Genomic DNA, 57,671 nt, shown 5'->3' on the forward strand with positions numbered 1-57,671 from the left:
ACAGCAGGACGAATGAATGTTGTTGCGATAGTGAACAAAGTAGCTACGACTAAAATAACGAAGAAGCCGCTAATATAGATTGTTAGTAACATTGTCACCGCTGCAAGCAGAAGATTTACTAATATCACTTTCATCTCACCGAAGCGTTTAAATAATTTGTTCACAACATACATTTGCAGTACAACCCCTGCAAAGCCACCAACAGTTAAAATGATTGCGATATCAGTTGGTGTATAGCCAAATTTATGATCTAAATAAAGCGATAATGTTGCTTGGAAGTTTGAAATCCCAAAGCTAAATGTAAAAACGACGATTAAAAATATGAAATACGATGTTTTTACTGAGCGAGCAAGCTGTTTTAATAATTTTTCCCTTGGCGCAGAAATCGTTTTCGTAGATTTTACATTCGGTAAGTAAATTGCAGATAGTACAGAGGCAATCAGCGCCACCGCACCTGCTAAGTAAAACGGAAATGATAAATTGACATTTGCTAAAAATCCGCCAATACCTGGCCCAATCATAAAGCCAAGAGACATTGCCGCACCAATCATGCCCATACCTTTACCACGTTCTTCATACGTTGTAATGTCGGCGACGAATGCCATAATTGGTGGCATAATGAACGCTGCCCCAGCTCCACTTAAAAAGCGTGCTAAAAATAATACCCATACTTCTGATGCTAGCCCAAATAAAATTTGTGCGAAGCCGTATACCACAAGCCCTGCAACGATAAACATTTTACGCCCATGTCGATCTGATAAATCACCTGAAACAGGGGAAAGTAAAAACTGTGCAAGCGCAAAGCCAGCGATTAGAAAGCCAAGTACTTGTCCACCAACGCCAAATAGTTGTAAATATGCTGGCATAACAGGTACGATAATCCCGATACCACCCATAGTAATAAACATATTAAACATCAGTAAATAAAGTGCTATTTTATTTGATTGTTGTTCCATACAATTCAGCCCTTCACTAAAATATTTCGTAAGTAGAAATGAATAATTGCCAATAGCATACCACATTGTAATGGCTTTCACGATAAAAATCTTCATGCATAAGACTGAAAATGGTAGGTTGAATTTACAGAATAATTTTGTTTAAATGAGTAAATAAACGCTATGAAAAGAAGGTTTGAAAATATGAATTATAAATTTTGGACAGTAATAATGGTACAAAAAGAGGATGCAGTTCTGTTATTAAATCGTCAGCATGATAATTTTAAAGGGTATATTCCACCGGGTGGAAAAGTAGATTTCCCAGAAGGCTTTGCGGAAGGCGCTATACGCGAAGTGAAGGAAGAAACAGGACTAGATGTACATAGCTTAACGTTTAAAGGTATTTCGCATTATACGAATGAGGTTAAAAAAGATCATTTTATTATTTATAACTATTTAACAGATGATTTTTCAGGACAATTGTTAACACATAGTGATGAAGGAACACTGGAGTGGGTGAAAATTAGCGAGGTCAAAAATTACCCAATGCAAGAAGATATTCGCGTGCGTTTTGATTATTTTTTTGAACCAGGTACATTTGAAATTCATATGATTTGGGATGAAGATAACGATTGTTTAGATAAACGAATTATACATAAACTTTAACTCATAACGAGTATTTTTTAATACAATATTTGGAATCAAGTGCGTTTATCTAATAAAATCTGTTCTGCTACGTTACGGGGGACGCTTTTCTGGGGGCGTGGCTTCAACTAACTCATTTGTGCCTCTTACGGTGGCACAAATGAGTGGATTTTCCGCACACGCTTGATCCCCTAGAAGTCGCCCCCTTCACTTCGCGGCACTCATCTATAAAGTTAAAATTCATTTATACTACAAAGGGTTTAATAAAGTGTGCTGAATTAAGCTTAGTTATTGAAATAAAGTCTAGGGATGTTTTTTTATGGCGCAATCAAAGTAGCTAATTTTTTTGCCATAGCTATCTTTTAATCAAAGATTCAATATTGTGCACAGCGTAATATTTTATTCATCACCGCCGCCTCGCGCTAGCGCAAGCGGCAGCATTTTGCGCTTTTAACTATATGGAAAAGAGTAACATTTTAGTTTAGCGGGCCTTGCATGCGGCATTAAAGACAGTAGTAAAGGGAAATTCTAAAACATTTTTTAGAATTTCTCTTTGCGCCGAGGAGAGTAAAATCGAGATTTTACTCCCCGCAGAAGCAGTCATGCTCCTGTCGCTATGCTTTCGTCGCAGAAGTTAAAACCAATCCAGACTGCGATTGGTTTTAACTTTGCCGTAGCCCGCTGAAAATAAGTAGATTGCACTTGATCCATTTTTTGTTAGTAAATATGCTCAATATTAGCTATAACGAAAAATGCCGGGCAACAATTTAGCTGCTCGGCATCTTCATTCATTTAATGCTCATCTTAAAATCTAAGAAATACTCGTTATACTTACCTAACCATTCAAGGCCAAGGTTTTCGTAAACTTCTAATGTTTCACGTTGTTCATTTGATGGGTAGAAGCGCTCGTCTGAAATGACTTCCTCATCCATTAGTTCCCAAGCTGCCTCATTTGGTGTTGAGTAACCAACGTAGTCAGCATTTTGTGCTGCGTTTTCAGGGTCTAACATAAAGTTAATGAATTTATGGGCACCTTCCACGTTTTTAGATGTTTTTGGAATAACCATGTTATCAAACCATAAGTTTGAACCTTCTTGTGGAACTGCAAAATTTAACTCTTCATTTTCCCACATCATATCAGCTGCTTGACCTGACCAAGTTAATGCAACGGTTGCTTCGTTATTTATCATTAAAGGTGTAATTTCGTCACCAATTATGGCTTTAATGTTTGGTGATAATGTAATGAGTTTATCTGTCGCTTTACGTAAAAGTGCGTCATCTTTTGCATTTAATGACTCACCGATTGAGTTTAAGCCCATACCGATAACTTCACGTGAACCATCTACTAAAAACACTTTATCTTTTAATGATGGGTCCCATAGATCTTCCCATGATTCGAATGTTAAATGATCATCAATTAAGCTAGGATTATAAACAATACCTACTGTACCCCAGAAATAAGGGATGGAGTATTTATTGCCTTTATCGAATGCTAAATCTAAAAAGTCCGCATTAATATTCTTTATATTTGGAACTAGGTCATGATCGATTGGAATTAATAAATCTTCTTCTTTCATCGATTCGATTGTATATTCAGAAGGTACGGCGATATCATAAGCTGAACCACCTTGCTGAATTTTTGTCAACATCGCTTCGTTTGAGTCGAATGTTTCGTATGTGACTTTAATGCCTGTTTCTTCTTCAAACTTATCGATTAATTCTGGATCGATATATTCACCCCAGTTGTAAACTGTTAATGAATCCTTGCTGCCTTTGCTGCCTGCTGATTGCATTTGGTCAACTGCGACAAACAGTAGGGCACAGACAATGATAATTCCAACGGTTGCTTGAACTAAATCTCTCATCGTTGTCCCTCCGTTGCTACTGATTTTGAACGTTTATTAATGAAATAGTAACCAATAACGATTAATACCGTTACCGCAAATACTAAACCTGAAATGGCGTTTACTGTTAACGAAATACCAGCACGAGCCATTGAGTAAATTTCGACTGATAATGTAGAGAAACCGTTACCCGTTACAAAGAATGTTACCGCGAAATCATCTAGCGAATACGTTAATGCCATGAAGAAACCAGCGAAAATACCAGGTGAAATATACGGTAAAACAACACGTGTTAAGACGTCACGCTTTGTAGCACCCAAGTCACGAGCAGCGTCGATTAAAGACTTATTCATTTCTAAAAGCTTAGGTAAAACCATTAATACAACAATTGGTACACTGAATGCAACGTGTGATACTAACACTGAAGCAAAGCCAAGCTTGACACCAATCATCGTGAATAAAATTAAGAAACTCGCACCGATGACAACGTCCGGTGAAACGATTAAGACGTTATTTAATGAAAGTAATGTATTGCGTATTTTTTTATCTTTAATTGATACAATACCGATCGCACCAAGTGTTCCAATAACGGTTGCAATTAAGCCAGATAAAAGCGCTACAATGACTGTGTTCAGTAAAATAATGATAAGGCGTGAATCCTCGAACACCGCTTGGTAATGCTCCCAAGTGAATGATTCAAAGTTGTTCATGTTGCCGCCACTGTTGAAGGAATAAAAAATTAAGTAAAGAATTGGCGCATAAAGTACGACGAATACAAACGCTAAATACGCTTTAGACATAGCTGATAATTTTTTCATTATGCGCGGCCTCCTTTAGATTTGTCTCGTGTGAATAACATAGTTAAAACCATAAATAAAATTAAGAATACCGCGATTGTCGAACCCATGCCCCAGTTTTGAGAAACTAAGAATTGCTGCTCGATTGCTGTACCTAGTGTAATCACTTTGTTACCCGCGATTAAGCGTGTAATCATGAATAGAGATAACGCAGGAATGAATGTTACTTGAATTCCTGATTTTACGCCATCAATTGTTAATGGGAAAATCACGCGGCGGAATGTTGTCCAAGCATTTGCCCCAAGGTCGCGTGCTGCGTATACAAGTGATGGATTCATTTTATCTAATGAGTTGAAAATCGGAATAATCATAAACGGGATGAAAATATAAACCGATACGAAAATAAAACTGAAATCTGTAAATAAAATTTGCTGTGGATCAAAACCAAATACTTCTATCATTGCATTGATTGGACCATATAAACCGAAGATCCCGATAAATGCATACGTCTTTAATAATAAGTTAATCCAAGACGGAATAATGATTAACATTAACCATAATTGCTTGTGCTTTGTTTTTGTTAATAAGTAAGCAGTAGGGTAGGCTAATAATAATGTAAATAACGTAATTAAAAACGCATACCAGAAACTACTTAGCGTCATTTTTAAATAAACCGGTGTGAAGAACTTCGCATAGTTGGCAAATGTGAAGTCCCCATTTAAATCAAGTACAGAATAGTAAACGACTAACGCAATCGGCGCGATAACGAATAAAAGTATCCAAAATAAATAAGGGATTAACGGTCCTTTTGCGGTTTTGTTATTCATGTTCTTCATCCCCATATGCTTCTAAACGTTTGTCGAAATCTTCTTCTGTTTCGTTTAAGCGCATTACGTGAATTGCTTCAGGATCAAAATCTAAGCCGATTTCTTCGCCAACCTCTGCTTTTTTTAGCGAGTGTACTAACCATTCATTGCCGTCTTTGTCATACGTTGATAGCTCGTAGTGAACCCCACGGAATAGCTGTGTATCAACGGTTACAACTAATTTACCTTTGTCAGGTGTTGTCATTTCTAAGTCTTCCGGACGGATTACGACATCAATTTTTTCGTTTGGCTTCATACCGCCGTCGACACATTCGAATTCCTTACCAGCGAATTTTACTTTGTAGTCTTCAATCATAATGCCGTCAACGATGTTTGATTCACCAATGAAATCCGCTACGAAACGGTTAATTGGTTCGTCGTAAATGTCTACAGGTGTACCTGATTGTTTGATTTCGCCATGAGAAAGAACGAAAATTTCGTCACTCATTGCTAACGCTTCTTCTTGGTCGTGTGTTACGAAGATGAATGTTTTACCAAGACGCTGTTGTAGTTCGCGCAATTCATACTGCATTTCTGTACGCAATTTTAAGTCTAATGCTGATAACGGCTCATCTAATAAAATGACATCTGGGTCATTCACGATCGCACGTGCAATTGCCACACGTTGACGCTGACCACCTGACATTTCCGAAATTTCACGGTTGCCATAGCCTGCTAAGTTAACAAATTTTAGTGCTTTCTGTACGCGTTCTTTCACTTCTACTTCTTTTACTTTTTTAATGCGTAAGCCGAATGCTACGTTTTCAAAAACATTTAAGTGCGGGAATAAGGCGTAATCTTGGAATACTGTGTTTACGTGGCGCTCGTTGGCAGGTACATCGTTAATACGCTTACCATTGAAGAATACATCGCCTGTTGTCGCGTCAGTAAAGCCCGCAATAATACGTAAAATAGTTGTTTTCCCACAACCAGATGGCCCAAGTAATGTGTAAAACTTTCCACGTTCTAACTCAAAATTAATATTTTTTAATACAACCGTACCGTCATTGTATGATTTTGTAACATTTTCAAAACGAATAATCGTGTTATCCATGTATGTAGCCTCCTAAGTTATAAATAAGATTGTGTTGCGACTAACAGTAATTTGGTAATACCATTGTGCGCATTAAAAATTTGGTGATTAGAAGATGCCCCATAGTAAACGGCATTTCCTTCACTGGCGATATATTCATCGCTGCCAAGTACAACACGAATTCGGCCATTTAATACATAAATGAAGGTTTCCGCCAATGAAGGCTCAAACGCTTTGAACACCGCATCCTTTTGTAACGTGATAAAAACAGGTTCCATTTCTTTTTCATTGGATGTAGGGATTAGCCACTCGATTTCGTATTTTTTATCGTGGTCAATAAAGCTCGTTTGGTCATCCTTTGTAAAGACAATTTTTTCGTTTTCTTGCTCGTCATCAAAGAAGTCACGTGGTGAACAGCCTAGCACTTCTAATAAGTTGAATAATGTTTCGATTGAAGGGGAATTTAAATCGCGCTCCAATTGAGATATATAGCCTTTAGTTAAGTCTGTACGTTCCCCAAGCTCTTCTTGGGTAAGACCCTTTTTTAGGCGTAATGCTTTGATCTTCGTACCAATTTGCATTTGGGCACGCTCCTTTTTGACATATTAGAAAGTATAAATTTTTCCGTTATAACAGGTCTAGGCATTCGCGCCAGCTCCTTGGTCATTTCGGTCCCGCTGTCGAAAGTGGTGAAGTGTTTACTTTCTAGTCGGGCCCTCCAATGACTGAGGCTCACACGATGTGAGTCATTGGGGGCATGCCACATGGACGTGGCGTTTTGCCCACTCGGAGCTAAAAGGGCGCGAACGCGCTTTCCTTACAGTAAAAAATCCCCCGCAAGAGTTTACTATTTTTAAACCTTAAGTACGGAAGTTTACTTTTACAAAACTTTAAGTTTACGAAAGCAATAACAATTATACAGATTCTAGCAAGTATTTCAAGTCTATTTATGTTACATTTTGAAAGGAATTTAGTTGATACTTAAGATTATTTTCGTCATTTTCGGTAATGCCCGATACTGTACGTATTTGGAAATACATACATATGCTATTTTAAGGAGGAGATAAATGAAACTTTATACAGCTATGCCATCATTAAAAGGTGCTTCTGTTATTTTAAATAAGCAGCAGGTACAAAAGGAAAGTACGTTGCCAACCTTTATTTATTTTTGGTCAATGAGCTGCCCACAATGTAAACAATCGATTGAAAAACTAAATGACATTCAAACACTTTATCAAAATCGATTATCGGTTTATGCAGTTCATATGCCTCGAGAAAAAAGTGATTATTCAATAGAACAATTAAATGATACAGTCCAACGATTACAATTAACTATTCCGATTTACGTAGATAATGAATTAACAATCAGTGATACGTTTAAAAATCAAATCGTACCTTCCTATTACTTATTTGATGAATTGCAACGCTTACGATTTTTCAAAGTTGGTTTTCTAGCGACGAAATCATTACAACAAAAAATTGAACGAATTCTTTAATGGAAACAATTCGTTAATTGCGGTAAAATGTTGGCAATGATTTGTTCGGAGGAGACAATATGAAAAAAGAATTCGTAGTAATTGGATTAGGTCGTTTCGGAGGTAGTATTGTTCGCGAGCTTGTGAAGCAGGGCGCTAACGTCATGGCGATTGATACCGATAGGGAGCGTGTCGATGAATTTGCGCGTATTGCTACACAGGCAGTCGTTGCTGATACAACTGAGGAAGAAACTGTGAAATCACTGGGCTTGTGGAACTATGAACATGTCATTGTGGCAATAGGAGAAGATATTCAATCGAGCATTTTATCGACGCTCATTTTAAAGGAACTTGGTGTACAACAAATTACGGTAAAAGCGCAAAATGATTATCATGAAAAGGTGTTGCGTAAAATTGGCGCAGACTTTGTCGTGCATCCTGAGCGCGATATGGGGATTCGTATTGCAAACAATATGATTTCAAATAGCGTACTCGATTACTTAGAATTATCAGGAGAGCATTCGATTATGGAAATTCGCGCGAGTGAAAATATTGCAGGTCATTCATTAATTGAATTAGACATTCGTGCAAAATATGGTGTCAACATTGTCGGCATTACGCGCGAGGAGGAAATTATGATTTCCCCACCAGCAACTGAACGTATTCAACTCGGCGATGTCCTACTCATTATTGGTGCAGATGTCGACATTAATCGTTTTGTGAAAAAGGAAATTTAGGCTAAAAAAACAAGGGTGCTCCGAATTGAATTCGGGGCACCCTTGTTTTTGTCTAGGCATTCGTCTTTCGGAGCTTAACGGGCGCGAATACCTATTCTTATTTATACTTCCATAATAATCGGTAAGATCATTGGGCGACGTTTTGTTTTTTCGTATAAATACGGTCCTAAAACGTCTGTAATTTCATTTTTCAAATCATTCCATTGTTTATCTTTTTCTTGGATTGTGCTGTTTAAATGTTGATTTAACATTTTTTGAGCTTCATTAATCATTGTACCTGATTCACGCATGTACACGAATCCGCGAGAGATAATGTCTGGACCTGAAACAATTTTATTGTTAGCCATATCAACACTTACAACGACAATTACTAAGCCTTCTTCAGAAAGAATACGACGATCGCGTAGTACAATGTTGCCAATATCACCAATACCATTACCATCAATGTACACATCACCTGAAGGAATACGACCAGCAACATGAGCTTCGTTAGCACTTAATGCAAGTACATCACCGTTTTCCATGACAAATGAGTTTTCTAAAGGAATATCACAGGCTTCCGCAAGTTCCGTGTGGATTTTTAACATGCGATATTCACCGTGAATTGGCATAAAGAACTTTGGTTTCATTAAGCGTAACATTAGTTTTTGCTCTTGCTGAGAACCGTGACCAGAAGTATGGATGTTATTGAGTGCGCCGTGAATAACTTCTGCACCAGCGCGGAATAATAAGTTGATAATTTTGTTTACGCTCATCGTATTACCAGGTACTGGAGAAGATGAGAACACTACTGTATCACCAGGTTGAATTTGAATTTGACGGTGCGTACCGTTCGCAATGCGTGATAATGCGGCCATCGGTTCACCTTGAGAACCTGTACATAAAATCATCACTTCATTTGCAGGTAAGCGGTTTAAGCTTTGTACGTCTACAAATGTTTCTTTCGGTGCTGTAATATAACCTAATTCACGACCGATAGTAATAGCGTTGTCCATTGAACGACCGAATACGGCAATTTTACGACCGTATTTTAAAGCGGCATCCGTTGCTTGCTGTAGACGGTGAATGTTTGATGCAAATGTCGCAAAGATAATACGTCCATCGACTTTGCGGAAAATTTCATCGATGCTTTTCCCTACAGTGCGCTCAGACATCGTGAAATCTGTTTTTTCAGCATTTGTACTATCAGATAGTAAGCAAAGCACACCATCACGACCAATTTCAGCCATTTTGGTTAAGTTGGCGGGTTCGCCCACAGGTGTGAAGTCAAATTTGAAGTCCCCGGTATGCACGATGTTACCAGGAGGTGTTTTGACAACGATACCGTATGCATCTGGAATACTATGCGTCGTACGGAAGAAGCTCACAGAAGTTTTACGGAACTTAATAACATCGTTTTCTTTAAATTCGATTAATTTTGTTGAACGTAATAAACCATGCTCTTCTAATTTGTTGCGTAATAAGCCTAAAGCTAACTTACCACCATAAACTGGAACGTTTACCTGACGTAACAGGTAAGGGATCCCGCCGATATGATCTTCGTGACCATGTGTTATAAATAAGCCCTTAATTTTGTCTACGTTTCGAACTAAATACGTATAGTCCGGAATAACATAGTCGATTCCAAGTAGGTCGTCCTCAGGGAATTTAATACCTGCGTCAATTAATATAATTTCATCTTGAAACTGTACTGCGTATGTGTTTTTGCCGATTTCGCCCAGTCCGCCGAGTGCGAATACAGCTGCTTGATCATTCTTAACGAATTTCATAAGAATTAAGCGTTCTCCACTTGGAAGTTAGAGCTGTTTTGCTCATACTCTAAATAGTTACCTTCTAATAGTTGAACTAGCTCGATATTGTAGTTGCGGTCTTTTAAGTAATAGCGTACTTCACGTTCAGATGCCCCTTCTACATATACAACTTTAGTGTTTTCGCGAACTGGAATTTCTGAAATACCTTCTTGATAATAAACTTTGTAAATCATAGTTACTCTCCTTTAATAACGAACATTATTATTGCGTTGAAATTTATAAAGAAACACGCATTTCCTTTATATTATCATGGGACTCCTTTAAAATAAAGAAAAGCCCTTTAAAAATGATGGATAAACATGTCGATAACATAAAAAAATGACACGTCCTAATATAGACGTGCCAATTGAAATTGAAGGAAGTTAGGCAATTAATTTTTTTCCGAGGATGCCGTTTAATTGTTTAAGCCATTTCTTTTTGAGACGTCGTAACATAGGTCATCACTCCTTGTCTATATTATACGGAAAATTCTGTTTTTTGTAAAGGGTCACTATTATAAAGGAAGATAACAATGAAAAAATTTTTATTTTTTGATGTGGATGGTACTTTGTATAATTCGAAAAAACAGCTCCCCCAATCAGCGAAGGAGGCAATTTTTAAAGCTCGTGAAAATGGTCATGAAATCGCAATTGCAACTGGCCGAGCACCATTTATGATTGCTGGAATTTTAGAGGAACTTCAAATTGATACATATGTTACGTTCAACGGTCAATACGTCGTTTACAAAGGGGAAGTAATTTATACCAATCAAATTGCGAATGAAACGTTAATGGAGATTTTGCAATTCGGTGAGCAGCATGACCATCCGTTCGTTTTTTTAAACGAAAAAGAAATGATTGCGTCTAAAAGTGGTTATAGTGAAATTGAAGAAAGTTTAGCGACACTCCATTATCCTTATCCAACGATTGATGAAAATTATTATTTGCATACACCTGTTTATCAAACGCTTGTCTTTGCAAAAGAGCATGAGCAAGTACTGTATGAGCAACAATTCCAAGATATACAGTTCGTTCGCTGGCATCCATATTCCTGCGATATGCTTCCGAGTGGTGGTTCGAAGGCGCTTGGTATTACTAAATTAATTGAACATATCAATTTTGAAATGGAAGACGTCATTGCTTTTGGGGATGGTTTGAATGACGTGGAGATGTTGCGAGACGTGGGGCTAGGTGTAGCGATGGAGAATGGTCATGATGAAGCCAAAAAAGTTGCAGCGATTGTAGCGGACCATGTTGATCAAGATGGTCTATACAAAATAATGAAAGAATTAAAATTATTTTAACAACAGGAAAAGCGCTGCGAGTAAATTCGCAGCGCTTTTCTTAAAATATAAGAAAGTATAAATTTTTTCAAAGTGTCTAGACTAAAGCGCCAACCCCTCGCACTATTAGAACCCTCCTGCAAAAGTGATGGTGCGTTTACTTTTGCAGGAGGGCTCTCCAAAACTTGCGGCTCACACGACGTGAGTCATTGAGGGCATGCCACATGGATGTGGTGTTTTGCCCACTCGGGGCTGGAAGGGCGCTTTAGCGCTTTTCTTATTCGCGACCAAAAGGTGTGCTATTTTCAATTTCACCGAATGGATCTTTTTCGTTAATTCGATCAAAGAACATCACACCATTTAAGTGATCTAATTCATGTTGAAATGCGATTGCAGGTAAACCAGTTAAGCGAATTTTCTTTTCTTCGCCATCAACAGTCATAAATTTTGCAGTAATGCGTGCGTAGCGAGGTACATAGCCTGGCACAGCGCGATCTACAGAAAGACAGCCTTCACCGCTTGTAATATACGTTTGTTCTACAGAGTGGCTAACGATTTTAGGGTTAACAGCAACAAAGCTTAAAAGCTCACCTTTGTCATCATCTAAATGCAAAGCAAACATACGCTTAAGGCTATTTACTTGGTTAGCAGCTAAACCAATTCCGCCGCGTAAATTATATTTTTCAGCCATTTCAGGATTTTGACTATTTATTAGATATTGCAGCATTTCCTCAGCTAATTGGCGATCTTCTTTTGTTAATGGGAAGGTTACCTCCTCAGCGCGTGTGCGCAATGTAGGATGACCCTCACGAATAATATGTTCCATTAATAGCATGTGAAACTTCCTTTCAGTTCTAACTTAATTACCTTTAAGTATACACGACTTAGAAAAAGTGAAGTAGAAAAAACATTTGGAAGGTGAAATATTTCATCTGATAGATTGAATTTGGCTTAAATGGGGAATGATTTACACTGGTTAGTAAATTGTATTGTAAACAATAAAAGAATAAAACAGGTATTCTATTATAGTACAGAAATAATAAATTTATAATACAGATAACGCTACTGTTATAATTTTAGTGGTGAATGAAATTTCTTTTATTTAGATGCTAAACAATGATTGACCGATGGTATTTTATTCATTATACTCTGATTAGAACAATATTGTACTATTCGAATTTAATTTTTTTTTAATACAGTTCAAAGGGGATGTAAACAATGGCAGAAAAAATGATGAATCAATTTGATCCAACTGGCACATTACATGAGATTGAAAGCAAGTTTGAAATGTTCCAAATCTTAAATGAAAACGGAGAAGTAGTAAACGAAGCAGCAATGCCGGAATTAACGGACGAGCAATTAGTGGAATTAATGACACGTATGGTTTATGTACGTATTTTAGACCAACGCTCGATTTCATTAAACCGCCAAGGTCGTTTAGGTTTCTATGCCCCAACAGCAGGTCAAGAAGCGTCTCAATTAGCGTCACATTACGCGCTTGAAAAAGAGGACTGGATTTTACCAGGTTATCGTGATGTTCCGCAAATCGTTATGCACGGATTACCATTATGGAAAGCATTCTTATTCAGCCGTGGTCACTTTATCGGTAACCAAGTGCCTGAAGGAGTTAACATTTTAGCACCACAAATTATTATCGGTGCACAATATATTCAAACTGCAGGTGTCGCATTAGGTTTACAAAAGCGCGGTACGAAATCTGTAGCAATTACGTATACAGGTGACGGTGGTTCTTCACAAGGGGATTTCTATGAAGGGATTAACTTTGCGGGTGCATTTAAATCACCAGCAATCTTCATCGTACAAAATAACCAATTTGCGATTTCGACACCACGTGAATTACAAACTGCTGCAAAAACTATCGCGCAAAAAGGGATTGCGGCAGGTATTCCATCGGTTCTTGTAGACGGTATGGACCCATTAGCAGTTTATGCAGCAACAAAAGATGCGCGTGACCGAGCTGTTCGTGGCGAAGGCCCAACATTAATCGAAACAATGTGCTATCGTTATGGCCCACATACAATGGCAGGAGATGACCCAACTCGTTACCGTACAACAGACACAGACAATGATTGGGCAGCAAAAGACCCATTAATTCGTTTCCGTAAATTCTTAGAAGCAAAAGGGTTATGGGATGAACAAAAAGAAGAGTCTGTAATCGAACGTGCAAAAGAAGAGATTAAAGAAGCAATCAAATTAGCGGACCAAGCACCAAAACAAAAAGTAACTGAGTTAATGGACAATATGTACGCAGAAGAGATGCCATATAACTTAAAAGAACAATATGCAATTTACAAAGAGAAGGAGTCGAAATAAGCCATGGCACAAATGACGATGATTCAAGCAATTACAGATGCATTACGTTGCGAATTAAAAAACGACGAGAACGTATTAGTATTCGGTGAAGACGTTGGGGTAAACGGAGGGGTATTCCGTGCAACTGAAGGTCTTCAAAAAGAATTCGGCGTAGATCGTGTATTTGATACACCCCTTGCCGAATCTGGTATTGGTGGTTTAGCAATCGGCTTAGCATTAACAGGCTACCGTCCAGTGCCTGAAATTCAATTTTTCGGCTTCGTTTTCGAAGTAATGGATTCAATTAGTGGTCAATTAGCGCGTATGAAATATCGTTCTGGTGGCACGTATAATGCACCGGTAACAATCCGTTCTCCATTTGGTGGTGGCGTGCATACACCGGAAATGCACTCAGACTCATTAGAAGGGTTAATGGCGCAATCACCAGGCTTAAAAGTGGTGATTCCATCAACTCCGTATGACGCAAAAGGTTTACTGATCGCTTCAATTCGTGATAATGACCCAGTTATTTTCTTAGAGCACTTAAAACTTTACCGTTCATTCCGTGAAGAAGTACCTGAAGAAGCGTACACAATCGAAATTGGTAAAGCAGACGTAAAACGTGAAGGTAAAGACTTATCCATTTTTGCATATGGCTTAATGGTTCATGAGTCTTTAAAAGCGGCAGAAGAGCTTGAGAAAGAAGGCTATTCTGTAGAGGTAGTAGATTTACGTACAATTCAGCCACTTGATATTGAAACAATTATTGCTTCTGTTGAAAAAACAGGTCGTGCAATCGTTGTTCAAGAAGCACAAAAGCAAGCTGGGATTGCAGCGAATGTTGTAGCGGAAATTACAGAACGTGCAATTCTTTCGTTAGAAGCACCTGTATTACGTGTAGCAGCGCCGGATACAATTTACCCATTCCCTCAAGCAGAGGGTGTATGGTTACCAACGTATAAAGATATAATGGAAACTGCGAAAAAAGTTTTAACATTCTAAGAATTGAGGGTGAGAGAAATGGCATTTACGTTCCGTTTACCAGATATTGGAGAAGGTATTCATGAAGGCGAAATCGTTAAGTGGTTTGTGAAACCTGGCGATCAAGTTAAAGAAGATGATATTTTAGCAGAAGTACAAAATGACAAAGCAGTCGTTGAAATTCCTTCGCCAGTAGATGGTACAGTTGAAGAAATTTTTGTAGAAGAAGGTACAGTTGCAGTTGTAGGTGATGCATTAATTCGATTTGACGCACCTGGATACGAAGACTTAAAACTTAAAGGTGACGATCACCATGACGCAAACGAAGCAGCGAAAACAGAAGCACAAGTACAAGCAACTGCCGAGGCTGGTCAAGATGTGAAAAAAGAAGAGGTATCGGACAAAGCGCAAGCACCAAAAGAAGAAACGCCAGCTCCTAAACAAGTAGAGGATGTATCTTCAAATAAACGTATTATCGCAATGCCATCTATTCGTAAATACGCACGCGAAAAAGGTGTAGATATCTCACAAGTAACAGGTTCAGGTAAAAATGGACGTATTGTGAAAGAGGATATCGAGAGCTTCTTAAATGGTGGTGCTCAAATACAAGTAGAACAAGCAACACAACAAGAAACATCAGTTGAAGCTACACCAGCACCAACACCAGCTGTACCGGTTGCTCTTGAAGGGGAATTCCCAGAAACACGTGAAAAAATGAGCGGTATCCGTAAGGCGATCGCTAAAGCGATGGTACATTCTAAACATACAGCACCACATGTGACGTTAATGGATGAGGTGGATGTAACAGAATTAGTTTCACACCGTAAACAATTCAAAGATATCGCAGCAGAGCAAGGTGTTAAATTAACGTATTTACCGTATGTTGTGAAGGCTTTAATCTCGACATTACGTAAATTCCCTGAATTCAACCGTTCGTTAGATGACGCTACACAAGAAATTATTCAAAAACATTATTATAATATTGGTATCGCTGCTGATACAGAAAGAGGTTTATTGGTTCCGGTAATTAAACATGCTGATCGCAAATCGGTATTTGGCTTATCAGCGGAAATTAATGAGCTTGCTGTAAAGGCGCGTGATGGTAAGCTAGCACCGCACGAAATGAAAGGTGCGTCAATGTCGATTACAAACATCGGTTCAGCAGGCGGACAATGGTTTACGCCTGTAATAAATCACCCTGAAGTAGCAATTTTAGGAATTGGGCGTATTTCAGAAAAACCAGTAATAAAAAATGGTGAAATTGTAGCCGCACATGTGTTAGCATTATCATTGAGCTTTGATCATCGCATGATCGATGGAGCGACTGCACAAAACGCTTTAAATCATTTAAAACGTTTATTAAGTGAGCCGCAACTTTTATTAATGGAGGCGTAAAAAATGGTAGTAGGAGATTTCCCAATCGAACTTGATACTCTTGTAGTAGGTTCAGGCCCTGGTGGTTATGTTGCAGCAATTCGCGCAGCACAAACAGGTCAAAAAGTTACAATCGTAGAGCGTGGAGCATTAGGTGGCGTTTGCTTAAACGTTGGCTGTATCCCATCTAAAGCTTTAATTTCTGTAGGTCACCGTTTTGAGCACGCTCAACACTCTGACGACATGGGTGTTGTTGCATCAGAAGTTAAATTAGACTGGTCAAAAGCACAAGCATTCAAAGACGGCGTTGTTAAAAAATTAGTAGGCGGCGTTGAAGGCTTATTAAAAGGAAATAAAGTAGACATCTTAAAAGGTGAAGCATACTTTGTTGATGGTAACACTGTACGTGTAATTGATGGCGATAAAGCACAAACTTATACATTCAAAAACGCTATTTTAGCAACTGGATCTCGTCCAATCGAAATCCCAACATTCAAATTCACTAAACGTGTAGTATCTTCTACAGGTGCTTTATCATTCCCTGAAGTACCAGGTAAATTAGTTGTAATCGGTGGCGGTTACATCGGTACTGAGCTAGGTTCAGCTTATGCTAACTTAGGTTCTCAAGTAACGATTATCGAAGGCGGTAAAGACATCTTAGCTGGTTTCGAAAAACAAATGACACAAATCGTGAAAAAAAGCCTTAAAAAGAAGGGCGTTGAAGTAGTAGTAAACGCATCTGCTAAAGGCGTTGAGGAAAACGAAAATGGCGTTATCGTTACTTACGAAGCAGGTGGCGAAGAAAAGACGGTTGAAGCAGATTACGTATTAGTAACTGTAGGTCGTCGTCCAAACACTGACGAACTTGGTTTACAAGAAATCGGTATCGAATTCGCTGACCGTGGATTATTAAAAGTTGATAAACAAGGTCGTACTTCTGTACCGAACATCTATGCAATCGGTGACATCGTTGCTGGTCCACAACTTGCGCACAAAGCTTCTTATGAAGGTAAAGTTGCTGCAGAAGCAATCGCTGGTGAACATTCAGTAGTTGATTACTTAGCTATTCCAGCAGTATGCTTCACAGATCCAGAAATGGCTACTGTAGGTTACTCTGAAGAGCAAGCGAAAGAAGAAGGTCTTGAAGTGAAAGCTGCCAAATTCCCATTCGCTGCAAACGGTCGTGCATTAGCGCTTAACGCTACTGACGGTTTCGTTAAATTAGTGGCTCGTAAAGAAGATGGCTTATTAATTGGTGCTCAAATCGTTGGTGTTGGTGCGTCTGACATGATCGCAGAAATGGCTACGGCTATTGAAGCGGGTATGACTGCAGAAGATATCGCATTAACTATCCATGCTCACCCAACTTTAGGTGAAATTACGATGGAAGCTGCTGAAGTATTATTAGGCAATCCAATCCACATCGTTTCTAAATAATAAGTAATATTCCAGACTGCGTAGTATGAATTTTGTACTACGTAGTCTTTTTTGTCCAAATTATTGTTCAGTAGTTGGTTCGTTACTAAAAGTGAATGGTTACCAAATTAATTTGGAACTATTGTATTTCACAATGGTTGTTTTTAATTTGATTCAGCATTCATCCCCTACTTACATAAGTGAGGATTGAATGAAAAATATGTAATTCTATTTATTGGGGGCAACCCCCGGCTGAATCAAGTTAAGCCCCAGCGGATGTCACAGATTTTTTAGGGGTGTTTTTCAAGCGAGCTTGAAAAAAATCTGGACCCAATTACGCCGAGGCGTAATTGATTAATAAGCTCCGTTCTACTATTCCAAGAGAACTATGTAATTGCCCACTACAGTCATGCAGGAACGATTTAAATAAATCCAACCAACCCATGTATTGATGAAGAACTAAAACATGAAATAAAGTCGATAAATCAAGAATTTCGTTAGTTATTATCTAAAAATGAAATAGACACATAATTTGAATGGGCGTAAAATGGGACTGTATAAGGGGGGAGATAGTTTTGAATATTGTGCGTACGATTGCTCAAATTGGTATTATCACTGTATTTTACTTATTTGGTCAAGCGATTGTCGATTTTACTGGAATCATTATTCCAGGTAGTATTATCGGCTTAGTGCTATTATGGTTGGCGCTATTCTTTAAGGTATTAAATGTGAAATACATACAAAAGGGAGCTAGTATTTTACTTGCTTATTTAACATTATTTTTTATACCTTCGACAGTTGCGGTAATAAAATATCCCGAATTACTAACGGTTTCAGGTGGACTGCTAATTTTAGCGGTAATTATTAGTACGCTAGTTTCATTAGCAATTACGGGAAAAGTAAGTCAGTTTATTGAAAAGAAAGAGCTGCAAAAAAAGGAGGACAAGTCCGTTGCAACAGTTACTACTAATCCTGTTCATCATAAGTAGTACAGTATTGATCTTTGTGCTACTGAATAAGCTATATTTAAAAGTAGGGCATCCATTTTTGCTCCCGATTTTAACGGCAACGCTTCTTACGGCTATTGTGCTTTTAGTATTTAATATTCCATATGAAACGTATATGGAAGGCGGTCAATGGATTTCAAAAATGCTTGGACCCGCGGTTGTTGCGCTTGCGTTTCCTTTATATAATCAACGCGAATTGATTTTTAAGTACAAGTATTCAATTATTATCAGTATTGTTGTGGCAATGATAGCAGGGCTCATTAGTGTTGCTATGCTACTGATATTATTTGGTGCGAGTCATACATTTTTATTAACTTCTTTTCCGAAATCACTAACAACACCTGTAGCTATGCAGGTGAGTGAAGAAATTGGAGGAATTGCACCGCTAACTGCCGTATTAGTAATGGTAGCTGGTTTTACTGGAGCTATGCTAGGGACAACTGTATTTAAAGTATGTAAAATAGATACTGCGATTAGTCGTGGTGTAGCGATGGGAAGTACCTCGCATGGTGTTGGCCTAACAAGATTAAAAGAATATAGCGATGAGGATTTATCCATTGGGTCGTTATCGATGGGCTTAAGTGCTGTTACCGGGGCATTTTTTATTCCGATACTCGCAATGTACTTATTTTAAGAAAAAAGGGGACATCCCAGAATTACTTCTAGGAAGTCCCCTTTATTTTGAAAATTAATTATTATAATACATATTGCGGATAACTTTTGCAAAGATTCGCTTTATGTCTAAGCTAAAGCGCTAACTCCTTAGACATGTGGTCTTTCCTTCAAAAGTGGTGGAGCGTTTACTTTTGAGTCAGGCCCAAATGTTTGTTGGAGCTGTACAAATATTTTAGTGCTTTTGCTCTAATAAATCGCTTTTCGTTCTTTAATAACGCGGATATTTTGTAATGTGCTATCTTCAGGGCCTTGCACGGGAAGTCCTGCTTCAATATTCATTTGAATGAAGTCGATAGTACTCTGCGTAATTATTTCCCCGGGAATGAATAACGGGATACCCGGAGGATAAACCATGATAAATTCAGCGCAAATATAACCATCTGCCTGAGCTAATGGAATGCTTTCGGTTTGTGCATAGAAGGCATCACGTGGTGTCATAGCAAGTGCTGGAATTTCAGGGATTTTGACATTTGTTTCAGTAATGGTAGCTTCTGAATCAAACGCTTGTGACATACGAGAAAGCGCATTAACAAGCAAGTTAATTTCCTTTTTCGTATCGCCAATTGTTATTAAACATAAGATATTATAAAGATCCGACAATTCTACTTCTAAATTGGCGTTTTGACGTAACCATTCTTCAGCTACATGTCCGGTAATCCCTAAATCCTTTACGCTTATTAAAAGTTTTAAAGGGTCCATATCAAATGTTGCCGATGTACCTAATTTTTCACGACCTACACAATGTATGTGTGGGATTGAGTTAATACGTTTTCGGGCATCCTTGGCTAAACGAATCGCCTCATCTAGTAAATCATAGCCATTTACTGCAAGTTGACGACGTGCTGTGTCAAGGGAAGCGAGTAATGGGTAGGAAGTAGAAGTCGTTGTTAGCATTGAGAATACAGATTGTGCACGTTTTACTGAAACAAGCCCTTCTTTAACATTTAAAACAGAGCTGCCGGTCATAGAGCCACCGAGTTTGTGAATGCTAGTTGCAGCCATATCTGCACCAGCTTGCATTGCTGATAGTGGTAATTCATCATGGAATTTAATATGAACACCATGTGCCTCGTCAACAATAACAGGGATGTTGTGTCCATGTACAATTTCAACAATTCGTTTTAAATCAGCGACAAAGCCGAAGTAAGTTGGATTAATGACTAGAACGGCTTTTGCATCTGGATAGGTGGTTAAGGCACGTTCTACGGATTCAGGAGAAATACCGTGAGAGATGCCAAGTTCTGTATCTACCTCTGGATGAATAAAAATCGGAATAGCGCCCGCAAAAACAATAGCTGACATTATCGATTTATGTACATTCCGCGGTACTATTATTTTATCGCCTGGACCGACGACGGTCAGAATCATCGTCATAATGGCACCACTAGTACCTTGTACGGAAAAGAATGTATGGTCAGCACCAAAGGCTTCGGCGGCAAGTTCTTGCGCTTGTTGAATAACGCCTTTTGGAGCATGTAAATCGTCTAGTGGAGCAATATTAATTAGATCAATTGATAAAACGTTGTCGCCTACGAATTCTCGGTAAGCTGGATCCATACCTTGGCCTTTTTTATGACCTGGAATATGGAACTGAATAGGATGTCTGTTGCGATGCTTTAAAAGGGCATCAAACAATGGAGTCTCTAATTGTGACAACGCAGGTACCACCTCACAATAATGTAATTTTTAAAAACAAATGAATTATAGCACCTTCTAGTGTTGCTGACTATAAAAATTTAGAATAATTTTAAGTAATTTATTTATTAACTGGGGGAATGTATATGAAATGGCAAACGCGTGTGACAGATTTATTGCAAATTGATTATCCAATTATTCAAGGGGGATTGGCCTATTTAGCGTATTCTGAACTTGCTGCGGCAGTTTCAAATGCTGGCGGCCTAGGGCAAATAACGGCAATGAGTTTACCGGATCCGAAAGCATTAAAGGAAGAAATAGGAAAGGTTCGCGGGCTTACAGACAAGCCCTTTGGTGTGAACTTTGCTATTGGAATGCATGGGACTGGCTACGAAAAAATGGTCGAAGTTGCTGCAGAAATGGATGTTCCAGTAGTAACGATAACAGGAGGCAATCCGTCGGCAATTTTTGATATTTTAAAAACTTCACGTTGTAAAAAGCTTGTGCTTGTTGCGGCGAAGCGACAAGCGCAAAAGGCTGAACAATTAGGCGCTGATGCAGTTATGGTTGTAGGACAAGAAGGTGGAGGGCATTTGGGGCGAGATGACGTTGGTACGATGGTATTAGTACCGCAAGTTGTGGATAGTGTATCTATCCCAGTCATTGCTTCGGGTGGTATTGGAGATGGCCGTGGTTGGATGGCTGCGCACGCCCTAGGAGCAGAGGGAATAGAAATGGGTACGCGCTTTATCGCTACGAAAGAATGTGTCCATGCATCGCAACGTTATAAACAAGCATTAATGGAAAGTGATGAAACAAATACGATTGTTATAAAACGTTCAATTGGTGCACCAGCTCGTGTGATTCGAAATGATTTTACAGATCATATATTAGCGATTGAACAACAAACACCAACATATGAAGCATTAAAGTCTTATATTAGTGGTGAAGCGAATAAAAAATTTATATATGAGGGTAATGAAGCACAAGGTTTTGGTTGGGCAGGACAAGTAACAGGTATGATTCATGATATTCCGAGCGTTGAACAGTTAATTCAGCGTATGGTTGTACAAGCGGAAGCATTCCGTATAAAATGGGGACAGTAATTACGTAAAGGTAGGTAACAACAAATGGAATATTCATATCCACTTAATACAGATTGGACAACACAGGAAATGGTCGATGTTGTAAAATTTTTTGAAGTAGTCGAAATGGCTTACGAAAAAGGCGTAAAGCGTGAATTAGTCATGACCCGTTACAAACGATTTAAAGAAATCGTACCATCACAGGCTGAAGAAAAAACAATATGCCGTGATTTTGAAGAAGCAAGTAATTATGTAGCATATCGTGTCGTGAAGTTCGCAAAAGAATTAGCGGATGGCCAAATTGTAAAAATGAAATAATGTGAAAGAGGCTGCGCGAAAAGTAAATACTTCTCGCGCAGTGCTTCGTTCGTGTATTAATTATCCGCTGCAGGCGGTGCTTCTGCGGTGGTCGAAATAAAATTTCTACCATCCTCGGCGCAAAGGGGGTGTCCCAGAATCACTTCTCGGACACCCCCTTTTTTAACATTTTTCAAATTGACAGGAATGTTTGCCAACCTTTTGTGCATAGTAATAATAAATGGTTTAGTTCTTGCAAATAATGATGTTATAGATGGGCATTAACTCATCGAAAGTTTGCTCAACTAAATGTAAAAAGCTTTTTGCTGACATATTTACTGCATCTTCGGCAGGAATATGACGACCTACTAAAAATTCACCCTTCTTTATATCACGTAGGCGAACAATCATTTTTTCTAATTGCGTATCACGTGCTTCTTTCAGCGAGATAGCAGCTGGTTGCATATGATCGCCTGAAATGACATAATCATCGCTTAAATTTTTCACAGAATTGATGTTTAGAAGTAGGCGTTCAGCCAACTCTTGTTTATGTGGTGCTTCATAAATTACAGCAACAACGATAAATAAATGTGTGCCCCAAAGTCCAATTTGAAAGTGAGGTAATGATTTGTAACCGCGTCTATACGGGGCAAATGCTACCCAAGAATCTTTTGGCGGGTTAACTGTACGACGCGCATGCTTTGCAACGTGGGCGAAAAATTCATCGCCTGTTTGTGCGCTGAAATAACTAGAAAAAGTTTCGCCAAGCTCGTGAAATTTAGGGCGAATGATAGAAGTTAATGCTTCCATGCGCTCGTCTAAACCTTCAATTTGGAATACTTGAAAGTCTTCGTTAGACCAATTAACAATACTCATATTTTTTATATTCCTTTCTAATAAATGTTTAATTTTTTAGTTTTTTGGGAAAAAATCAGTTAATAGAAACTTTTTATCATACGAATTTACTTCGCGTAACAACAGTAGTCTTAAATGACTGGAGGTGTTATCCGAAACGGGCGAATTCGCTTAGTGGGAAAAGTTTTATACTAAAGACGAGGAAGTGATTATTATGAAACAGATGATTAAAATTATACGCAAAGTAGACATTGAAAAGCAATATGAAGAAATTTTAATGCTTGAAATGGATTATGAATTAGCGACATTATTTACAGCCATGAATGATAATGACCAATCTGAAATCGACAAATCAAAAAAACGTTTAACTGAAATCCAAGAGGAACTAAAAGGTCTACATGTATATGCTTAGAAAAAAAATGTATCCAAAATAAAAAATCACTTGCAGATATAAGATTGCAAGTGATTTTTTGTTATAATAAAACTATTTAAAGGACAGGATTTTTTAGTGGACAGGTAACTTTGAATTTATTTATGAAAACGACATAGGAAAAAACTTTAATTACGTCATTTTGAGCGAAATGCGTTTTTCTCAAGGTAAAAACAATACGTTTCGTAGTTGGAAGGTGGATGCTAATATGGATATCAAACAAGTGGATGAATTTGCAAAAGAAATAATTTTTAAAGCAGGCCAAAGAATACGTGATGCCTTTTCTTATGATATCGAAATCGAAACAAAATCAAATGCCAACGATTTAGTGACGAATATTGACCGTGAAACAGAATTATTCTTTATCGAGAAAATTAAAGAGTTTAATCCGACACACCGTATTTTAGGTGAAGAAGGTATGGGCGAAAAGGTGGAGAGCTTAGAAGGGGTTGTATGGATTATTGATCCGATTGATGGCACGATGAACTTCGTAAAGCAGCATCGCCACTTTATGATTTCTATTGGTATTTACGTTGATGGGGTTGGAAAATTAGGGTACATATTTGATGTGATGCGTGAGGATTTATTTAATGCGATTGCAGGGGTTGGGGCTTGGTATAATGATTCACCACTACGGAAATTGCAACCACTTAAAATTGAAGAGGCAGTAATCGGCATCAATGCCAATTGGGTAACGCCAAATAAGCGGATTAACCATGAAAAAATCATTGAACTTGTGCGTACTGTTCGCGGAACACGTTCATATGGCTCTGCCGCGATGGAGATTGCGTTTGTAATAAGTGGTAAGCTAGATGCGTATATTTCGATGCGTTTGGCACCTTGGGATATTGGTGGTGGTGTTGTCATTGCCAAAGAGGTAGGAGCCGTCGCAACGAACTTTAATGGGAAGGTTTTTGACTTTTTAACGGCAGACACATTTTTAATTGCTAACCCAGCAATTCATCAATTAATTTTAGAAAAATATATTGAAGAAAAAAAATAGAAAAGGGGTTGTCCGAGAAGTGATTCAAGGACAGCCCCTTTGTACATAATAGCGAAAAAACGATTATAACAAGCCTTTGTCGCGGAATTTGCGTTTTTGTATGAACGCCATGCCGAAAATTGCGCACATCAGAACACCACCAAGTACAACAGTAATCCAACCGATTGTTTCGTATTTATCGCCTGTCATGAAAATAAGTGAAAATGCAAAACCAATGCTAACCATCGATAAGATAGCAGCTAGCGCATAAATAAACATAACGAATTTTGCTTTATTCATCATCTATACCTCCAAAGTTCAATTATTTATGTGACAAAAATGAACATGAATTTTTCTAAAAAGACATTTAATCTTTCTTGTGCTATAATATCACAGTTAAACAATTGAAAAAAGAATATGGAGTGGAATAATGACAAATTTACGTCAAGATATACGTAATATCGCAATTATTGCTCACGTTGACCATGGTAAAACAACGTTAGTAGATGAATTATTAAAACAATCAGGTACTTTCCGTACAAATGAGCGCGTTGAAGAACGTGCAATGGACTCAGGCGACATCGAACGTGAGCGCGGAATTACGATTTTAGCTAAAAATACAGCAGTAAACTATAACGGTACACGTATCAACATCCTTGATACGCCTGGACACGCAGACTTCGGTGGAGAAGTAGAACGTATCTTAAAAATGGTAGATGGCGTTTGTTTAGTTGTCGATGCGTATGAGGGTTGTATGCCACAAACACGTTTCGTATTAAAGAAAGCGTTAGAACAAAAAATTACGCCAATCGTTGTAGTTAACAAAATTGACAAACCTTCTGCTCGTCCATTAGAAGTAGTAGACGAAGTATTAGAATTATTCATCGAGTTAGGTGCAGATGATGACCAATTAGACTTCCCAGTAGTATATGCTTCAGGTGTAAATGGTACGGCATCATTAGATCCAGACCCAGCATCACAAGAAGAGACATTAACATGTTTATTCGAGAAAATTATCGAAACAATCCCAGCACCAGTGGATAACTCAGACGAGCCATTACAATTCCAAGTATCATTACTTGACTATAATGACTTCGTAGGTCGTATTGGTATCGGGCGTGTATTCCGTGGTGAAATTTCAGTAGGCCAACAAGTTTCATTAATGAAATTAGACGGTACAGTGAAAAACTTCCGTGTAACGAAAATCTTTGGTTTCTTTGGTTTAAAACGTGAAGAAGTACAAACAGCTAAAGCTGGTGACTTAATCGCCGTTTCAGGTATGGAAGACATCAACGTTGGTGAAACAGTTTGTCCAGTTGACCACCAAGAAGCATTAACACCATTACGTATCGATGAGCCAACATTACAAATGACATTCTTAGTAAACAACTCACCATTCGCAGGTCGCGAAGGGAAATGGGTAACATCTTCTAAAATTGAAGAGCGTTTACGTTCACAATTACAAACAGATGTATCTTTACGCGTTGAAGATACAGCTTCTCCAGATGCTTGGACAGTTTCAGGTCGTGGTGAGCTTCACTTATCGATCTTAATTGAAAACATGCGTCGTGAAGGTTTTGAATTACAAGTATCAAAACCACAAGTAATTATTAAAGCAATCGATGGTGTGAAATCTGAGCCAATCGAGCGCGTACAAATCGACATTCCTGAAGAAAACGTAGGTTCAATCATTGAATCTATCGGTACTCGTAAAGGTGAAATGTTAGACATGATCAACAACGGTTCTGGTCAAGTACGTTTAATTTTCAACGTACCAGCACGTGGTTTAATCGGTTATACAACTGAATTTATGTCTCTAACAAAAGGTTTCGGTATGATGAACCATACATTCGACCACTATGCACCAGTAGTAGCAGGTAAAGTTGGCGGCCGTCACCAAGGTGTATTAGTATCTATGGAAAACGGTAAAGCAACGACTTATGGTATGATGGGCGTTGAAGATCGTGGTACTTTATTCGTTGAACCAGGTACAGAAGTTTACGAAGGTATGATCGTTGGTGAAAACACACGTGATGCGGACATTACTGTAAACATTACAAAACAAAAACAAAAAACAAATATCCGTTCGGCGAACAAAGACCAAACGAATGTTATTAAAAAGCCACGTATTCTTTCATTAGAAGAAGCGTTAGAGTACTTATCAGATGACGAGTACTTAGAAGTAACACCAGAATCAATTCGTTTACGTAAACAGATCCTTGATAAAGGTGAACGTGAGCGCGTTGCCAAAAAGAAAAAGAACGCTGAATTAGAAGCATAACAATTGGCGTTAATAGGGAAAGGTTGAATGATGTTGAATATGATGGCTGTGTTATCTAGCTATTTAAATTTAGTATTACTAGCAACTGTATCTACAATTGAAAATGATTATGCATTTAATCGTATGTCAGGAATTACAAGATATTTATACGGAAATTTACCAAGCTTCGAAATAGCAGGCTATGTAACATTCGTTCTCGTATTCCTTTTATCGGCTCTTGTCTACAAACTAGGTTTTGCAAAAAAATTATCTATCGGGAAAAATATACTAATTTATACATTTCTATTTGTAGGATGTATTGTTCTAACGTTTTTAGCATTATATTTACCGATGATCGAAGGGTTAATTATTTCGGCTTTAATTTTAATCGTTTATAAATCACGCTTATGGCGCGAAAAACGTGGGGAAGCAAAGCAAGCGTAATTTTTAAGGGGTGGAAAAACAAATTTTGTTTTTCTGCCTCTTTTTTGATGTAAGGGTGTTTGTTTGCGTATGCTTACAATGTAGCAGTATAATTTGTTATTGGAAAATAAATAAAATGGAGTAGAGGATTATGAATTTTACAAAAAAACAAGTATTCATAAGTGTTTTTTTAGCGCTAGTCATTATTTCATGTATTATATTCGTGCCTGCTGTATTATCAGCGAAAAATGAAGATAATGCTGCAGCAGAATTAAGTGAAATTTACAACGATCAATTTGCTGTAACAAAGTCAACAGCTGGTGCGTTTAAGAAAGAATTTGAAGTAACGGTACAATCAGAAAAATCAAAAATCGTTTATGATTTTGACGTAAATGACGGCGAATATAAGGGTGAATATTATGCCGAAAACGTTAACTCAAAAGTAAATGAATTGTTACAGCCAATTGTTGGTGTAGAAAGCCTAGTGATGTCAAATGTATTCCAAGACGGTTTACAACAAGACATTACATTAGATGAAGCAAACGTAGAAAATGCAACAGTGCATATTTTGGTAGAAGAAGATTTATCAGAAGAAACAGCACAGCAAGCCGCCAATACCTTAAAAGCACAATTTGGCGATATTCCAGTATTAATCGAAGTGTATGTCGTTGACGAAGAGAGTATATTTGAAGGGATAAAAACCGAAGTAGGGCAGTTCTTCCAACTTAGCAAAATCAATGCAGAAAGCTTCATTGATTTTAAATTCCATAAGCAGACGTTTAATTATTAATATGCTTTTTGCATAATTGATTAAAATAAAAAGGCGGTGAGCTCTCAACAATTGAGGGCTCATCGCCTTTTAAAAATCTTCATCAAATTTGGATGATGTTCTAAAAAATTGGAATTTTCCTGTTTCAATTCGCTTGTGTGTGTTATTAGTAACTCGGACGTTGCATTCGTCACACATAAACGTATGAATCGGACGATTTCGTAATTTTTTTGCTAAAGGTAAATCATTGGGTAATTCATGTATTGTATCGCAAATGACACATTTTACACGCATAGTGATACCTCCTATTGAATACGAATCGCGCGAACAAATTTAATTGGATTATTTACATTTGAACCGTCCGCAAATAATACATGCACAGGACCATCCTCTAGTAAAGGTTTGCCATCTTGGCTAAATTTGAAAATGAAGTTTTGAGCTTCTTCGATTGAAAACGTATGCTCTTCATTGTTTTCACATTCGAAAACAACTTCTTTTGCATCTGTTTGGATTTCAGCGTTGTTAAAGAATGGTTTAATTTCCATACCGAATGTACCAGTCAACATACCTTTTCGGTCAAATTTTCGTTCCGTTTTTAATGTTGGTGGAAATACCGCACCTTCCATAATTTCACGTGACCAGTGTGCACCCATATCGCGTAAGTATTTTTCGTTATCTTCTTCAGCTTTTTCTGTTACGAAATATGTATTCAGATCAAGCTTACGATCATCGAAAATCCATACAGTTGGATCAAGTGTTAATTGAAATTTGACCGCACCTTTAACTGGAATGATTGTTTCGACCATTTGTAAGTCCCCCTTAACTATTTTCCTACATTATTATAACGTTTTCTGACATAGAAAGAAATATAATTGAATTGGTGCTAAATCATACAAAGAAGCTTGCAATTTTTGAAGTAAAAAGATACACTTTATTAAGATAGAATCGAAGAAATATCATAGATGGGGGCGTCCTCATGGATACGAAAGCACAAGCTTCCTTTCAGGAAAGAGCATTAGAGCAACTAACTGTAGATGCAGCAAAAATTGCTCAATTAATTCACGTTCAAATGGATAATTTGACAATGCCATCTTGTCCATTATATGAAGAAGTATTAGATACACAAATGTTTGGATTGTCGCGTGAAATCGAGTTTGCAACGAAGCTCGGTTTAATTGAACGTGAACAAGGAAAGCAAATTCTAGACTCTTTAGAAAAAAAGCTTTCTTTATTACATGATGCGTATACAGACAAATAAAAGAAAACTCAAACGCTTTTACGCGCTTTGAGTTTTTTTTTCAAAGAATTAAGAAAGTATAAATTTTACATAAAGAAAATTTGAACATAAAGCTGTCTTATGACTAAGTAACCGTGCCAACTCTTTGTTTCAAAAGTGTATCATGCAAAAGAGGTAGAGCGTTTACTTTTATGTCGGCCGCTTTAGCGTTGTTGTTCAAAATGAGGTTTTGATAACATGAAGCATTATTTTAAAAATTATTTCCGTAATTTTGATTATGGGCTACTATTTGTATATATTTTACTCATGCTCTTTGGACTTGTTATGATTTATAGTGCAAGTATATGGGTATCTATAGTCCATTTTGAGAAAGATCCAGATCATTATTACAAGCGCCAATTATTAAATATCTGTATGGCGTTTTGTTTGTTTTTAGTTGCGGTTGTTTTTCCGTATAAAAGATTTGCAGATAAAAAGATATTAGGAATATTATTTGCAATAATGATTTTCCTTGAAGTAGCGTTAATATTAGTAGGTAATGAAGTAAATGGTGCGAGAAGTTGGATTGATTTTGGTGTCATGAACTTCCAACCTTCCGAATTTGCAAAACTATTTATTATTATCTATTTTTCGGGTACTTTTTATCGTAAAAGTATTCATAAAGGTTCCATGCAGCTCTTGTCCTTTGAAGATGTCACCCCTCCATTAGGGATATGGCTATTTATTGTACTTGTAGTAGGTTTTGAAACCGATTTAGGGGCACTAGGCATCATTGTTTGTATTGCAATGTCAGTCGTAATAGCGAGTGGGGTTAAGGGGAAAACATTGCAAAAGATTTTTGGTTTATTAAGCGCATTAGGTGTTATTGGTGCGATTGGCATTTTAATTTTCAAATGGGACACCGTGTTTAACTCAAGCCGCCGCGGTCGTATTACGTCATATTTAGATCCATTTAGTGATCCACTCGACACAGGGTATCATGTAATAAATGGTTATTATGCAATCGGAGCAGGTGGTCTTGAAGGTCGTGGGTTAGGGCAATCGATTCAGAAGCTCGGCTACGTACCAGAGCCACAAACCGATTTTATTATGGCGATCATTGCAGAAGAACTTGGCATTGTTGGTGTTTCCATTGTTATTTTTGGTTTAGGTTTTATTGTAATGCGCGGTTTATACGTTGCAATGAAAACAAAAGACCCGTTAGCACGTATGCTCGCAGCGGGCATTTCAACTTGGATTGGTATACAAACCTTTATTAACTTAGGTGGTTTATCGGGACTTATCCCGTTAACCGGAGTAACGCTTCCTTTTATTAGTTATGGCGGTACTTCTATATTATTGCTATCTGTAGCAATGGGGATATTAATCAATGTTTCTACACATTACAAACTAGAAAAAAGAAAGTAATGAGGGGTTGAGGAGAAATGAGAGCAATTAAAAAGATATTAGTAGCAAACCGAGGGGAAATTGCCATTCGTATTTTACGAGCATGTAACGAATTGCACATTAATACAGTAGCAATTTATTCTCGTGAGGATAGCGGTTCGTATCACCGTTATAAAGCAGATGAGGCGTACATTATTGGGGCTGGTAAAAAGCCGATTGATGCATATTTAGATATCGAGGGTATCATAAAAATTGCGAAAGGGGCAAACGTCGATGCGATACATCCAGGTTACGGATTTTTAGCAGAAAACGTACATTTTGCACGTCGCTGTGAAGAAGAAGGCATTCAATTTATCGGTCCGACTTCACGTCATTTAGATATGTTTGGAGATAAAGTAAAAGCGCGTGAACAAGCGATTGTAGCGGGAATTCCTGTGATTCCAGGTACAGATGGTCCAGTAGCAAGCTTAGAAGAAGTGCAATCTTTTGGTGCCACACATAGCTATCCAATTATGATTAAAGCGGCACTAGGTGGCGGTGGTCGAGGCATGCGTCTTGTCCATTCAGCTGAGGATGTTCAAGAGGCTTATGACCGTGCAAAGTCTGAAGCAAAAGCGGCATTTGGCTCGGATGAAGTGTATGTAGAAAAGGCCATTATTAAGCCAAAACATATCGAAGTCCAAATTATTGGCGATACGCATGACAATATTGTGCATTTATATGAGCGTGATTGCTCGATTCAACGCCGTCATCAAAAAGTAGTTGAAATCGCTCCGTCTAATTCAATTTCAGATGATTTACGAAATCGTATTTGTGATGCAGCCGTTAAGTTAATGAAAAATGTAGGTTATATTAATGCTGGTACGGTAGAATTTTTAGTAGCAGGAGATGATTTTTATTTCATTGAGGTAAATCCGCGTATTCAAGTTGAGCACACAATTACAGAAATGATTACAGGAATCGATATTGTTCATGCACAAATTAAAGTAGCACAAGGGGCAAATATCCATTCTGAAGAAGTGGGTATTCCAGCACAAGATAAAATTCCGTTATTTGGTTATGCAATTCAATCACGTGTTACAACAGAAGATCCTGCAAATGATTTCATGCCAGACACAGGCAAATTAATGGTATATCGTTCAAGCGGAGGCTTTGGCGTACGCTTAGATGCAGGAAATGGTTTCCAAGGGGCAGTGGTAACTCCGTATTATGACTCGTTACTCGTGAAAATTTCAACTTGGGGCATGACATTTGCTGAAGCCGCTGCAAAAATGGATCGCAATTTACGTGAGTTTCGTATTCGCGGTGTGAAAACGAATATTCCGTTTTTAGGTAATGTTGTGCTACATGAAAAGTTTTTAACAGGTGCATTTGATACGAGCTTTATTGATTCGACACCTGAATTGTTTGAGTTCCCAGAACGAAAAGACCGTGGAACAAAGCTATTAAATTATATTGGGAATGTCACATTAAACGGCTTCCCAGGAGTAGAAAAACGTACAAAGCCAATTTTTGTACAGCCAGATAAGCCGAAAATCGATTTGTTAACAGCTCCACTAAGTGGAACAAAACAAATTTTAGATACCCAAGGTGCAGATGGATTAGTCAAGTGGGTAAAAGAGCAGAAGGATGTACTATTAACGGATACAACATTCCGTGATGCACATCAATCACTGCTTGCTACGCGTGTTCGTTCGCAGGATATGTTCCAAATTGCAGATGAAACAGCGCGTTTAATGCATAACTATTTCTCTCTAGAAATGTGGGGCGGTGCGACATTTGACGTAGCATACCGCTTCTTGAAAGAAGATCCATGGGCTCGACTTGAAAAATTACGCGAGCAAGTACCGAATGTGTTATTCCAAATGCTGTTACGTGGTGCAAATGCAGTCGGCTACACAAATTACCCAGATAATTTAATCCGTGAATTTATCCAGCAATCGGCTACATCAGGCGTTGATGTATTCCGTATTTTCGACTCGTTGAACTGGATTAAGGGAATGGAAGTAGCAATTGACGAAGTGCGCAATACCGGTAAAATTGCTGAAGCAGCGATTTGTTATACAGGTGATATTTTAGATGACAGCCGTGCAAAATATACTGTGCAATATTATAAAGATATGGCTCGTGAATTAGAGGCTACAGGGGCGCATATTTTAGCGATTAAAGATATGGCTGGCTTATTAAAACCACAAGCAGCATATCGCTTAATTTCCGAGCTAAAAGACGCGACAAGCTTACCGATTCATTTGCATACACATGATACGAGCGGCAATGGGATTTATTTATATGCAAAAGCAATTGAAGCTGGCGTAGATATTATCGATACCGCATTAGGTTCGATGGCTGGCTTAACATCACAGCCGAGTGCGAATTCATTGCATTATGCAATGAAAGGCTCAGAACGCAATGTACGTGCAGACATCGAAAGCTTAGAAAAATTATCGTACTATTGGGAAGATGTGCGTAAATATTATGTAGACTTTGAAAGCGGCATGAATGCACCACATTCAGAAATATATGTGCATGAAATGCCAGGTGGTCAGTACAGTAACTTACAGCAGCAAGCAAAAGCAGTGGGATTAGGGGACCGTTGGGATGAAGTGAAAACAATGTATTCACGTGTCAACATGATGTTTGGTGATATCGTAAAAGTAACACCTTCATCAAAAGTTGTAGGAGATATGGCATTGTTCATGGTGCAAAATGATTTAACAGACGACAATGTCATTGAACGTGGGCAAGCAATCGACTTCCCAGAGTCAGTTATTGAGTTTTTCCAAGGTTTTTTAGGGCAACCACATGGAGGCTTCCCAAAAGAGCTTCAAGCGGTTGTATTAAAAGAACGTGAAGCGATCACAGTACGCCCAGGAGAGTTATTAGCACCGGTTGATTTTGAAAAGTTATCGGTACAGTTAGAAGAAAAGATGGGTCGTACACCTACGAAAAAAGATCTTCTAGCGTATGCATTATATCCAAAAGTATTTGAACAATATTTACAAGCTTCTGACCAGTTTGGTGATATTTCGGTGCTTGATACACCAACGTTTTTATATGGCTTAAAGTTGGGTGAAGAAATAGAAGTAGAAATCGAAAAAGGAAAAACACTGATTATTAAGCTGGTGTCAATTGGTGAACCGCAGCATGATGGTACACGTGTTATTTACTTTGAGATGAACGGTCAATCCCGCGAGCTCGTTATTCAAGATTTAACGGTTGAAGTAGATGGCAGTATCGCATTAAAGGCAGATCCATCAAACCCAAATCAAATTGGTGCAACAATGCCGGGTACAGTGCTAAAAGTTGTAGTAAACAAGGGAAGTAGCGTTAAACGCGGCGACCATTTATTAATTACAGAATCGATGAAAATGGAAACAACTGTCCAGGCACCAAAAGACGGTATTGTCAAAGAAGTTTATACGACAGCAGGCGATGCTATTTCAACAGGCGATTTATTAATAGAATTACAATAAAAATAAAAAAACCTAATTCCCTACTATTGAGGGAATTAGGCTTTTTTATTTAGCACGTGAAACAAGCAATATAAAGTAACATAATAAACCGAATAATAATGTAATTAATAATGAGTGCAATAATGAAACAAGTAAATGTAGCTTGAATAATACAACGAGCATCCCTGCTAACACTTGCCCAACGACAAGTGACATTGCGATAACCCAGCCCCAGTAAATAACGCGTTGATTTTTATAATTACGTACTACATAAACTGTAATATATAATATCCAAATGACAAATAGTAATGCGGCAAATCGATGCCCCATTTGAATCCATTCATACATATTAAAAGGAATTGCAAATGGTTCCTCGTTACGGCAGAATGGCCAATCTGGACAAACTAAACTTGAATCTGTATGACGAACAAGTGCGCCAGTGTAAACAACGATATAAGAATATAAAGTAACACAGATTGTATGTATTTTTAATTTTTTACTCATGAAAATCCGTTCGGTATCGAATTTGGAATCTGCCTCAAAGACGATAAACGTAAGTAACAGAACAGCTGCGAATGAAATTAACGAAATACCAAAGTGTAATGCTAAAATGAAATCTCCTTGTCCCCAAAGCACTTGTGCAGCCCCAATTAACGCTTGAAGAATTAAGAAGAATAGTGCTAAAAATCCTAAAAATTTTACTTCTCGAATATGTCCAAGTGAACGCCAAGTCCAAACGACCAAAATTAGAATGAAAATGGAAACTGAACCTGTAACTACCCGATGTGAAAATTCTATTAAAACTTCCGTTGTAATTTCTTTAGGAATTAATGAGCCGTTACAATCTGGCCAGTTTCGACCGCAGCCTAAACCACTATCAGTTTTTGTAACGAGCGCTCCACCTTGCAGAATGAGCAACATGCCAAGCGTTGATAAAACACCAAACCATTTTAAAAATTTACTGTATTTTTGTTGCATGAAGTTGAGTCCACCTACTTTAATATTCAACATCGCTTATGAAAGCGTCTCTAATTTAAAATGATAGCGAAAAAATGGTAAAAATACAACTTATATCAAGGTTTCGCTTGGAACGGCAACCATTTTTTCACAAATTGTTCATAAATTCGTCTCCTATCCTTCACAAATATTGGCAGAAAATGCATTACTATATATATGTTGTTTAAGATTTCTAAGCGCTTCAAAATTTCAGAAATGTTGCTTTTTGAAATTTCGCAAAACGTCTAGAAATCCGATACAAATTTAGATATAGTTATGGTAGCGGAATATGCTTACAAATTTGAAAGGAAAAGTAATAATAGGGCGTCCACCCTTTGTAATAACAAGCAAGGTTTATTACATAACGAGTAATTTCATGTGCGTTTAGGTTGTACGATGATTAAAATTGGAAATTTAATTTTAATTGAAACGACCATGAAGTAGGAAATTCATCTTTATGTATTTGTTTCACATTAACTTTATGACTTGAAACATATTGAGATGATCAGAGTACAAACTATTATTATTTGAAATTTCAAAACTGTTTATGAAATTTTGTAAGCAATGGCATCGTTTGCTGCCATACATGTGGGGACTAGCAACTTGATTGGCGAATACGATTAATTTTTATTAGTAATATTGTAAGTTTACTAATTTGATAGGGAATCAAACTTCTAGCACTGATTATTTTATTGTATGTCCACTATCAATTGTAATTTTACAGACGCATGAAGCTTTGTTGCGAAAATTATTTATAAAATGCTGATCGTTTTGAAGTTAGTGGCTTACTTATTTGAATTTTTACGTTAGCGGTATTTACTGCTTAAGAAATACATTTAATATGCTTGGCGCATAAGCGTGTATTACTTACCTAAGGATTCACATAGGCATAACCGTAGTCCTGGTTACACATGAAAATACAACAAAGAAAGAGGGGTTTATTAAGCTATGATGAAAGGGCTTAAAAAATGGCGTTTATTCTCGCTATTAACAGTAATGACCGTTTTCCTTTCAGCATGTGGTGAAGATTATCTTTCGACACTTCGCCCAGCAGGTGCGGTAGGTAAAGAGCAATTAAACATTTTATTATTATCTATTGTAATTATGGCATTAGTCGTAGTAGTAGTATCTACAATCTATTTAGTTGCATTCTTTAAATTCCGTCGATCTAAATTAGGCGAAAATCATATGCCTAAGCAAGTAGAAGGAAGCCACACATTAGAAGTAATCTGGACAGTTATTCCGATTATTTTATTACTAATCTTAGCTGTACCAACATTAAACTCTACTTATAAATTTGCAGATGTTGCTGCAATGGATGAAGTAGATGAAGCTGGCAGTAAAACGGCTCTTACAGTAAATGTAACGGCAAAATTATATTGGTGGGAGTTTGAGTATCCAGATTTAGGTATTATTACTGCGCAAGAGTTAGTAGTTCCGACTGGTGAAAAAGTATACTTCAACCTAATCGCTTCAGACGTTAAACACTCATTCTGGATCCCATCAGTGGGCGGTAAGATGGATACTAACGTTGATGGAATTAACAAATTCTACCTACAATTCGACAAAGAGTCAGTTGGATTAAATGATGGAGAAGGCGTATTCTACGGGAAATGTGCAGAGTTATGTGGTCCTTCTCACGCATTAATGGACTTCAAAGTTAAAGCACTTGAGCCAGCAGCATTCGATGCTTGGGTTGCAGCAATGAAAGCAACAGAAGGTCAAACTGCTAGCGCGGATTCAGCAGATGTTGGTGAAGCAGCGTTTGCTAACTCTTGTATAGGATGTCACGCAGTATCAGCAGTAGCTGGTAGTGGTGTAGGTCCAAACTTAACAACATTCGGTGACCGTAACCGCTTAGCTGGTTTTATGGAGCATAGTGTTGAAGAAACAACAAATTGGATTATCGATCCAGAGAAGTACAAACCAGGCAACACAATGACTGGTAAATATAATGTTTCTCCAGAAGAAGCAAAAGCAATTTCTGAATACTTAATGAAATTAACTGTTGAGAAATAATTATAAAACAAGAGAGATACTTTGAAGGAGGTTAAAGTTGTGAGCTCTGTTACACAAAAAAAGGGCTTTGGAGCACATGTATGGGACTATTTAACAACGGTCGATCATAAAAAAATCGCGATTATGTATTTAGCTGCCGGTACTTTGTTCTTCGCAATTGCAGGTTTTGAAGCGTTACTTATGCGTATTCAATTAATGTTCCCAGAAAGTGATTTCATTTCTGCAGGCCTATTTAACGAATTATTAACGATGCACGGTACAACGATGCTATTCTTAGCAGCGACGCCGATTATCTTTGCCTTTATGAACGCCATAGTGCCACTTCAAATTGGTGCGCGTGACGTAGCATTCCCGTTTTTAAACTCACTAGGGTTCTGGTTATTCTTCCTTGGTGCAGTTTTCCTTCACCTTTCATTTTTCCTAGGTGGAGCACCTGATGCAGGGTGGACATCATATGCATCATTATCTTTATATTCACCAGGCCATGGTATTGATTTCTATATCCTTGGTTTACAAATTTCTGGTGCGGGTACGTTAATCTCTGGTATTAACTTTATCGTAACAATTATTACGATGCGTGCACCTGGTATGACGTTCATGCGTATGCCACTATTCACTTGGACTACATTAGTATCAAGTTCATTAATTTTATTCGCGTTCCCTCCACTTACTGGTGGATTATTCTTAATGTTAGTTGACCGTATGTTCGGAGCAAACTTCTTCGATCATACAATGGGTGGTAACACAATTATTTGGGAGCACTTATTCTGGATCTTCGGGCACCCTGAAGTATATATCTTAGTATTACCAGCGTTTGGTTTATTCTCTGAGATTATTCCAGTATTCGCTCGTAAACGTTTATTCGGGTACTCTTCAATGGTATTCGCAACAATCTTAATCGGTTTCTTAGGGTTCATGGTATGGGCTCACCACATGTTCACAGTTGGTTTAGGTGCTACTGCGAACGCAATCTTCGCTGTTGCAACAATGGCGATTGCTGTTCCTACGGGGATGAAAGTATTCAACTGGATTCTTACAATCTGGGGCGGTTCAATTAAAGTTACAGTACCAATGCTTTATGCACTTGGTTTCATCCCGTCATTCGTTGCGGGTGGTGTTACAGGGGTAATGCAGGCAACTGCTCCACTTGACTACCAATTACACGACTCATATTTCATCGTAGCTCACTTCCACTACGTAATCGTAGGTGGTATCGTAACTGGGTTATTCGGTTCAGCTCACTTCTACTGGCCGATTATGTTTAACCGTGCGTTAAATCCGAAACTTGGAGCTCTTACTTTCTGGGTATTCTTCATAGGTTTCCACTTAACATTCTTCATTCAGCACTTCTTAGGATTAATGGGTATGCCACGTCGTGTATTCACGTATATGGGTGGCCAAGGTTGGGATCTGTTCAACTTTATCTCAACAATTGGTGCTATTATGATGGGTATTGGGGTAGTATTATTAGTAATCGACGTATTATTATCGATTAAATCAGAACCAGTTAACAAACGTGATTACTGGGGCGATGGTCGTTCACTTGAGTGGGCAATCGAAACGCCACTACCATTCTATAACTTTAAACAAACGCCACTTGTCCGTGGCTACGATCCATATTGGATTGAAAAAGAAGAAGGTAACAAAGAAGGGATGGTTTATGCTGAGCCACTAGGCGAAATTCATATGCCAAACAATTCAATCTTACCTTTAATGATGTCAATCGGTGCATTCATCGCTGCATTTGGTGCGTTGTATAGCCCATGGGGTGACCAAGCGCAAGCAGGTGCAACACATGCTTCACCAGCTGTATCATTAGCATTAATAATCGGTGGTTTAGGCTTAACAATTGGATGTATGATTGCTCGTTCATTCAAAGACGATCTTGGCTTCCACGTAACGGTTGCTGAAATTGAAGCAATCGAATCTGATTTAGCTCACTACCGTGCAACAGGCAAAAAAGGGGGTAACAAGTAATGGATATTAATCAAAAATTTACTCCACAAACTTGGCCAAAACACCCTGAACAAGCAACACAAGAAGGGAAAAACAAGTTAGTTGGTCTTTGGATTTTCCTAGCGTCAGATACAGTGTTATTCGCGAGTGTATTTGCTACATACATCGCATTAAAAGATCATGGTCCTGCAGGGATGGAGTTTGCTGCAAAAGACCTTTATGAATTACCATTAGCATTCATTATGACAATGTTATTATTAACATCCTCATTAACTTCTGTGTACGCAATGTACCATATGAAGAACTATAATTTTAACGGTGTTCGTACGTGGATGGGTATTACTGTATTATTAGGGTTAGGATTCTTAGGTTTAGAAATTTATGAATTCCAGCACTATGTACACATTGGATTTGGTTATACACAATCGGCATTCTCTTCTGCGTTCTTTACGCTTGTAGGGATGCACGGACTTCACGTTATCATTGGTTTAATTTGGATTACGGGCTTAATTACCCGTAACAGTGGTCGCGGTCTTAACCTTTACAACGCACCGAAGTTCTTTGCCGCTTCTTTATACTGGCACTTCATCGACGTTGTTTGGGTATTCATCTTTACAGTAGTATATCTGATGGGAGTGTTGGGATAATGGCTCACGGAACTCATGTAGAAGTACGTACTCAAGCTCAATACGAATATGACAAAGCTCAGTCTAAAGCTCATATGCGTAAACAAGTAGTAAACTTTGCGATCATGATTTTCTTAACATTTATCGCGTTTGCTGCTGTACTATCTGGCTTCGCGCCAACATTCATCATTCCAGTGGTTTTGTTATTAGCTGGAATCCAAGTAGTATTACAACTTTATGCTTTCATGCACTTAGAAGACCGTTCAACACATATGGTTGGCGTGATCGAATTCTTTATTTGGAGTGCTGCTTTCATCGCGTTCACGTTCTTTGTTGCGTTTACGACAATCATTTGGTGGGGCATTTAAGCAAAACAAACACGTCCTTAGCATTTGCTAGGGGCGTTTTGCTTTTGTGATGATTCCTTAACATATACTCACAATGAGAATTTTTCAATACAATATTTGAAATAGAATACATGCAGATAATATGATTCGTTCTGCTACGCTACGGGGCATGCTTTCCTGGGGGCGTGGCTCCAAAGCGTTGACAAACGCTTTGCGACGAGTAACCGCAGGAGCAACTTTGTTTTTTTCCGCGCACGCTTAATCCCCAAGGAGTCCGACCCTTCACTTCGCGGCACTCTACTATAAAACTAAAGTTTGTTTTTATTACAAAGTTTTTGAATGAGGTGTGCAGAATCGGACATTGTAATTGATAAAAAGTCTACTTTCGTTTAAAAACGATTTTATATTTGAGACTATCAAAATAGCTCATTTTTATTTACAGAAATAACTATTAATCCAAGATAACTTACTGTAAACTGTGACATATTTTATTAATTCCCGCCGCCTCGCGAATGCGCAAGCGGCAGCATTGGACTCTCTTCACTAAATTAACACGCAACACTTTACTATGGCGGGCCTTGCATGTGGCATTAAAGACAGTAGTATGGACACGTACCACGTGGCCATAATGCTGTCATGCCATAGCCCGCCAAAAATAAGTCACACTGTACTTAATCCATTTTCTGTTAGTGAATTTGCTGATGTTAACATATACACAAAATACATGTTTGATTTCAAGCAATTGTCATAGTTATTCCATTGAAGTTATAAATTTCCCATTCTATAATGAACTTACTGATGTTTAAAGGAGCATGGTCAAATGCCGATAAGTATTTTTGGTTTTCAAGCGTTATGGAGTCCTTATTTATTAGGGACGCTTATACTCGTGACAGTGTTATATTTTTTAGTAACTGTAAAGTGGCAGCACAAATTTAAAGCAGGCGAACCATTAAAGAAAAGTGAAGCGACCAATTTTATTCTCTTTGTCATTTCGTACTATATTATTAAAGGCTCGCCGATTGATTTATTAGGTCATATTATGTTTACATTGCATATGACACAAATGGCATTTTTATTGTTGTTAGTACCGATTTTCTTTATTAAAGGTATTCCAGGATGGATTTGGAAAATTGTTGTGGAAGCGCCAATTATGCGTACAATTTTTAAAATCTTTACGAAGCCTTTAGTTGCGATTGTGTTATTTACGGGATTGTTTTCGGTATATCATTTACCTTCAGTTTTCGACACAATTAAGTTAAATGAAGTATTACATATGGTTTATACGAGTATTTTACTTATTGCTTCGATTTTTATGTATTGGCCATTATTGAATAACATTGAAGGTCAACATGAGATGAAAAATATGAGTAAATTGGCGTATATTGCATCGAATGCAGTATTGATTACTCCGGCATGTGCGTTAATTATTTTCGCATCAAGCCCGATGTATGGTACATATAGCAATAGTGAGATGTGGATTAAGGCGATGGAGCTGTGTGTACCTTCAGCGACATTATCAGAGCTTACATTATCAGGCCCAGAGTTATTTTCGAATATGGATTTAGTAAGTGACCAGCAAGTAGGTGGCGTACTGATGAAAATTATTCAAGAAATCATTTTTGGTGTTATTTTATTCCGTATTTTCCGTAAATGGTGGAATACTGAACGTACAAACCAAGAGGAAATTACAAAAAATGCATTAAAGGAGTTTCAAAATAGAACTCACTACTAATAAAATGATAAACTAAATAGGCATGATTGATCATGTGAATAAAACAAATGAAACATTAAGATTGGGGATTTTATCAATGGGCGTACCTATTTTACCTACAATCAGCACTGCATTTATCGTAATCAGTGCTGTTTTAGTAGCAATTGGTTGGGTATTAATTGCACAAAGAAAAGTTGAAGCACATAAAAAAGTGATGTTCGCTGCTGGTGTTTCAGCGCTAATTTTCTTCACTATTTACGTAACACGTACAGTGTTTATCGGAAACACGGCTTTTGGTGGGCCAGATGAATTAAAAGGCTACTATACATTCTTTTTGATTTTCCATATTACATTAGCAACTGTTGGTGCTGTATTTGGAATTACGAGCCTTCTTTCTGGCTATAAAAATAACTTAAAATTACACCGTCGTGTTGGTCCTATTACAAGTATTATTTGGTTCTTCGTAGCAATTACAGGGGTTGTAGTATACTTTTTACTTTATGTAATTTATGAAGGCGGAGAAACAACATCCGTATTTAAAGCCATTTTAGGTTTCTAATGATAAGCTTCTCATGCACAAGTGTGGGAAGCTTTTGTTTATTACAAAATAAAAAAGCTGGGTACGAGCAACCAGCTTTTTAGCATGTATTAAATACCGTATGCAGATAATTCTTTACGAACGTCAATTAATACTTTTTCACATTCTTTTAATAAATGTGAAGGGAAAACTTCGTCTGTGTATTCAACACCGTGTGGATAGTAGTATTTGCCGATTGCAGGCTTGTTGATGTTTAATGTTGCACTGTGTGCACCTACATCACCAGATACAGCATCACAGAAAACACGTAAGTAGAAACGACCTTCCTTAACGTCGTATTTACGGTCAAATGTCATACGGTCATAATCCCATGCACCGTGGCACTCTAAACCAAATTTACCCATTACTGTTGTTAAAACTTCTTGGTCAACTTTAACATTTTCCAGTTGTGTATTATCAATATACATTTCGTTATCCTCCTTTTACCTAGCGTACATAACTATACGGTCAAATTTAATAATAGAACAAAATGGTAAATGTTTCAATGACAACATTGTGTCATCGTGTCCAAAATTGGTATAATAATACTCGAAAAAAATAGAGGAGCGGAGGGCTTTATGAAGGCTTTATTTCAAATATTGATCGTAGCGACATGTATCTGTATTGTCGTATATTATACAAATGTAGAGCCTTCTAAAACAGAGGTACTAGAAGGGCCAACAACTATTACAAAGCCTGTGATAGATCTAGAGTCAACGCAGCAAAGTATCAATGAACTGCCAAGACCTACAACAGGTATTTCCATTTATATCGGAAAATCGGCTAGTGAAATTTTGGATAATTACGGTAAGCCTGTGCGTGTAGACCCTACTGAATTTGGTTATGAATGGTGGGTATACGAGAATAAGGCAGGTCTATTCATGGTAGGCGTAATGAATAATATTGTCACTCAAATCTATACAAACGATATGAGTTTTAATACAACACCATATACAATTAATGAATCAATTGATGATATTTATCGAATGACGATTTTTGAGCAAGAAGTGACATTTGAAAGTGACGACAACGTTTATTTGTTTGCGATGAATGAAGAAGATATGAAAAATCGGATTTTAGTGAAATATGATGATGTTTATATACAGCTTTACATAGATAACGAAACGAATACATTATATGGTGTGCGTTTCTTAGATGGTGCGACGCTAGTTTTACATAAATCTTATGAAATGCAGTTTTTTGGAGAGTTAGTAGAGGCAAACACACCATCGAGCTTTGCACAAATCGAAATTAATTTAGCGAATGGACGAATTTTGACAGCGTTAACGAATGCGTTTCGTGAAAAATTTGAATTACCGAAATTAGCGTATTCGAATGTGTTAACATCGTTAGCAAGTGATAATAGTGAGCAAATGTTTTTAACATTGATGGAAACACAAACAACTGAATCAGAAAAATTTGATGTCGGTGGAGAATTAGTTGCACTTGAAATTAGTTATGAGCAGTTAGGTGAAAATGTAGCTGCAAATTATAAAGATCCGATTGAAGTATTACATGGTTGGATAAATTCAAAAGAGCATCGTGCACTTGTATTAAACGAAGATTATACGCTAATCGGTTCGGGTGCGTATGTAAATAATTTTACACAACTTTATATGAAGTAACGAATAAAAACGCTGCATACTAGTAGCGTTTTTTTATTTGCTTCATACAGTAAAGTAAGGAGTGTGAACGTGCAATTAGCAGAGCTATTAAATGATTGGCCGTGTACTGTTAAGGGCTCTGTGCGATGTGAAGTAATGCGTATTGAGGATCATGCGAGTGAAGTAACAGCCGGATCTATTTTTGTTGCAAGAAAAGGTAAGGAATCTAATGGGATAACGTATATTCCACAAGCAATATTAAATGGTGCGGTAGCGATTGTTGTAGATGATGAACACTATTATAATTCGGCTAAGCTTACAGTTCCGCTAATTTGGGTGCCAAATACATTAAGCTTTTTAGCGTATAGTTCAGCGAAAATTCATCATTTTCCTGCAGAAGCGTTGACGATTATTGCTGTGACAGGTACAAATGGGAAAACAACTGTGACTCATTTAATTGGGCAGTTATTGCAGCGATTGAAACAAAATGTCATGGTTATTGGTACAAATGGTGTATTTGTCAATGGCAAGCGATCTTTTGAGCATTATCAATCATTAACTACCTTGCAACCAAAACAATTGCATGCGTTGTTTCATGAAGCTGTGAAAACCGGCATTCGCTATGTAGTATTAGAAGCTTCCTCAATCGGTTTGCATAAGCACCGGCTAGATTTCTCTGATATTGATATCGGCGTGTTTTTAAATGTGACGGAAGATCATATTGAAGACCATGGTAGTTTAGAAAATTACAAATTAGCCAAGCAAATATTGGCGACAATGGCGAAACAAATTATTGTGAATAGTGACGATGTTATTTGTCGTTCCATTGGCTTTTCGAAAAAAGGGAAAAGAAGCTTTTTTGGTAAGGGACAGCATGTAGATTATTTTTATCAAGTTTTGTTTGAAGGGACTTCCTATACAACATGCTTAGTGCAATATAAAGACGAAAAGCATGTAGTGCACATACCGTTTGTTGGAGACTATCAATGTGCGAATGTTCTAGCGGCAATGAGTGTGTTAACTCAATTAGAATACCCACTTGAGCAATTATGTCACTTTAGTGAGGAACTAACTTTACCAGAAGGAAGATTTGAACGCATTAAAAATGACAATGGATTAGACATTATTATTGATTATGCACATACACCAGATGCGATGAAACAACTACTACTAGCTGTAAAAAGACAAGCAAAACAACGAGTTATTGTTGTATTTAGTTGTGGTGGCAATCGTGATCAAGCAAAGCGGCCAAAAATGGGTATGATTGCTTCGATTTATGCGGATGTCATTATGCTGACAACGGATAATGCCCGTGATGAAGATCCAACAACGATTAATGAACAAATACAACAGGGCTTTTCGTCTACACAAGTATTTCATGAAATTCTTGATCGGAAGCAGGCTATTTTCGCTGCATTAAATGAAGCAAAAGTAGGCGACACGGTTGTAATATTAGGCAAGGGGCATGAAAAGACACAACAGATTGGTAAGATACAAAGCGAATTTTCAGATCATCTATGTGTTTCGCAATTTTTACATGATGCACAAAAAGCAAGAAACGATAATTGATTTTCGAAGCGATTCTGTTATGATTATATGAGATTGGAGGAATTAACAATGCTCATGACTTCAGATTGGATAATGATTTTAGATGAGGTCGATGAATTAAGCACGATGATTCTTTCTTCCACACAAGCACAGCGATATCGAGAAGCATACCATGCTGTGTATGAGGATGAAGCATTAAGTGCTCAAATTAAGGCCTTTCAACGTTTAAAAGATCATTATGAGGATGTCCAACGCTTCGGAAAATATCATCCTGATTACAATACAATTATGAAAAAAATTCGAATGGAAAAGCGTGCGCTCGATTTAAACGAGCAAGTAGCTTCACTTAAATTAGCGGAAAATGATTATCAAGACTTATTAGATGAAATTAGTTTTATAATCGGTCGTTCCGTTTCAGAAGCGGTTAAAATTCCTGCGAGCAATCCGTTCTTTGCAAGTGGTTCATCATGTGGCTCTGGCTGCGGTACAGGTGGCGGCTGTTCTTGTTCGGCTTAATGTACTACAAAAAAACCAACATTCGTTTAGGAATGTTGGTTTTTTTATTTAAGCTTCAATGGTTTCATTTATTAAAGCAGCAATATCAGGGCGGTTTGTAATGATACCCATCGCGCCTTGACGAATTAAGCGATTCATCGTCATTAAATCGTCAATATCACTATATAATGTTGGGACATTTAAGTCTGCTAAAAACTTTACAAAGCGCGTCGAGTCATAGTTGAAAACACCTGCTTTTAGCGGTACAACGAATAAATCGACTTTTGGATGATATAAATGACCGAATTGACTTGTAAATGCTGTCATTGCTTTTTTTACATCGCTTTCACCTGCACCTAATGCGATGCGGTTTTGTGCGTATAAATTGAACCGGTCGATTTGTTCGCTATATGGGCTTGTTACGATAATTTGATACTGAATATCTAATTCTTCGATTAAGCGCCATAGTTTTGAAGGCATTAAACTACCTTCATATGTGTCAGGGCTGTCCTGAATAGACACGATAAATAGTTTATTTGGATATATTTCGAATAGTTCACGCAATGTAACAACTGCAACAGCTTCGTCTTCATATGGGCGTGTGCCGTCAATTGCTTCAAAATGATAGCCGATATTAAGTTGCTTCAGTTCTTCTAATGTTAAATCTTTAATGTAACCTGCACCGTTTGCTGTACGATCAACAGTCGCGTCATGGAATGCGATAATTTCTTCGTCTTTTGTTAGACGTACGCTTACAGCAAATCCATCTACACCATGATTGCTCGCTTGTTCGAATGCAAGTGATGAGTGTTCAGGAGCTAAAGCGGAGCCCCCATACTGTGCGATAATAATTGGGCGTTCAAATTGTAATGCTTCTTTAGATTCGCGTTTTTGCGGCTTCGAAATAGCTTTGGATCCTGCCCATGCCGCAGCACTCGCCGCAGCAATTGCTAAAGCAACTTTTGTTTTCTTACCCATTAAATTCGTCCTCCTCTAACCGTACATTTCTATTATTAAGGTTATGAAAAATAGAGTGTGAAAAGTGCTTGAACGCATGGAGTGCATATTATCACTCTACTCGTTCCTATTATAACGGATAACGACGTCTACTGTCTAAACTCTGTTGCTATCAATTTGCACATTTGGTATTCTTTTAATGGATAATGTAGTAAAAATTTTGTTCAAATGAGCAGGGGTTACTGTTTATTTTTGACAATATACGTGGTGGTTTATATGAGAAAAGAGGGATTTATTTGAATGAAAGACAAGGTTTGATTGTTTACGTTCATCAATTAAAGCATGCGAAATCGCTGAGGAAATATGGACATGTTAATTTTATTTCACGGAAACAGAAATATGTAGTGATTTATTGTAACCGTGATGAAATGGAAGCCTTAATGACAAAAATACAACGCCTTCCATTTGTGAAAGACGTTGTAGAGTCATATCGACCATTTCTCAAAACGGAATTTGAAAATGCAAAGCCAGATAAGGCAAAAGAATACGATTATAAAGTTGGACTTTAACTTCTTTTAGCTAGTGTTTAAACATCCGCTGAAAGAAGTTAATCTTCCGGCGGATATCATGAATTCGGTAAGTAGTTCTATGCACGAGCGCAAAACAAATCCCAGACACATATACACCCAGACATAATGATTTAATGCATTGGTGGTATGTAATGGTTTAGTCGTAAAATACCTATTAAGTATTGATAATATTGATTTGTTTCCGAAAAAATAGAGGAGTGCTTAATTTCGAAAATATTTTCTAGCTGACCCGCGTCTTGGATCACTTGTTTAAAAATTTCGATGCGCTTCGAAGGTTTATCTTCGTTAAATGGAATTCCTTCGCGGCAAATATATATTGGCATGAATTTGCTTTCGCCGGCTGGTTTAAATGCTACAGCAAGGGAAGCAACTTGTTGGCCGTTATGATTAGCAGTGAAAATGAACGCGTTATGGAAACGGTTTTCATTTGTTTTAACTAGCTCGCAAAGCTCGTAAATGTCACCATAACCTTGACCAAGTTCGATAAATTGTTGAATCATTATGACACATCCTTTCTTTACAATAATATCATGATGCAGGAGGGGAGAGCACATGAAAATTGCAGTAAGTATTTTTTCCTTTTTAGCAATTTTAATTGGAACTGTACTTTTTATGCAGTTCCAAGTTTATTCGGATGAAGTAGACTCAATCGAAAAGGGCTATCAATACTCGCAAGAAATTGAAATTGTTTATCATGGCGAAAGTTTAGACATTCGCCAGCATTTCAAAAACTTACCTACAGAAGAAATTAGTATCGAGTGGCCGAAAAAAGCGATTAATCCGAATTGTTTTATAGAAAATGAAAATAGCTGTGCGCGTTTAAGTGAAGATTCTTTAACATTTAAACCAGGTGAAACACGTGCACAATCGATTTCTTATGTTATTCCGTTAGAAAAAGGGTTGCAGTCTAGCAAACTGATGAAAGATGTGTTCGCAACATTAAAAAAAGGCAATGTCCAGTTTTCGACGGTACATATTTCTACTCAACCTGAAATTCAAGGGGAGTGGGTGACGGGTTTACCGTTAATTGGTGAGCAAAAACTAACATTAGTAAATTACACAATGTTTAGTGGGCGCGGTGCAGTAAAAGATTTATTCTGGCAGGATGGTGACATTGATTTACACCATCAATCCGATGTGTTATCCATTTATTCGAAAACAGAAATGAAACCGGCTTTTTATGAAAAACTAAAAACGGTAAACTTTTTAAGTGATGATTATTTTGCGGTTATAAATGGAACAAATATGGATAGTTTAGAAGGATATCGAATGTTATTTTTACCGAATCTTACAGTAGAGAAATTACAGCATACAGTCGTAATTTCACAATTAGAAGCAATGTATGAATTCGGCGACAGTCCGAATTGGGTGAAAGAATTAGTTGCCTCTTATTTAACGGGAACTGTATTCGGTAGTGATAAAACAAAAGAAGTTGCAGCTACGATTACAAATCAAATGACCGATGAGCAATTAGATGATTGGTTAGCGCGTTTACAAGCGTTAGAAGGTCGAAAAATGAATACGAAAGTTTTGGACGAGCAATTGTCAGAAGTGCTAGGTGCGTCAACTAAATACATAACGATGAGTGCGACAACAGAAGGCTCTTATCCATTTTTATTTAATGACCCACGTGAAATTTATGTCAACTTGCATAAGCAAGAAGCCATTCAAGTGGTATTAAAAGATGGGGAAATATTATATTCCGCGGATTCTTTATTAAATGAGTTAGGATATGATGTGAAAACGGGTGAAAACGGGTATTATGTAACGAGTGAAACACGTGCGTTCCGATTCCCACATGACCCAGGCTTCTATGTATTCAACCAGCGTCGTTATAATACGGTATCAATGCCGATTAAAAAAGTTGCGGGGCAGTATTTCATTGAAGAAGCGTGGTTACAACGTCTATTTTTAGTCGAGTTAACAAAATCGGAAAATCGTATTACGATTACAGCACCTGGTGAGCAACAATAGACGATTTTAGAAAGATTGGTGAAAACATGCGCGTAGTTGCAGGTGATCGAAAAGGAATGCCATTAAAGGCCGTTACGGGTAGTACAACTCGACCAACAACCGATAAAGTAAAGGAATCAATATTTAATATAATTGGGCCGTTTTTTGACGGTGGTACGGTAGTTGATTTATTTGCTGGAAGTGGTGGGCTAGGAATTGAAACATTAAGCCGTGGGGCAGCGCATGCTTTATTTATAGAAAAAGATAGTCGCGCATTCCAAGTGTTGCAAGAAAATATTAAAAAATGTCGTTATGAGGACTCTTCGGAATTATTCCGAGTTGATGCAACACGTGCGGTAAAGGCATTAATAAAGCGTGATATTGTTATTGACTATTTATTTGTCGATCCACCATATCACAAAAAAGAGTATTATGATTTAGTTGAGACGCTTGTAGAAAGCGGGAAATTATCTGAGCAGGCGATTATTATGTGTGAGCATTCGACAGAAGTAACGCTGCCAGAAAATTATGGTGTGTACCGTCTTGTTAGACAAGAAACATATGGAAGTACAATTATTTCGATTTATCGTTACCAAGAGGAAGAGGGAGCAATCGAATGACGGAAAAAATAGCTGTAGTACCAGGAAGTTTTGACCCGGTTACAAAAGGGCATCTGGATATTATTCGACGTGCAGCAGATGTGTTTGATGTAGTCTTTGTCGCAGTATTAAACAACTCTTCAAAACAGCCACTATTTTCGATAGAAGAACGTACAGAGTTAATCAAAGAGGTAACGAAAGATTTACCGAATATCCATATTGAAACATCTTCGGGTCTCTTAATTGATTATGCTCGTGAAAAAAATGCAAAGGCGATTGTACGTGGGTTACGTGCTGTTTCAGACTTTGAATATGAAATGCAAATTACCTCGATGAACCGTGTTTTAGATGAAAATATCGAAACATTTTTCATCATGACAAAAAATCAATATTCGTTTTTAAGTTCAAGCATCGTAAAGGAAGTCGCCAAATATGGCGGCAATGTTAGCGAGCTTGTACCCGCATGCGTTGAACAAGCGTTAAAACAAAAATTTCATAACTAATAAAAAGCTTTTGTGTCAGAGGAATTCCCCTTAGTACACAAAAGCTTTTTTACATGAAGAATAAGAAAAAGAGCAGTGGGATACATAGGATGTAAATCGCACGTAATATAAAATAAGGACGCATTGGAATTTGTGCTGTACGCGCGATAACTACTACTTGTAGATGGATGCTAAAGCTTTGGGTAGTAAGAAGTACAACTATAAAAAATATAAGCCAATCCCCGTACAAATGTTGTTGTAGCATAGCTAGTCCATTTGTCATTTCAAGTATGCCAGCTGTAAATACTTTGAATACTGTAGGAAGGGTAGTGAAGGATTCAATACTATGAATGACAACGTGATAAATTGTGGTGAAAAAAATTAACGTTATTGCCACTGTAAGAATTGTCGGTGCACTATCACGTATGCTATTTGAAAAAGGCGTTGTTTCTTTGAAATGGGCTACTTCTTGAACCCCTTCCTTTGCCACAAGGCGTAAAACAACTAGTAACAAGCAGAGTGAAAAGCTATGTATTAACAGTAAATATTGCCAGCTAAACGTAGTAGATTGCAGTAAGTCCTGTCCAACAAAACCAAATAGAAATAACGGACTAGGGCTATGACAAATCCCAAGCATTAAAGCCGCTTGACGTTTTGTAAATACTTGTTGTTTTGTGAGCTGTGTAATCGTTGCAGCACCTGTAGGAAATCCACCAATCGCGCTAATAAAGTAGGTTTGTAAAAAGGTGAAATAGGAAGCTTTAGAGGAAGTAGTGGTGATGCGAATGAGCCAGCTCGTTAAAATTAAATACGGCAATAAATATGGGAAAAGCGCCTCCATAAAAAGTGTAAACCCTAAATCTACTCCTTCATGCGTAACATCAGGAAATTGTAACATCAAAAAAATTAGTACTAAGCATAAAAGGATCTTCCAAATAGTTCGTCATCCTTTACAAAGTTTTGTCATTCATTCGTTCAAATGCTACACTAATTGTATGCACAGGTAATTTAAATTAGTCTTTCACTGATTTTGGAGGCGTTCGAAAAAATGAACAATAAAGCGAAAATTTCATTAGGAATCTTTTTTATTTTTTTAATAGTGATATCATTTTATCGCTTGGATTATTATATTACAAAACCTGGTGGTACGTATGATGTGAGCGATTTCCTATCCGTTCAAAATGGTGATGTGGACGATGAGGGTGCACTTTACATGACAACCGTTGCAATGGGACGTGCAACCATTCTCACGTATGCAATGGCGAGTGTTATGGACTTTTATGACATTGTAAAAATTAAGGATGTACGTCAAGAGGAAGAAGATGACGAGGAATATAATGTGCGCCAATTAAAATACATGACGGATTCACAGTTTAGTGCAACGTATGTTGCGTTTAAACACGCAGGATTAGACTATCAAGTGACGTATAAAGGGCTCTACGTACTCAATGTGTTAGCAAAAGGTGCGGCAGATGGGTATTTAAAGCCGGGCGATGAAATTGTTGAAGCAGATGGTAAGCGCATTGATAGTTTAGAAACGTTCCGTGAAATTATTACCCCAAAAACAAATGGTGACCAAATTCGTCTTGTGGTGAAGCGTAATGAAAAACTGATTGATGTAACTTTAGATATTAAAGAAATTCCAGGTTCGGATGGCCGTTATGGGATAGGTGTAACCTATTCAGAAAGTAAATCGATCAAAACCGACCCGAAAGTGAACGTGAAAACGGAAGATATTGGTGGTCCTTCAGCTGGCCTAATGTTTACCTTAGAGCTGTTAAATCAGTTGATTGACGAAGATATTACAAAGGGCTATAACGTGGCAGGTACTGGTGAAATGTTTGAAGATGGTACAGTAGGTCGCATTGGTGGGATTGAGAAAAAGATTGTATCTGCAGATAAAAAAGGAGTCGATATTTTCTTTGCGCCTGATGATGAAATAACAGAAGCGATGCTTGAGTATGACCCAAACATCGAATCTAATTATGAAACTGCGAAGAAAACAGGCGAAAAAATTAAGGCCAACATGAAAATAGTGCCGGTGAAAACGATTGATGATGCACTGGACTATTTGGAAAAATTACAACCCAAAAATTAAAAACGGATAGGCGGAGATTTATAATCTTCGTCTATTTTTATATTCGAAAATTGTGCGACACCTTGTTGGTACATTTGTGTCGCGTGTAAATCAATTGCTAAAACGGGATCACTAACAGCAGCTACACGACTAATAAGTGGTAACGTAAGAGATTTTTTTATGCTTGAAATATAGGCTTGCCCTTGCTTTGTCATTCCTAAAATTCGGATATAACTTGGTGTTTTCGTTTGATGTAATTGCTCTTTTGTAACCCCTGTAAAAATATGTGTCAACATACGTTGTAGACGTGTCCATGTATAACGCTTTGACTTTAAGCTATTCATAAATTCAGCGTAGCTGTCGCTTGTAGCTGCATGTTTAATGAGTGAATTTTCAAGACCTTCTGCAACATCGGCATATTGCTTTAATTGCTGTGGTGTATGGCGAATAATCGCATATTTTAAAAGTGGCCAAAAGCTTTCCCAGCTAGCAAATTGCCCATGGGTGTGCTGCCAAATTTGAAGTTGCTCTATACTTACATGAGGTAAAAATTGTGACACTTCAGTTAAGTTTTGTCCGCCAAATAATGCTTGTCGAATACCCGTAGCACTAGCGATTTGGCTTGAAGTATCAATTGCATCATAATAGCCTGCAGCAATGCGCTGAATCGTAGCAGGTTGCATTATGCAATGGAGCTGCTTAATTGCTTCTACATAGTGATAGCCTAAAATATTGTTTGGCTGAGCTAAATCAATGTATGCATCTGGATAATGCTGAGTAAGCTGTTCGTAGGCAATAAACAAGGCTTGTGGATAGCTTTTACCTTGTTGGACATGTTCTTTAATAATGCTGTTATACAGGTCACGATTGCTTTCAATGACCTCATACGTATTAATGAAAGGAGTGATTGTTCCTTGTTCACTTCCGAAAGCAAGATGTTTGCAATGCATGGCCTCTAGCAGTTGAATTGAGCCTGATGCAAATAACGTGGCTTGCGCGGTACTAAAAATGTATGGAAGCTCAATGACGATGTCAACACCGCTCTGTAATGCCATTTTTGTACGATGCCATTTATCAACAAGTGCAGGTTCTCCCCGCTGTAAAAATTGCCCGCTCATCACCGCTACTGCAACATCGGAATTTGTTGTGCGTTTTGCTTCGGTTACATGATGTAAGTGACCGTTGTGAAAAGGATTATATTCTACGACAATACCAACAGCTTGCATAAATTTCCTCCTTACGATAAAATATTTTTTTATTGGGTAAATGATATTTTGGTGAATGTTTTGTTTCAATATGATAGAATATAACTTGATTATAAGCACGTTTTTAAAGAGTGACAAGAAATTATCTTGACATCTTTTTTTGTACACTATATAATCAACAGTGTTGTCTCGAGGTGATAAACGAATGAAATGGTCAATTCATCAATTATCGAAGTTTCGAAAAGACGGTATGCCACTTGATGCTAATGTCGAGTTGAATAGCGTAAAAGTTCGTAATTTAGATATTCGCAACGTTTCACCCGTTCATGTAAAAGGGCTATGTACTTTTGGTGCATCGCAAATGACTTGTCAATTAACGATTAGCGCTACATTGACGCTTCCATGTGCCCGCACGTGGGAAGATGTTGAATATCCTGTGGAAATCGAGACAGTTGAAGTTTTCAGCTGGATTGATCCAGAAAACCGCGGGGATGTTGATGGTGATATCCATTATGTTGATGGAGAAGTGATTGACATGAAGCCAGTACTTGAAGAATTGATTCTTCTTGAAGTACCAATGCAAGTATTCAAAGAGAATACCGAAGGACAAGTGCAAGGCGGTAAAGACTGGTCCTATTCAACGGATGAAGATGTAGAAAAAGCTAAAGAGGTTGACGAACCAAAACTGGATCCAAGACTGGCTGATTTAGCTAAGTATTTTGATCAAACAGATGAATAACTATCTGTAAGGAGGTGCCAATAATGGCTGTACCATTTAGAAGAACTTCTAAAACTGCAAAAAGAAAGCGTCGTACGCATTTCAAATTATCTGTACCTGGTATGGTAGCTTGCCCAAACTGTGGTGAAGCTAAATTATCACACCGCGTGTGCAAAGCTTGCGGACAATACAAAGGTAAAGAAGTAGTAGCAAAATAATTCAGTATTTTGCTCATGCAAGACTAGTTAAGAGGCCATGGCTCTTAACTAGTCTTTTTTCTATTTCCCTCTCTTTTACACAAATTATTGTAAAATCATTTTTGCTCGCGTACTATTAATATTGTTAGAAAATTTCATTATTTTATATTAAGGCAAATAATTTGAAGGCGATACGGGGGATGGAAAATGGATTACTTAATTCAAAATGACAATGGGATTTTAACCTTTACAATTAATCGTGAGGAAAAGCGTAATGCGATTAACTATGCAGTAATGGATGGCTTAAAAGAAGTGATTACATACATAAAAGAACATGACGACGTGCGCTTTTTAGTCATTACTGGAGCAGGAGAAAAATCATTTTGCTCGGGTGGAGACTTATTAGAGTTTCATAATTTAGAAACGGAGGATCAGGCGTTTGGTATGTTGAGTAAAATGGCAGACATTTTATATGAAGTAGCAACATTACCTGTGCCGACAATTGCATTAATTAATGGAACGGCTGTCGGTGGTGGCTGTGAGATTGCGACAGCTTGTGATTTCCGTTTAATGGCCTCGCATGCGAAGGCGGGCTTTATTCAAGGTTCTCTTGCGATTACATCTGGCTGGGGTGGCGGTACGTATTTATTTGAGCGTGGAATACGTCATGACCGTGCATTAAAAATGCTAGTAGATGCAAAACCATATAATTCACAAACATTGCACGAAATTGGTTGGGCAATGCGTGTTTATATTGAAGGGACAAAAGAACAAGCACTAGCTGATTTTATTGAGCATATGGCAAAAATTCATCCATCTGTGCATCAAGCATATAAAGAAATCGAACTTCGTAAATGGCGTGAACGTAATATGTATGAGCGTGTGATGGAGGAAGTTCGTTTGTGCGCGAAACTTTGGGAATCTGATGCACACCATGAAGCAGTGCAAAATTTCTTGAATAAGAAAAAATAATGAGTATACGGTTGCGACGAAACTATTTTTGTCGTAACTTTTTTTATTTTAAAGTCTATTTCGATGTCACGGGCATATAGTAGTAAAAAATATGAGGTGGTGCATGGAGTGGAACAAAAAAGACGTAAAGATCAATGGACGGTTGCGGATGATGAAAAGCTAGCGGAAATTGTCATTCATAGTGTACAAAATGGTCGCACACAACTAGAGGCATTTGAGCAAGCTGCCCAAGCGTTAAATCGTACGAAGCAGGCGTGTGGGTTTAGGTGGAATAAAACACTGCGTACGCAATATGGACAAGTGCTAAATAGTGTAAGGAAACGACCGAAGCAACTCATGCGGAGTCATTTGAAATTGGCATTAACGAGTTTTGAAGAATTGACAGAGGCGTACAATGAATTAGAAATGAAATATTCAGAGCTACAATCAGACTATGATAAAATGCAAAAATGGCTGCAACAAGGCTTCGTCCATATAAAAGAAAAGGCCTAAAAGTAGAAATAATGATATTATACGAGAAAATAATTGTAATTAAATTTACAGCTAGCTTACAATAGATGTAGCAATACTGCGTAATATTACGTAAATATCTTTCTAAGGGGGCAATTTTTATGACACAAGTAAAAGCACAAATGGCAGGTACCGTTTATGAGGTGAGTGTAAAAGAGGGAGATAGCGTTACGAAGGGGCAAACATTAATTATTTTAGAATCAATGAAAATGGAAATTGCACATGAGGCTGAAAATGATGGCACAATTGAAAAAGTGAACGTTGCTGAAGGGGATTTTGTAGAAGAAAATGATGTATTAGTAGAATTAGCCTAAGTGACGGGGGAATAGACATGCAAGCAAACTATAACGAGCACTTACAGAAAAAAATCGAAACAATTTATTCGGGTGGCGCTCAAAAATATCATGAAAAGCTAAAAGAAACTAATAAATTATTTGTACGTGATCGTTTGGAGCTGTTATTTGATAATGGCATATATGAAGAGGATGCACGTTTTGCAAACTGTGAAGCAGATGATTTACCAGCAGATGGTGTCGTGACAGCTATTGGACAAATCGATGGGCAAACAGTGTGTGTCATGGCTAATGATTCAACGATTAAAGCGGGTTCATGGGGGTCACGTACTGTTGAAAAAATCATTCGTATACAAGAAACGGCCGAAAAATTACAAGTACCAATGCTGTATTTAGTAGACTCTGCAGGTGCGCGTATTACAGATCAATTAGAGATGTTTCCTGGACGTCGGGGAGCGGGGCGCATTTTTCATAACCAAGTTCGAATGAGTGGGGCGATTCCGCAAATTTGTATTTTATTTGGTCCGTCTGCTGCTGGTGGTGCGTATATCCCCGCCTTTTGTGATATCGTAATCATGGTGGAAGGCAATGCGTCGATGTATTTGGGCTCTCCTCGAATGGCGGAAAAAGTGATTGGGGAAAAGGTGTCGCTTGAAGAAATGGGCGGTGCACGTATGCATTGTACGGTAAGTGGCTGTGGGGATGTACTTGTAGAAACAGAGGAGCAGGCAATCCATGAAGCCCGTCGATACATTGGATATTTTCCGGCTAACTTCTCTGAATTTCCGCCGTTAGAACAACCGAAAGCACCGATTGCGGGACGCACATTAGAAGAAATTGTCCCAGAAAATCAAAATGCACCATTTGATATGTATGAAGCGATTGATCAGATAATTGATGAGGCTAGTTTTTTCGAAATTAAGAAGCTATTTGCATCTGAGTTAATTACAGGACTAGCGCGCATTGATGGTCAAGTTGTAGGAATTATTGCAAACCAGCCTAAAGTAAAAGGTGGCGTGTTGTTTGTCGATTCGGCAGACAAGGCAGCCAAGTTCATTACGCTATGTGATGCGTTTTCAATTCCGCTATTATTTTTAGCTGACGTGCCGGGTTTTATGATTGGCACAAAAGTAGAAAAAGCGGGTATTATTCGTCATGGAGCTAAATTTATTTCCGCGATGAGTTCGGCTACCGTGGTGAAAATTTCGGTCATTGTGCGTAAAGCATATGGAGCCGGGCTATATGCGATGTGTGGTCC

At 37.8% G+C, this 57,671-nt stretch carries 60 protein-coding genes (2 of these 60 cut by a window edge); 40 read left to right on the top strand and 20 right to left on the bottom strand.

Annotation, left to right across the window (positions count from 1 at the left end):
- On the bottom strand, positions 1–956 hold the 5' portion of the coding sequence (locus LZ480_RS02610; RefSeq protein WP_241367815.1) for an MFS transporter. 229 nt of this gene lie to the left of the window's left edge; only the first 956 of its 1,185 coding nucleotides appear in the window; it begins with the start codon at positions 954–956; its stop codon lies beyond the left edge, outside the window.
- 183 nt (positions 957–1,139) lie between these two features.
- Here LZ480_RS02610 and LZ480_RS02615 point away from each other — a divergent pair, with 183 nt between their 5' ends.
- Positions 1,140–1,601, top strand: coding sequence for an 8-oxo-dGTP diphosphatase (locus LZ480_RS02615; RefSeq protein ID WP_241367816.1), 462 nt, complete (start codon positions 1,140–1,142; stop codon positions 1,599–1,601).
- Positions 1,602–2,368: 767 nt separating this feature from the next.
- On the opposite strand, the gene LZ480_RS02620 is transcribed toward LZ480_RS02615, so the two are convergent.
- From LZ480_RS02620 to LZ480_RS02640, 5 genes are read right to left on the bottom strand one after another with little or no spacing between them, the layout of a single operon-like run.
- Complete coding sequence (locus LZ480_RS02620; RefSeq protein WP_241367817.1) at positions 2,369–3,445, bottom strand: ABC transporter substrate-binding protein; 1,077 nt, start codon at positions 3,443–3,445, stop codon at positions 2,369–2,371.
- Positions 3,442–4,242 carry an ABC transporter permease gene (locus LZ480_RS02625; RefSeq protein WP_241367818.1) on the bottom strand — a complete coding sequence of 267 codons (801 nt, stop codon included), beginning with the start codon at positions 4,240–4,242 and terminating at the stop codon, positions 3,442–3,444. The genes LZ480_RS02620 and LZ480_RS02625 overlap by 4 nt, the downstream gene beginning before the upstream one ends.
- Positions 4,242–5,048: an ABC transporter permease gene (locus LZ480_RS02630; RefSeq protein WP_241367819.1), complete on the bottom strand. Its 807-nt coding sequence runs from the start codon at positions 5,046–5,048 to the stop codon at positions 4,242–4,244. Before LZ480_RS02630 ends, LZ480_RS02625 begins: the two co-directional genes overlap by 1 nt.
- Positions 5,041–6,141 carry an ABC transporter ATP-binding protein gene (locus LZ480_RS02635; protein WP_241367820.1) on the bottom strand — a complete coding sequence of 367 codons (1,101 nt, stop codon included), beginning with the start codon at positions 6,139–6,141 and terminating at the stop codon, positions 5,041–5,043. The genes LZ480_RS02630 and LZ480_RS02635 overlap by 8 nt, the downstream gene beginning before the upstream one ends.
- A 17-nt stretch (positions 6,142–6,158) precedes the next feature.
- Entirely contained in the window at positions 6,159–6,701 is a 543-nt protein-coding gene (locus LZ480_RS02640; protein ID WP_241367821.1) for a helix-turn-helix domain-containing protein, read from the bottom strand.
- A gap of 486 nt (positions 6,702–7,187) precedes the next feature.
- Here LZ480_RS02640 and LZ480_RS02645 point away from each other — a divergent pair, with 486 nt between their 5' ends.
- Both LZ480_RS02645 and LZ480_RS02650 read left to right on the top strand, forming a co-directional pair.
- Entirely contained in the window at positions 7,188–7,616 is a 429-nt protein-coding gene (locus LZ480_RS02645; RefSeq protein WP_241367822.1) for a TlpA family protein disulfide reductase, read from the top strand.
- Between the two features lie 59 nt (positions 7,617–7,675).
- Positions 7,676–8,332 (top strand): potassium channel family protein, encoded by a 657-nt coding sequence (locus tag LZ480_RS02650; RefSeq protein ID WP_241367823.1) that lies wholly within the window; start codon positions 7,676–7,678, stop codon positions 8,330–8,332.
- A 101-nt stretch (positions 8,333–8,433) separates the two neighbouring features.
- Here LZ480_RS02650 and rnjA read toward each other — a convergent pair whose 3' ends face one another.
- Positions 8,434–10,101, bottom strand: coding sequence for a ribonuclease J1 (gene rnjA / locus LZ480_RS02655; protein WP_241367824.1), 1,668 nt, complete (start codon positions 10,099–10,101; stop codon positions 8,434–8,436).
- Between the two features lie 5 nt (positions 10,102–10,106).
- The gene (locus tag LZ480_RS02660) at positions 10,107–10,316 is read right to left on the bottom strand and encodes a DNA-dependent RNA polymerase subunit epsilon (protein ID WP_241367825.1); all 210 of its coding nucleotides are present in this window, start codon (positions 10,314–10,316) and stop codon (positions 10,107–10,109) included.
- A gap of 338 nt (positions 10,317–10,654) precedes the next feature.
- Between LZ480_RS02660 and LZ480_RS02665 the strand changes: the two genes are divergently transcribed.
- Positions 10,655–11,425 (top strand): Cof-type HAD-IIB family hydrolase, encoded by a 771-nt coding sequence (locus tag LZ480_RS02665; protein ID WP_241367826.1) that lies wholly within the window; start codon positions 10,655–10,657, stop codon positions 11,423–11,425.
- Positions 11,426–11,681: 256 nt separating this feature from the next.
- On the opposite strand, the gene def is transcribed toward LZ480_RS02665, so the two are convergent.
- Positions 11,682–12,239 (bottom strand): peptide deformylase, encoded by a 558-nt coding sequence (gene def / locus LZ480_RS02670; protein ID WP_241367828.1) that lies wholly within the window; start codon positions 12,237–12,239, stop codon positions 11,682–11,684.
- Positions 12,240–12,622: 383 nt separating this feature from the next.
- Here def and pdhA point away from each other — a divergent pair, with 383 nt between their 5' ends.
- The 6 genes from pdhA to LZ480_RS02700 all read left to right on the top strand — a co-directional run bounded on the left by pdhA (position 12,623) and on the right by LZ480_RS02700 (position 19,129).
- Entirely contained in the window at positions 12,623–13,738 is a 1,116-nt protein-coding gene (gene pdhA, locus LZ480_RS02675; protein ID WP_241367829.1) for a pyruvate dehydrogenase (acetyl-transferring) E1 component subunit alpha, read from the top strand.
- A gap of 3 nt (positions 13,739–13,741) precedes the next feature.
- Positions 13,742–14,719, top strand: a complete 978-nt coding sequence (locus LZ480_RS02680; protein ID WP_241367831.1) for an alpha-ketoacid dehydrogenase subunit beta — start codon at positions 13,742–13,744, stop codon at positions 14,717–14,719.
- 18 nt (positions 14,720–14,737) lie between these two features.
- Positions 14,738–16,093, top strand: a complete 1,356-nt coding sequence (locus tag LZ480_RS02685) for a dihydrolipoamide acetyltransferase family protein (protein WP_241367832.1) — start codon at positions 14,738–14,740, stop codon at positions 16,091–16,093.
- 3 nt (positions 16,094–16,096) lie between these two features.
- On the top strand, positions 16,097–17,509 hold the full coding sequence (gene lpdA, locus LZ480_RS02690) for a dihydrolipoyl dehydrogenase (RefSeq protein WP_241367833.1): 1,413 nt from the start codon (positions 16,097–16,099) through the stop codon (positions 17,507–17,509).
- 563 nt (positions 17,510–18,072) lie between these two features.
- Positions 18,073–18,477, top strand: a complete 405-nt coding sequence (locus LZ480_RS02695) for a CidA/LrgA family protein (RefSeq protein ID WP_241368646.1) — start codon at positions 18,073–18,075, stop codon at positions 18,475–18,477.
- Positions 18,440–19,129, top strand: coding sequence for an LrgB family protein (locus LZ480_RS02700; protein ID WP_241367834.1), 690 nt, complete (start codon positions 18,440–18,442; stop codon positions 19,127–19,129). The genes LZ480_RS02695 and LZ480_RS02700 overlap by 38 nt, the downstream gene beginning before the upstream one ends.
- Before the next feature lie 227 nt (positions 19,130–19,356).
- On the opposite strand, the gene LZ480_RS02705 is transcribed toward LZ480_RS02700, so the two are convergent.
- Positions 19,357–20,826: an aminotransferase class I/II-fold pyridoxal phosphate-dependent enzyme gene (locus tag LZ480_RS02705; RefSeq protein ID WP_241367835.1), complete on the bottom strand. Its 1,470-nt coding sequence runs from the start codon at positions 20,824–20,826 to the stop codon at positions 19,357–19,359.
- 125 nt (positions 20,827–20,951) lie between these two features.
- On the opposite strand from LZ480_RS02705, the gene LZ480_RS02710 reads away from it, so the two are divergent.
- Complete coding sequence (locus LZ480_RS02710) at positions 20,952–21,911, top strand: NAD(P)H-dependent flavin oxidoreductase (protein WP_241367836.1); 960 nt, start codon at positions 20,952–20,954, stop codon at positions 21,909–21,911.
- Between the two features lie 24 nt (positions 21,912–21,935).
- The gene (locus LZ480_RS02715; RefSeq protein WP_241367837.1) at positions 21,936–22,208 is read left to right on the top strand and encodes a UPF0223 family protein; all 273 of its coding nucleotides are present in this window, start codon (positions 21,936–21,938) and stop codon (positions 22,206–22,208) included.
- Between the two features lie 225 nt (positions 22,209–22,433).
- On the opposite strand, the gene LZ480_RS02720 is transcribed toward LZ480_RS02715, so the two are convergent.
- On the bottom strand, positions 22,434–23,063 hold the full coding sequence (locus LZ480_RS02720; RefSeq protein WP_241367839.1) for a YktB family protein: 630 nt from the start codon (positions 23,061–23,063) through the stop codon (positions 22,434–22,436).
- Positions 23,064–23,256: 193 nt separating this feature from the next.
- Between LZ480_RS02720 and LZ480_RS02725 the strand changes: the two genes are divergently transcribed.
- A complete protein-coding gene (locus LZ480_RS02725) occupies positions 23,257–23,454 on the top strand; it encodes a hypothetical protein (protein ID WP_241367841.1) in 198 nt (65 codons plus the stop codon).
- A gap of 226 nt (positions 23,455–23,680) precedes the next feature.
- Positions 23,681–24,475 carry an inositol monophosphatase family protein gene (locus LZ480_RS02730; RefSeq protein ID WP_241367843.1) on the top strand — a complete coding sequence of 265 codons (795 nt, stop codon included), beginning with the start codon at positions 23,681–23,683 and terminating at the stop codon, positions 24,473–24,475.
- Between the two features lie 63 nt (positions 24,476–24,538).
- Here LZ480_RS02730 and LZ480_RS02735 read toward each other — a convergent pair whose 3' ends face one another.
- Positions 24,539–24,754: a DUF5325 family protein gene (locus tag LZ480_RS02735; protein WP_241367845.1), complete on the bottom strand. Its 216-nt coding sequence runs from the start codon at positions 24,752–24,754 to the stop codon at positions 24,539–24,541.
- Positions 24,755–24,884: 130 nt separating this feature from the next.
- Here LZ480_RS02735 and typA point away from each other — a divergent pair, with 130 nt between their 5' ends.
- The 3 genes from typA (at position 24,885) to LZ480_RS02750 (ending at position 27,927) form a co-directional block, all read left to right on the top strand.
- Positions 24,885–26,735 (top strand): translational GTPase TypA, encoded by a 1,851-nt coding sequence (gene typA / locus LZ480_RS02740; protein ID WP_241367847.1) that lies wholly within the window; start codon positions 24,885–24,887, stop codon positions 26,733–26,735.
- Positions 26,736–26,762: 27 nt separating this feature from the next.
- The gene (locus LZ480_RS02745) at positions 26,763–27,158 is read left to right on the top strand and encodes a YlaH-like family protein (protein ID WP_241367848.1); all 396 of its coding nucleotides are present in this window, start codon (positions 26,763–26,765) and stop codon (positions 27,156–27,158) included.
- Between the two features lie 130 nt (positions 27,159–27,288).
- Positions 27,289–27,927, top strand: a complete 639-nt coding sequence (locus tag LZ480_RS02750; protein ID WP_241367849.1) for a fucose permease — start codon at positions 27,289–27,291, stop codon at positions 27,925–27,927.
- 69 nt (positions 27,928–27,996) lie between these two features.
- Here LZ480_RS02750 and LZ480_RS02755 read toward each other — a convergent pair whose 3' ends face one another.
- A complete protein-coding gene (locus LZ480_RS02755) occupies positions 27,997–28,200 on the bottom strand; it encodes a YlaI family protein (protein ID WP_241367850.1) in 204 nt (67 codons plus the stop codon).
- Positions 28,201–28,211: 11 nt separating this feature from the next.
- Positions 28,212–28,712, bottom strand: a complete 501-nt coding sequence (locus LZ480_RS02760) for a peptidyl-prolyl cis-trans isomerase (RefSeq protein ID WP_241367851.1) — start codon at positions 28,710–28,712, stop codon at positions 28,212–28,214.
- A 170-nt stretch (positions 28,713–28,882) separates the two neighbouring features.
- On the opposite strand from LZ480_RS02760, the gene LZ480_RS02765 reads away from it, so the two are divergent.
- The 3 genes from LZ480_RS02765 (at position 28,883) to pyc (ending at position 34,002) form a co-directional block, all read left to right on the top strand.
- The gene (locus LZ480_RS02765; RefSeq protein WP_241367852.1) at positions 28,883–29,164 is read left to right on the top strand and encodes a YlaN family protein; all 282 of its coding nucleotides are present in this window, start codon (positions 28,883–28,885) and stop codon (positions 29,162–29,164) included.
- Positions 29,165–29,380: 216 nt separating this feature from the next.
- Positions 29,381–30,550 (top strand): FtsW/RodA/SpoVE family cell cycle protein, encoded by a 1,170-nt coding sequence (locus LZ480_RS02770; protein WP_241367853.1) that lies wholly within the window; start codon positions 29,381–29,383, stop codon positions 30,548–30,550.
- Positions 30,551–30,567: 17 nt separating this feature from the next.
- Positions 30,568–34,002 carry a pyruvate carboxylase gene (gene pyc, locus LZ480_RS02775; RefSeq protein ID WP_241367854.1) on the top strand — a complete coding sequence of 1,145 codons (3,435 nt, stop codon included), beginning with the start codon at positions 30,568–30,570 and terminating at the stop codon, positions 34,000–34,002.
- A 45-nt stretch (positions 34,003–34,047) separates the two neighbouring features.
- On the opposite strand, the gene LZ480_RS02780 is transcribed toward pyc, so the two are convergent.
- Positions 34,048–34,959, bottom strand: a complete 912-nt coding sequence (locus tag LZ480_RS02780; protein WP_241367855.1) for a COX15/CtaA family protein — start codon at positions 34,957–34,959, stop codon at positions 34,048–34,050.
- A gap of 966 nt (positions 34,960–35,925) precedes the next feature.
- On the opposite strand from LZ480_RS02780, the gene coxB reads away from it, so the two are divergent.
- From coxB to LZ480_RS02810, 6 genes are all read left to right on the top strand, one after another.
- Positions 35,926–36,996 (top strand): cytochrome c oxidase subunit II, encoded by a 1,071-nt coding sequence (coxB, locus tag LZ480_RS02785; RefSeq protein ID WP_241367856.1) that lies wholly within the window; start codon positions 35,926–35,928, stop codon positions 36,994–36,996.
- A gap of 39 nt (positions 36,997–37,035) precedes the next feature.
- Positions 37,036–38,973 (top strand): cytochrome c oxidase subunit I, encoded by a 1,938-nt coding sequence (locus tag LZ480_RS02790; protein WP_241367857.1) that lies wholly within the window; start codon positions 37,036–37,038, stop codon positions 38,971–38,973.
- The gene (locus LZ480_RS02795) at positions 38,973–39,599 is read left to right on the top strand and encodes a cytochrome c oxidase subunit 3 (protein ID WP_241367858.1); all 627 of its coding nucleotides are present in this window, start codon (positions 38,973–38,975) and stop codon (positions 39,597–39,599) included. Before LZ480_RS02790 ends, LZ480_RS02795 begins: the two co-directional genes overlap by 1 nt.
- The gene (locus tag LZ480_RS02800; RefSeq protein ID WP_241367859.1) at positions 39,599–39,946 is read left to right on the top strand and encodes a cytochrome C oxidase subunit IV family protein; all 348 of its coding nucleotides are present in this window, start codon (positions 39,599–39,601) and stop codon (positions 39,944–39,946) included. The genes LZ480_RS02795 and LZ480_RS02800 overlap by 1 nt, the downstream gene beginning before the upstream one ends.
- A gap of 799 nt (positions 39,947–40,745) precedes the next feature.
- On the top strand, positions 40,746–41,657 hold the full coding sequence (gene ctaG / locus LZ480_RS02805; RefSeq protein ID WP_241367860.1) for a cytochrome c oxidase assembly factor CtaG: 912 nt from the start codon (positions 40,746–40,748) through the stop codon (positions 41,655–41,657).
- A 76-nt stretch (positions 41,658–41,733) separates the two neighbouring features.
- Entirely contained in the window at positions 41,734–42,195 is a 462-nt protein-coding gene (locus LZ480_RS02810; RefSeq protein ID WP_241367861.1) for a DUF420 domain-containing protein, read from the top strand.
- Between the two features lie 89 nt (positions 42,196–42,284).
- Here LZ480_RS02810 and LZ480_RS02815 read toward each other — a convergent pair whose 3' ends face one another.
- Entirely contained in the window at positions 42,285–42,641 is a 357-nt protein-coding gene (locus tag LZ480_RS02815) for a YugN family protein (protein WP_241367862.1), read from the bottom strand.
- A 150-nt stretch (positions 42,642–42,791) separates the two neighbouring features.
- On the opposite strand from LZ480_RS02815, the gene LZ480_RS02820 reads away from it, so the two are divergent.
- From LZ480_RS02820 to LZ480_RS02830, 3 genes are all read left to right on the top strand, one after another.
- Complete coding sequence (locus LZ480_RS02820; protein WP_241367863.1) at positions 42,792–43,838, top strand: CAP domain-containing protein; 1,047 nt, start codon at positions 42,792–42,794, stop codon at positions 43,836–43,838.
- A 69-nt stretch (positions 43,839–43,907) separates the two neighbouring features.
- A complete protein-coding gene (locus LZ480_RS02825) occupies positions 43,908–45,386 on the top strand; it encodes a UDP-N-acetylmuramoyl-L-alanyl-D-glutamate--2,6-diaminopimelate ligase (RefSeq protein ID WP_241367864.1) in 1,479 nt (492 codons plus the stop codon).
- A 48-nt stretch (positions 45,387–45,434) separates the two neighbouring features.
- Complete coding sequence (locus LZ480_RS02830) at positions 45,435–45,881, top strand: YlbF family regulator (RefSeq protein WP_241367865.1); 447 nt, start codon at positions 45,435–45,437, stop codon at positions 45,879–45,881.
- Positions 45,882–45,929: 48 nt separating this feature from the next.
- Here LZ480_RS02830 and LZ480_RS02835 read toward each other — a convergent pair whose 3' ends face one another.
- Positions 45,930–46,838, bottom strand: a complete 909-nt coding sequence (locus tag LZ480_RS02835; protein WP_241367866.1) for a glycerophosphodiester phosphodiesterase family protein — start codon at positions 46,836–46,838, stop codon at positions 45,930–45,932.
- 275 nt (positions 46,839–47,113) lie between these two features.
- On the opposite strand from LZ480_RS02835, the gene LZ480_RS02840 reads away from it, so the two are divergent.
- Positions 47,114–47,386, top strand: a complete 273-nt coding sequence (locus LZ480_RS02840; protein WP_241367867.1) for a YlbG family protein — start codon at positions 47,114–47,116, stop codon at positions 47,384–47,386.
- A gap of 131 nt (positions 47,387–47,517) precedes the next feature.
- Here the strand turns inward: LZ480_RS02840 and LZ480_RS02845 are convergent, their stop codons facing one another.
- Complete coding sequence (locus LZ480_RS02845) at positions 47,518–47,907, bottom strand: DUF7147 family protein (protein WP_241367868.1); 390 nt, start codon at positions 47,905–47,907, stop codon at positions 47,518–47,520.
- Positions 47,908–47,959: 52 nt separating this feature from the next.
- Between LZ480_RS02845 and LZ480_RS02850 the strand changes: the two genes are divergently transcribed.
- Genes LZ480_RS02850 through coaD form a run of 3 tightly spaced genes read left to right on the top strand, consistent with a single transcriptional unit; the run spans position 47,960 to position 50,462 of the window.
- On the top strand, positions 47,960–49,381 hold the full coding sequence (locus tag LZ480_RS02850) for an RNA polymerase II (RefSeq protein WP_241367869.1): 1,422 nt from the start codon (positions 47,960–47,962) through the stop codon (positions 49,379–49,381).
- 26 nt (positions 49,382–49,407) lie between these two features.
- On the top strand, positions 49,408–49,980 hold the full coding sequence (gene rsmD, locus LZ480_RS02855; protein WP_241367870.1) for a 16S rRNA (guanine(966)-N(2))-methyltransferase RsmD: 573 nt from the start codon (positions 49,408–49,410) through the stop codon (positions 49,978–49,980).
- Complete coding sequence (gene coaD, locus LZ480_RS02860; RefSeq protein WP_241367871.1) at positions 49,977–50,462, top strand: pantetheine-phosphate adenylyltransferase; 486 nt, start codon at positions 49,977–49,979, stop codon at positions 50,460–50,462. The genes rsmD and coaD overlap by 4 nt, the downstream gene beginning before the upstream one ends.
- 49 nt (positions 50,463–50,511) lie before the next feature.
- Here coaD and LZ480_RS02865 read toward each other — a convergent pair whose 3' ends face one another.
- The gene (locus LZ480_RS02865) at positions 50,512–51,342 is read right to left on the bottom strand and encodes a hypothetical protein (RefSeq protein WP_241367872.1); all 831 of its coding nucleotides are present in this window, start codon (positions 51,340–51,342) and stop codon (positions 50,512–50,514) included.
- 147 nt (positions 51,343–51,489) lie between these two features.
- Between LZ480_RS02865 and LZ480_RS02870 the strand changes: the two genes are divergently transcribed.
- Positions 51,490–52,539 carry a SepM family pheromone-processing serine protease gene (locus LZ480_RS02870; RefSeq protein WP_241367873.1) on the top strand — a complete coding sequence of 350 codons (1,050 nt, stop codon included), beginning with the start codon at positions 51,490–51,492 and terminating at the stop codon, positions 52,537–52,539.
- On the opposite strand, the gene LZ480_RS02875 is transcribed toward LZ480_RS02870, so the two are convergent.
- Positions 52,536–53,744: a nucleotidyltransferase gene (locus tag LZ480_RS02875; protein WP_241367874.1), complete on the bottom strand. Its 1,209-nt coding sequence runs from the start codon at positions 53,742–53,744 to the stop codon at positions 52,536–52,538. The two genes, LZ480_RS02870 and LZ480_RS02875, sit on opposite strands and share 4 nt — an antisense overlap.
- A gap of 184 nt (positions 53,745–53,928) precedes the next feature.
- On the opposite strand from LZ480_RS02875, the gene LZ480_RS02880 reads away from it, so the two are divergent.
- The 6 genes from LZ480_RS02880 to LZ480_RS02905 form a co-directional block, all read left to right on the top strand.
- A complete protein-coding gene (locus LZ480_RS02880) occupies positions 53,929–54,462 on the top strand; it encodes a YceD family protein (RefSeq protein ID WP_241367875.1) in 534 nt (177 codons plus the stop codon).
- A 23-nt stretch (positions 54,463–54,485) separates the two neighbouring features.
- Positions 54,486–54,659, top strand: coding sequence for a 50S ribosomal protein L32 (gene rpmF / locus LZ480_RS02885; RefSeq protein WP_008403415.1), 174 nt, complete (start codon positions 54,486–54,488; stop codon positions 54,657–54,659).
- 186 nt (positions 54,660–54,845) lie between these two features.
- The gene (locus tag LZ480_RS02890) at positions 54,846–55,610 is read left to right on the top strand and encodes an enoyl-CoA hydratase/isomerase family protein (RefSeq protein ID WP_241367876.1); all 765 of its coding nucleotides are present in this window, start codon (positions 54,846–54,848) and stop codon (positions 55,608–55,610) included.
- A gap of 108 nt (positions 55,611–55,718) precedes the next feature.
- Positions 55,719–56,102 (top strand): transcriptional regulator, encoded by a 384-nt coding sequence (locus LZ480_RS02895; protein WP_241367877.1) that lies wholly within the window; start codon positions 55,719–55,721, stop codon positions 56,100–56,102.
- A 119-nt stretch (positions 56,103–56,221) separates the two neighbouring features.
- The gene (locus LZ480_RS02900) at positions 56,222–56,434 is read left to right on the top strand and encodes an acetyl-CoA carboxylase biotin carboxyl carrier protein subunit (protein ID WP_241367878.1); all 213 of its coding nucleotides are present in this window, start codon (positions 56,222–56,224) and stop codon (positions 56,432–56,434) included.
- 17 nt (positions 56,435–56,451) lie between these two features.
- Positions 56,452–57,671: the 5' portion of an acyl-CoA carboxylase subunit beta gene (locus LZ480_RS02905; protein WP_241367879.1), read on the top strand. 316 nt of this gene lie beyond the right edge of the window; 1,220 of the gene's 1,536 nt are visible here — the first part of the coding sequence; it begins with the start codon at positions 56,452–56,454; its stop codon lies off the right edge, out of view.

The organism is Solibacillus palustris (assembly GCF_022549215.1).
Lineage (GTDB): Bacteria > Bacillota > Bacilli > Bacillales_A > Planococcaceae > Solibacillus > Solibacillus daqui.

Bases quoted from the DNA above. Each gene is read 5' to 3' on its own strand.
- LZ480_RS02615 (WP_241367816.1), top strand. From the start codon at position 1,140: ATGAATTATAAATTTTGGACAGTAATAATGGTACAAAAAGAGGATGCA.
- LZ480_RS02620 (WP_241367817.1), bottom strand. From the start codon at position 3,445: ATGAGAGATTTAGTTCAAGCAACCGTTGGAATTATCATTGTCTGTGCC.
- LZ480_RS02625 (WP_241367818.1), bottom strand. From the start codon at position 4,242: ATGAAAAAATTATCAGCTATGTCTAAAGCGTATTTAGCGTTTGTATTC.
- LZ480_RS02630 (WP_241367819.1), bottom strand. From the start codon at position 5,048: ATGAATAACAAAACCGCAAAAGGACCGTTAATCCCTTATTTATTTTGG.
- LZ480_RS02635 (WP_241367820.1), bottom strand. From the start codon at position 6,141: ATGGATAACACGATTATTCGTTTTGAAAATGTTACAAAATCATACAAT.
- LZ480_RS02640 (WP_241367821.1), bottom strand. From the start codon at position 6,701: ATGCAAATTGGTACGAAGATCAAAGCATTACGCCTAAAAAAGGGTCTT.
- LZ480_RS02645 (WP_241367822.1), top strand. From the start codon at position 7,188: ATGAAACTTTATACAGCTATGCCATCATTAAAAGGTGCTTCTGTTATT.
- LZ480_RS02650 (WP_241367823.1), top strand. From the start codon at position 7,676: ATGAAAAAAGAATTCGTAGTAATTGGATTAGGTCGTTTCGGAGGTAGT.
- rnjA (WP_241367824.1), bottom strand. From the start codon at position 10,101: ATGAAATTCGTTAAGAATGATCAAGCAGCTGTATTCGCACTCGGCGGA.
- LZ480_RS02660 (WP_241367825.1), bottom strand. From the start codon at position 10,316: ATGATTTACAAAGTTTATTATCAAGAAGGTATTTCAGAAATTCCAGTT.
- LZ480_RS02665 (WP_241367826.1), top strand. From the start codon at position 10,655: ATGAAAAAATTTTTATTTTTTGATGTGGATGGTACTTTGTATAATTCG.
- def (WP_241367828.1), bottom strand. From the start codon at position 12,239: ATGCTATTAATGGAACATATTATTCGTGAGGGTCATCCTACATTGCGC.
- pdhA (WP_241367829.1), top strand. From the start codon at position 12,623: ATGGCAGAAAAAATGATGAATCAATTTGATCCAACTGGCACATTACAT.
- LZ480_RS02680 (WP_241367831.1), top strand. From the start codon at position 13,742: ATGGCACAAATGACGATGATTCAAGCAATTACAGATGCATTACGTTGC.
- LZ480_RS02685 (WP_241367832.1), top strand. From the start codon at position 14,738: ATGGCATTTACGTTCCGTTTACCAGATATTGGAGAAGGTATTCATGAA.
- lpdA (WP_241367833.1), top strand. From the start codon at position 16,097: ATGGTAGTAGGAGATTTCCCAATCGAACTTGATACTCTTGTAGTAGGT.
- LZ480_RS02710 (WP_241367836.1), top strand. From the start codon at position 20,952: ATGAAATGGCAAACGCGTGTGACAGATTTATTGCAAATTGATTATCCA.
- LZ480_RS02715 (WP_241367837.1), top strand. From the start codon at position 21,936: ATGGAATATTCATATCCACTTAATACAGATTGGACAACACAGGAAATG.
- LZ480_RS02720 (WP_241367839.1), bottom strand. From the start codon at position 23,063: ATGAGTATTGTTAATTGGTCTAACGAAGACTTTCAAGTATTCCAAATT.
- LZ480_RS02725 (WP_241367841.1), top strand. From the start codon at position 23,257: ATGAAACAGATGATTAAAATTATACGCAAAGTAGACATTGAAAAGCAA.
- LZ480_RS02730 (WP_241367843.1), top strand. From the start codon at position 23,681: ATGGATATCAAACAAGTGGATGAATTTGCAAAAGAAATAATTTTTAAA.
- LZ480_RS02735 (WP_241367845.1), bottom strand. From the start codon at position 24,754: ATGAATAAAGCAAAATTCGTTATGTTTATTTATGCGCTAGCTGCTATC.
- typA (WP_241367847.1), top strand. From the start codon at position 24,885: ATGACAAATTTACGTCAAGATATACGTAATATCGCAATTATTGCTCAC.
- LZ480_RS02745 (WP_241367848.1), top strand. From the start codon at position 26,763: ATGATGTTGAATATGATGGCTGTGTTATCTAGCTATTTAAATTTAGTA.
- LZ480_RS02750 (WP_241367849.1), top strand. From the start codon at position 27,289: ATGAATTTTACAAAAAAACAAGTATTCATAAGTGTTTTTTTAGCGCTA.
- LZ480_RS02755 (WP_241367850.1), bottom strand. From the start codon at position 28,200: ATGCGTGTAAAATGTGTCATTTGCGATACAATACATGAATTACCCAAT.
- LZ480_RS02760 (WP_241367851.1), bottom strand. From the start codon at position 28,712: ATGGTCGAAACAATCATTCCAGTTAAAGGTGCGGTCAAATTTCAATTA.
- LZ480_RS02765 (WP_241367852.1), top strand. From the start codon at position 28,883: ATGGATACGAAAGCACAAGCTTCCTTTCAGGAAAGAGCATTAGAGCAA.
- LZ480_RS02770 (WP_241367853.1), top strand. From the start codon at position 29,381: ATGAAGCATTATTTTAAAAATTATTTCCGTAATTTTGATTATGGGCTA.
- pyc (WP_241367854.1), top strand. From the start codon at position 30,568: ATGAGAGCAATTAAAAAGATATTAGTAGCAAACCGAGGGGAAATTGCC.
- LZ480_RS02780 (WP_241367855.1), bottom strand. From the start codon at position 34,959: ATGCAACAAAAATACAGTAAATTTTTAAAATGGTTTGGTGTTTTATCA.
- coxB (WP_241367856.1), top strand. From the start codon at position 35,926: ATGATGAAAGGGCTTAAAAAATGGCGTTTATTCTCGCTATTAACAGTA.
- LZ480_RS02795 (WP_241367858.1), top strand. From the start codon at position 38,973: ATGGATATTAATCAAAAATTTACTCCACAAACTTGGCCAAAACACCCT.
- LZ480_RS02800 (WP_241367859.1), top strand. From the start codon at position 39,599: ATGGCTCACGGAACTCATGTAGAAGTACGTACTCAAGCTCAATACGAA.
- ctaG (WP_241367860.1), top strand. From the start codon at position 40,746: ATGCCGATAAGTATTTTTGGTTTTCAAGCGTTATGGAGTCCTTATTTA.
- LZ480_RS02810 (WP_241367861.1), top strand. From the start codon at position 41,734: ATGGGCGTACCTATTTTACCTACAATCAGCACTGCATTTATCGTAATC.
- LZ480_RS02815 (WP_241367862.1), bottom strand. From the start codon at position 42,641: ATGTATATTGATAATACACAACTGGAAAATGTTAAAGTTGACCAAGAA.
- LZ480_RS02820 (WP_241367863.1), top strand. From the start codon at position 42,792: ATGAAGGCTTTATTTCAAATATTGATCGTAGCGACATGTATCTGTATT.
- LZ480_RS02830 (WP_241367865.1), top strand. From the start codon at position 45,435: ATGCTCATGACTTCAGATTGGATAATGATTTTAGATGAGGTCGATGAA.
- LZ480_RS02835 (WP_241367866.1), bottom strand. From the start codon at position 46,838: ATGGGTAAGAAAACAAAAGTTGCTTTAGCAATTGCTGCGGCGAGTGCT.
- LZ480_RS02845 (WP_241367868.1), bottom strand. From the start codon at position 47,907: ATGATTCAACAATTTATCGAACTTGGTCAAGGTTATGGTGACATTTAC.
- LZ480_RS02850 (WP_241367869.1), top strand. From the start codon at position 47,960: ATGAAAATTGCAGTAAGTATTTTTTCCTTTTTAGCAATTTTAATTGGA.
- rsmD (WP_241367870.1), top strand. From the start codon at position 49,408: ATGCGCGTAGTTGCAGGTGATCGAAAAGGAATGCCATTAAAGGCCGTT.
- coaD (WP_241367871.1), top strand. From the start codon at position 49,977: ATGACGGAAAAAATAGCTGTAGTACCAGGAAGTTTTGACCCGGTTACA.
- LZ480_RS02870 (WP_241367873.1), top strand. From the start codon at position 51,490: ATGAACAATAAAGCGAAAATTTCATTAGGAATCTTTTTTATTTTTTTA.
- LZ480_RS02875 (WP_241367874.1), bottom strand. From the start codon at position 53,744: ATGCAAGCTGTTGGTATTGTCGTAGAATATAATCCTTTTCACAACGGT.
- LZ480_RS02880 (WP_241367875.1), top strand. From the start codon at position 53,929: ATGAAATGGTCAATTCATCAATTATCGAAGTTTCGAAAAGACGGTATG.
- rpmF (WP_008403415.1), top strand. From the start codon at position 54,486: ATGGCTGTACCATTTAGAAGAACTTCTAAAACTGCAAAAAGAAAGCGT.
- LZ480_RS02890 (WP_241367876.1), top strand. From the start codon at position 54,846: ATGGATTACTTAATTCAAAATGACAATGGGATTTTAACCTTTACAATT.
- LZ480_RS02900 (WP_241367878.1), top strand. From the start codon at position 56,222: ATGACACAAGTAAAAGCACAAATGGCAGGTACCGTTTATGAGGTGAGT.